Annotated in this window: 51 protein-coding genes and 1 pseudogene (1 of these 52 running past the window's edge); 24 read left to right on the top strand and 28 right to left on the bottom strand. The window is 60.7% G+C overall.

Annotation, left to right across the window (positions count from 1 at the left end):
* From hprK to raiA, 3 genes are all read right to left on the bottom strand, one after another.
* A protein-coding gene (gene hprK / locus H4V98_RS04045; protein WP_196864336.1) for an HPr(Ser) kinase/phosphatase crosses the window boundary here: on the bottom strand, positions 1-858 show its 5' portion. Its footprint begins 93 nt before the window's first position; the window shows 858 of its 951 coding nt (coding positions 1-858); it begins with the start codon at positions 856-858; its stop codon lies beyond the left edge, outside the window.
* A gap of 28 nt (positions 859-886) precedes the next feature.
* The gene (gene ptsN, locus H4V98_RS04040) at positions 887-1,360 is read right to left on the bottom strand and encodes a PTS IIA-like nitrogen regulatory protein PtsN (RefSeq protein WP_196864337.1); all 474 of its coding nucleotides are present in this window, start codon (positions 1,358-1,360) and stop codon (positions 887-889) included.
* Between the two features lie 211 nt (positions 1,361-1,571).
* Positions 1,572-1,904: a ribosome-associated translation inhibitor RaiA gene (raiA, locus tag H4V98_RS04035; protein ID WP_196864338.1), complete on the bottom strand. Its 333-nt coding sequence runs from the start codon at positions 1,902-1,904 to the stop codon at positions 1,572-1,574.
* A gap of 664 nt (positions 1,905-2,568) precedes the next feature.
* Here raiA and corA point away from each other — a divergent pair.
* Positions 2,569-3,555, top strand: a complete 987-nt coding sequence (corA, locus tag H4V98_RS04030) for a magnesium/cobalt transporter CorA (protein WP_196864755.1) — start codon at positions 2,569-2,571, stop codon at positions 3,553-3,555.
* A gap of 71 nt (positions 3,556-3,626) precedes the next feature.
* Here corA and H4V98_RS04025 read toward each other — a convergent pair whose 3' ends face one another.
* From H4V98_RS04025 to H4V98_RS04000, 6 genes are all read right to left on the bottom strand, one after another.
* Complete coding sequence (locus H4V98_RS04025) at positions 3,627-4,394, bottom strand: 5'-methylthioadenosine/adenosylhomocysteine nucleosidase (protein WP_196864754.1); 768 nt, start codon at positions 4,392-4,394, stop codon at positions 3,627-3,629.
* Between the two features lie 86 nt (positions 4,395-4,480).
* Positions 4,481-6,169, bottom strand: a complete 1,689-nt coding sequence (locus H4V98_RS04020) for a long-chain-fatty-acid--CoA ligase (protein ID WP_280757291.1) — start codon at positions 6,167-6,169, stop codon at positions 4,481-4,483.
* A 205-nt stretch (positions 6,170-6,374) separates the two neighbouring features.
* Positions 6,375-7,799, bottom strand: a complete 1,425-nt coding sequence (locus tag H4V98_RS04015) for an NAD(P)(+) transhydrogenase (Re/Si-specific) subunit beta (protein ID WP_196864752.1) — start codon at positions 7,797-7,799, stop codon at positions 6,375-6,377.
* Complete coding sequence (locus H4V98_RS04010) at positions 7,796-8,128, bottom strand: NAD(P) transhydrogenase subunit alpha (protein WP_196864751.1); 333 nt, start codon at positions 8,126-8,128, stop codon at positions 7,796-7,798. The genes H4V98_RS04015 and H4V98_RS04010 overlap by 4 nt, the downstream gene beginning before the upstream one ends.
* 88 nt (positions 8,129-8,216) lie before the next feature.
* The gene (locus H4V98_RS04005) at positions 8,217-9,332 is read right to left on the bottom strand and encodes a Re/Si-specific NAD(P)(+) transhydrogenase subunit alpha (protein WP_196864750.1); all 1,116 of its coding nucleotides are present in this window, start codon (positions 9,330-9,332) and stop codon (positions 8,217-8,219) included.
* Positions 9,333-9,569: 237 nt separating this feature from the next.
* The gene (locus tag H4V98_RS04000) at positions 9,570-11,105 is read right to left on the bottom strand and encodes a CoA-acylating methylmalonate-semialdehyde dehydrogenase (RefSeq protein ID WP_196864749.1); all 1,536 of its coding nucleotides are present in this window, start codon (positions 11,103-11,105) and stop codon (positions 9,570-9,572) included.
* Positions 11,106-11,230: 125 nt separating this feature from the next.
* Here H4V98_RS04000 and H4V98_RS03995 point away from each other — a divergent pair, with 125 nt between their 5' ends.
* Entirely contained in the window at positions 11,231-12,205 is a 975-nt protein-coding gene (locus H4V98_RS03995; RefSeq protein WP_196864748.1) for a LysR family transcriptional regulator, read from the top strand.
* 52 nt (positions 12,206-12,257) lie between these two features.
* On the top strand, positions 12,258-12,764 hold the full coding sequence (locus H4V98_RS03990; RefSeq protein WP_196864747.1) for an NUDIX hydrolase: 507 nt from the start codon (positions 12,258-12,260) through the stop codon (positions 12,762-12,764).
* 233 nt (positions 12,765-12,997) lie between these two features.
* On the opposite strand, the gene H4V98_RS03985 is transcribed toward H4V98_RS03990, so the two are convergent.
* The 4 genes from H4V98_RS03985 to H4V98_RS03970 form a co-directional block, all read right to left on the bottom strand.
* On the bottom strand, positions 12,998-14,536 hold the full coding sequence (locus H4V98_RS03985; RefSeq protein WP_196864746.1) for a tripartite tricarboxylate transporter permease: 1,539 nt from the start codon (positions 14,534-14,536) through the stop codon (positions 12,998-13,000).
* The gene (locus H4V98_RS03980) at positions 14,536-14,961 is read right to left on the bottom strand and encodes a tripartite tricarboxylate transporter TctB family protein (RefSeq protein ID WP_196864762.1); all 426 of its coding nucleotides are present in this window, start codon (positions 14,959-14,961) and stop codon (positions 14,536-14,538) included. Before H4V98_RS03980 ends, H4V98_RS03985 begins: the two co-directional genes overlap by 1 nt.
* A 299-nt stretch (positions 14,962-15,260) precedes the next feature.
* Positions 15,261-16,841, bottom strand: coding sequence for a sensor histidine kinase (locus tag H4V98_RS03975; RefSeq protein ID WP_196864745.1), 1,581 nt, complete (start codon positions 16,839-16,841; stop codon positions 15,261-15,263).
* A complete protein-coding gene (locus H4V98_RS03970) occupies positions 16,822-17,502 on the bottom strand; it encodes a response regulator (RefSeq protein ID WP_196864744.1) in 681 nt (226 codons plus the stop codon). Before H4V98_RS03970 ends, H4V98_RS03975 begins: the two co-directional genes overlap by 20 nt.
* A 441-nt stretch (positions 17,503-17,943) precedes the next feature.
* Between H4V98_RS03970 and mnmA the strand changes: the two genes are divergently transcribed.
* Positions 17,944-19,170, top strand: a complete 1,227-nt coding sequence (gene mnmA, locus H4V98_RS03965) for a tRNA 2-thiouridine(34) synthase MnmA (RefSeq protein ID WP_196864743.1) — start codon at positions 17,944-17,946, stop codon at positions 19,168-19,170.
* A 32-nt stretch (positions 19,171-19,202) separates the two neighbouring features.
* On the opposite strand, the gene H4V98_RS03960 is transcribed toward mnmA, so the two are convergent.
* On the bottom strand, positions 19,203-20,600 hold the full coding sequence (locus H4V98_RS03960) for a MipA/OmpV family protein (protein ID WP_196864742.1): 1,398 nt from the start codon (positions 20,598-20,600) through the stop codon (positions 19,203-19,205).
* A 258-nt stretch (positions 20,601-20,858) separates the two neighbouring features.
* Between H4V98_RS03960 and H4V98_RS03955 the strand changes: the two genes are divergently transcribed.
* Together H4V98_RS03955 and H4V98_RS03950 are read left to right on the top strand one after the other, a co-directional pair.
* On the top strand, positions 20,859-21,662 hold the full coding sequence (locus tag H4V98_RS03955; protein WP_196864741.1) for an alpha/beta hydrolase: 804 nt from the start codon (positions 20,859-20,861) through the stop codon (positions 21,660-21,662).
* A gap of 3 nt (positions 21,663-21,665) precedes the next feature.
* A complete protein-coding gene (locus tag H4V98_RS03950; protein ID WP_196864740.1) occupies positions 21,666-23,240 on the top strand; it encodes an ATP-binding protein in 1,575 nt (524 codons plus the stop codon).
* A 104-nt stretch (positions 23,241-23,344) separates the two neighbouring features.
* On the opposite strand, the gene ssb is transcribed toward H4V98_RS03950, so the two are convergent.
* Positions 23,345-23,851, bottom strand: coding sequence for a single-stranded DNA-binding protein (gene ssb / locus H4V98_RS03945; protein WP_196864739.1), 507 nt, complete (start codon positions 23,849-23,851; stop codon positions 23,345-23,347).
* Positions 23,852-23,987: 136 nt separating this feature from the next.
* Between ssb and H4V98_RS03940 the strand changes: the two genes are divergently transcribed.
* Entirely contained in the window at positions 23,988-25,352 is a 1,365-nt protein-coding gene (locus tag H4V98_RS03940; protein WP_196864738.1) for a chloride channel protein, read from the top strand.
* A gap of 3 nt (positions 25,353-25,355) precedes the next feature.
* Here H4V98_RS03940 and H4V98_RS03935 read toward each other — a convergent pair whose 3' ends face one another.
* Entirely contained in the window at positions 25,356-26,558 is a 1,203-nt protein-coding gene (locus H4V98_RS03935; RefSeq protein ID WP_196864761.1) for an MFS transporter, read from the bottom strand.
* A gap of 296 nt (positions 26,559-26,854) precedes the next feature.
* Here H4V98_RS03935 and uvrA point away from each other — a divergent pair, with 296 nt between their 5' ends.
* The 8 genes and pseudogenes from uvrA to H4V98_RS03895 all read left to right on the top strand — a co-directional run bounded on the left by uvrA (position 26,855) and on the right by H4V98_RS03895 (position 36,994).
* Entirely contained in the window at positions 26,855-29,956 is a 3,102-nt protein-coding gene (uvrA, locus tag H4V98_RS03930) for an excinuclease ABC subunit UvrA (protein ID WP_196864760.1), read from the top strand.
* Between the two features lie 121 nt (positions 29,957-30,077).
* Positions 30,078-31,298, top strand: coding sequence for a glycerophosphodiester phosphodiesterase (locus H4V98_RS03925; protein ID WP_196864737.1), 1,221 nt, complete (start codon positions 30,078-30,080; stop codon positions 31,296-31,298).
* A gap of 7 nt (positions 31,299-31,305) precedes the next feature.
* Positions 31,306-31,569: pseudogene (locus H4V98_RS03920) on the top strand (EamA family transporter); the annotation flags it as partial.
* A 161-nt stretch (positions 31,570-31,730) separates the two neighbouring features.
* Positions 31,731-33,353 carry an ABC transporter substrate-binding protein gene (locus H4V98_RS03915; RefSeq protein ID WP_196864736.1) on the top strand — a complete coding sequence of 541 codons (1,623 nt, stop codon included), beginning with the start codon at positions 31,731-31,733 and terminating at the stop codon, positions 33,351-33,353.
* Positions 33,354-33,409: 56 nt separating this feature from the next.
* Positions 33,410-34,462: an ABC transporter permease gene (locus H4V98_RS03910; RefSeq protein WP_196864759.1), complete on the top strand. Its 1,053-nt coding sequence runs from the start codon at positions 33,410-33,412 to the stop codon at positions 34,460-34,462.
* Complete coding sequence (locus H4V98_RS03905; protein WP_280757290.1) at positions 34,459-35,385, top strand: ABC transporter permease; 927 nt, start codon at positions 34,459-34,461, stop codon at positions 35,383-35,385. The genes H4V98_RS03910 and H4V98_RS03905 overlap by 4 nt, the downstream gene beginning before the upstream one ends.
* Entirely contained in the window at positions 35,382-36,224 is an 843-nt protein-coding gene (locus H4V98_RS03900) for an ABC transporter ATP-binding protein (protein ID WP_196864734.1), read from the top strand. Before H4V98_RS03905 ends, H4V98_RS03900 begins: the two co-directional genes overlap by 4 nt.
* Positions 36,221-36,994, top strand: a complete 774-nt coding sequence (locus tag H4V98_RS03895) for an ABC transporter ATP-binding protein (RefSeq protein WP_196864733.1) — start codon at positions 36,221-36,223, stop codon at positions 36,992-36,994. Before H4V98_RS03900 ends, H4V98_RS03895 begins: the two co-directional genes overlap by 4 nt.
* Positions 36,995-37,321: 327 nt before the next feature.
* Here H4V98_RS03895 and H4V98_RS03890 read toward each other — a convergent pair whose 3' ends face one another.
* Positions 37,322-37,645, bottom strand: coding sequence for a DUF883 family protein (locus H4V98_RS03890; RefSeq protein WP_196864732.1), 324 nt, complete (start codon positions 37,643-37,645; stop codon positions 37,322-37,324).
* 312 nt (positions 37,646-37,957) lie between these two features.
* On the opposite strand from H4V98_RS03890, the gene H4V98_RS03885 reads away from it, so the two are divergent.
* Together H4V98_RS03885 and H4V98_RS03880 are read left to right on the top strand one after the other, a co-directional pair.
* A complete protein-coding gene (locus H4V98_RS03885; protein WP_231374896.1) occupies positions 37,958-38,863 on the top strand; it encodes an EamA family transporter in 906 nt (301 codons plus the stop codon).
* A gap of 91 nt (positions 38,864-38,954) precedes the next feature.
* Positions 38,955-39,230 (top strand): hypothetical protein, encoded by a 276-nt coding sequence (locus H4V98_RS03880; protein ID WP_231374895.1) that lies wholly within the window; start codon positions 38,955-38,957, stop codon positions 39,228-39,230.
* Positions 39,231-39,287: 57 nt separating this feature from the next.
* Here H4V98_RS03880 and H4V98_RS03875 read toward each other — a convergent pair whose 3' ends face one another.
* From H4V98_RS03875 to tsaB, 7 genes are all read right to left on the bottom strand, one after another.
* On the bottom strand, positions 39,288-40,265 hold the full coding sequence (locus H4V98_RS03875) for a succinylglutamate desuccinylase/aspartoacylase family protein (RefSeq protein WP_196864731.1): 978 nt from the start codon (positions 40,263-40,265) through the stop codon (positions 39,288-39,290).
* Positions 40,262-41,251: a tripartite tricarboxylate transporter substrate binding protein gene (locus H4V98_RS03870; protein WP_196864730.1), complete on the bottom strand. Its 990-nt coding sequence runs from the start codon at positions 41,249-41,251 to the stop codon at positions 40,262-40,264. Before H4V98_RS03870 ends, H4V98_RS03875 begins: the two co-directional genes overlap by 4 nt.
* 98 nt (positions 41,252-41,349) lie before the next feature.
* On the bottom strand, positions 41,350-42,243 hold the full coding sequence (locus tag H4V98_RS03865; protein ID WP_196864729.1) for a LysR family transcriptional regulator: 894 nt from the start codon (positions 42,241-42,243) through the stop codon (positions 41,350-41,352).
* A gap of 20 nt (positions 42,244-42,263) precedes the next feature.
* On the bottom strand, positions 42,264-43,088 hold the full coding sequence (gene pyrF, locus H4V98_RS03860) for an orotidine-5'-phosphate decarboxylase (protein ID WP_196864728.1): 825 nt from the start codon (positions 43,086-43,088) through the stop codon (positions 42,264-42,266).
* Positions 43,089-43,112: 24 nt separating this feature from the next.
* A complete protein-coding gene (locus tag H4V98_RS03855; RefSeq protein ID WP_196864727.1) occupies positions 43,113-43,904 on the bottom strand; it encodes a uracil-DNA glycosylase family protein in 792 nt (263 codons plus the stop codon).
* Between the two features lie 23 nt (positions 43,905-43,927).
* Entirely contained in the window at positions 43,928-44,422 is a 495-nt protein-coding gene (gene rimI, locus H4V98_RS03850) for a ribosomal protein S18-alanine N-acetyltransferase (protein WP_196864726.1), read from the bottom strand.
* Between the two features lie 12 nt (positions 44,423-44,434).
* Entirely contained in the window at positions 44,435-45,202 is a 768-nt protein-coding gene (gene tsaB, locus H4V98_RS03845) for a tRNA (adenosine(37)-N6)-threonylcarbamoyltransferase complex dimerization subunit type 1 TsaB (protein WP_196864725.1), read from the bottom strand.
* Positions 45,203-45,482: 280 nt separating this feature from the next.
* Between tsaB and H4V98_RS03840 the strand changes: the two genes are divergently transcribed.
* The 4 genes from H4V98_RS03840 to H4V98_RS03825 all read left to right on the top strand — a co-directional run bounded on the left by H4V98_RS03840 (position 45,483) and on the right by H4V98_RS03825 (position 49,595).
* Positions 45,483-45,977 (top strand): DUF1499 domain-containing protein, encoded by a 495-nt coding sequence (locus tag H4V98_RS03840; RefSeq protein ID WP_196864724.1) that lies wholly within the window; start codon positions 45,483-45,485, stop codon positions 45,975-45,977.
* A gap of 180 nt (positions 45,978-46,157) precedes the next feature.
* Positions 46,158-47,681 carry a D-alanyl-D-alanine carboxypeptidase/D-alanyl-D-alanine-endopeptidase gene (dacB, locus tag H4V98_RS03835; RefSeq protein WP_196864723.1) on the top strand — a complete coding sequence of 508 codons (1,524 nt, stop codon included), beginning with the start codon at positions 46,158-46,160 and terminating at the stop codon, positions 47,679-47,681.
* A 334-nt stretch (positions 47,682-48,015) separates the two neighbouring features.
* Positions 48,016-48,858 (top strand): transglutaminase family protein, encoded by an 843-nt coding sequence (locus H4V98_RS03830; RefSeq protein WP_196864722.1) that lies wholly within the window; start codon positions 48,016-48,018, stop codon positions 48,856-48,858.
* Positions 48,855-49,595: an N-formylglutamate amidohydrolase gene (locus H4V98_RS03825; RefSeq protein WP_280757289.1), complete on the top strand. Its 741-nt coding sequence runs from the start codon at positions 48,855-48,857 to the stop codon at positions 49,593-49,595. The genes H4V98_RS03830 and H4V98_RS03825 overlap by 4 nt, the downstream gene beginning before the upstream one ends.
* Positions 49,596-49,664: 69 nt before the next feature.
* Here H4V98_RS03825 and H4V98_RS03820 read toward each other — a convergent pair whose 3' ends face one another.
* The 4 genes from H4V98_RS03820 to H4V98_RS03805 form a co-directional block, all read right to left on the bottom strand.
* Positions 49,665-50,183, bottom strand: coding sequence for an OmpA family protein (locus H4V98_RS03820; RefSeq protein ID WP_196864721.1), 519 nt, complete (start codon positions 50,181-50,183; stop codon positions 49,665-49,667).
* Between the two features lie 170 nt (positions 50,184-50,353).
* The gene (locus H4V98_RS03815; protein ID WP_280757288.1) at positions 50,354-52,273 is read right to left on the bottom strand and encodes a hypothetical protein; all 1,920 of its coding nucleotides are present in this window, start codon (positions 52,271-52,273) and stop codon (positions 50,354-50,356) included.
* Between the two features lie 32 nt (positions 52,274-52,305).
* Positions 52,306-53,397, bottom strand: coding sequence for a glycosyltransferase (locus H4V98_RS03810; RefSeq protein ID WP_280757287.1), 1,092 nt, complete (start codon positions 53,395-53,397; stop codon positions 52,306-52,308).
* 134 nt (positions 53,398-53,531) lie between these two features.
* A complete protein-coding gene (locus tag H4V98_RS03805; RefSeq protein ID WP_280757286.1) occupies positions 53,532-54,377 on the bottom strand; it encodes a hypothetical protein in 846 nt (281 codons plus the stop codon).
* 91 nt (positions 54,378-54,468) lie between these two features.
* Here H4V98_RS03805 and H4V98_RS03800 point away from each other — a divergent pair, with 91 nt between their 5' ends.
* The 3 genes from H4V98_RS03800 to H4V98_RS03790 are packed head-to-tail and all read left to right on the top strand — an operon-like array spanning position 54,469 to position 56,494.
* A complete protein-coding gene (locus H4V98_RS03800; protein ID WP_196864799.1) occupies positions 54,469-54,975 on the top strand; it encodes a transposase in 507 nt (168 codons plus the stop codon).
* A complete protein-coding gene (locus H4V98_RS03795) occupies positions 54,972-56,042 on the top strand; it encodes an IS3 family transposase (RefSeq protein ID WP_196864798.1) in 1,071 nt (356 codons plus the stop codon). Before H4V98_RS03800 ends, H4V98_RS03795 begins: the two co-directional genes overlap by 4 nt.
* A gap of 50 nt (positions 56,043-56,092) precedes the next feature.
* Positions 56,093-56,494, top strand: a complete 402-nt coding sequence (locus H4V98_RS03790) for a hypothetical protein (RefSeq protein WP_280757285.1) — start codon at positions 56,093-56,095, stop codon at positions 56,492-56,494.
* Positions 56,495-56,964: the final 470 nt, after the last annotated feature.

The raw sequence follows: 56,964 nt of genomic DNA, 5'->3' as shown, positions 1-56,964 counted from the left end.
AGCTTCAACCAGCACGGCAATGTTGCGGCCAGCCTCGACCTGGATGATGACCTTGCGTACCGGAACACCCAGTACATCTTGCGTCAACGGCTCATAGGGAATGCGTTCATAGTCGCGCTCCAGCGTTTCGCGGCGCACCAGGTGAACGATCATTTTCAGGCGCATCTTGCGGCGCACGGCTGTTTCGCCAAAAATGGCCTTGATGTCAAGCAAGCCGATGCCGCGCACTTCGAGCAGGTTTTGCAGCAGGTCAGGGCAACGCCCTTCAATGGCGGTCTGGTTGATGCGGAACAGGTCAATGGCGTCATCGGCCACCAGGCCATGGCCACGCGAAATCAGCTCCAGCCCCAGCTCGCTTTTGCCCAGCCCTGACTCCCCGGTGATCATCACACCCATGCCCAGGATGTCCATGAACACGCCGTGCATCGAGGTACGCTCGGCAAAATGCCGGGACAGATAAGCCCGCAGCACATCGATCACGAAAGCGGCCGACTCGGGCGTTGCAAACATCGGTAGCTGGGCACGTTCGCACATCGACAGCAGTGTGTCAGGTGCGGTCTGGCCGTCGGCCACCACCAGTACCGGCGGCTCCAGCGTGATGATGCGCGAGATCCGCCGAGCACCGTCCTCAAGGCTCGGATGCGTCAGGTAGGCCACTTCGCGCTCGCCCAGGATCTGCACGCGATAAGGATGGATGTAATTGAGGTAGCCGACCAGATCGGCACCGGAGCGCGCCTGGCTGACTGCCACTTCGTCAAAACGCCGTTCAGAAGCCCCCAAACCAGCGACCCATTCCCATTTCAGGGAGACACGATGGTCTTCAAACAAGACATCGGCGCTGACGACGGTGGGCTTCATGCCAACCCGGGCGGCGAAAGCCGAATGCTCATGGACTGACTTCGTGCGCAGACTGCCAAGTCGCAATCAACTGGTGCAGGTTCTCTGCACTGGCACTGGTCTTGAGCTGCTCGCGGAGATGGCTGTCGCTCAGAAGTTCAGCAATTTCAGACAGTATTTCGAGGTGCTTTTGCGTTGCGGCTTCGGGAACCAGCAAAAAAACCAGCAGATTGACTGCCAGTTCATCCGGCGCATCAAACCCGATGGGCGTCTGAAGCTGGAAGATTGCGGCCATAGGGGTTTTAAGGCCCTTGATGCGGCCATGCGGAATCGCCACGCCGTGGCCCAGGCCGGTAGAACCCAGCCGTTCACGGGCAAAAAGACTGTCGGTGATGAGCGCACGGTTCAGGCCGTGAAGGTTCTCGAAGAGCAGCCCGGCTTCTTCAAACGCGCGCTTTTTGCTGGTCGCTTCGACGCGAACCAGCACTTGGGGAGGAGGCAAAATTTGCGAAAGACGGTTCATGACGCTCTTTTAATCGGCGGACTATGCACTTTACAGTGGATTGATTGAAAAAGAGACAAAAAAAGCCGTTTGCCATGACAAACGACCTATGCATTCAACACCTTGGCAACTCGGCGCCAATTTGTTCACGCTATTTAATTGAAAGGCTCACCGCAGAATGCGCTTCAAACGCACAGGGCAAGCCTGTCGGCGCACTCGATGAACGACTGATTCAGACTTCTGCACGCTTTGCGCAGGCATGCCCATGGTCTTGCGTCTTGGCCTTGTAGCGGCCGACTTGGCGGTCGAGCTTGTCCGCCAGTTCATCAACAGCAGCGTACAAATCAGCATGCGAGCTTTCGGCAAAAAGGTCTCGACCCTTGACATGCACATTGCATTCCGCCCTCTGGCGTTTTTCCTTTTCTGTCATGTTGTCCACTGCCAGTAAGACCCTGACATCGACCACTTGGTCGAAATGCCGGGTGATGCGATCAAGCTTGCTCGTCACATAGCCGCGAAGCGCTGGGGTGACTTCAAGATGGTGACCACTGATCGTCAAGTTCATACAGAGACTCCTATTCCAAAAGTTGGAACTGGTTGAAAAACGCCATCGAACGTGTCAGGCAAGGCGGCGGACGGAACACTCTCTTGACTTCACTATGCCTTCTGGGGTTATCAATTGCAAGCCACGAAGGCCGCCGAACAAGGGTAGCGCTTTGACCATGTTACGTTGCAAATACCCTGAAAATTGGCTAACAGAACCTAGATTGTTGCTAACGCACTGCCAACAGAAATGCCAACAGAAAATCCTCTCGCCAATTTGCTGGTTACAAAAATATTTAATTTGTAAATTAAAGTTAGCACGATGGTTTGACTCCCTGTTGAAATCTGGTCCCCTGCAAAATTAGCAATCGGTTTTATTGTCTGTTATCAGTCATTTCCTTTGACTCCAGCGCACCCTGCCAAAGAATTTCTGCGAGCCTTACAGACAGTGAAGTTGTCATTTGCACGGTAGATAAGTGACATTGGCGATGCCATAATCGCGGCTTATTGACTACGGAGACCACCTTGGAAAGCAGTCCCAGTTGGCCGCTTTCAACACCGCAGACTGACGCCAGATAAGGCCGGGAAGCGGGTTGAAAGCAAGGCCTTCATCCCTACAACCTGCACCTGTGCCCAGGCTGAATGACGCCCTGCACAGGCCTATGCCCATCTAAAAGTCGTCTGTCATGCTCAATATTTTTACGCTCGCCAATGGCCGGCTTTTCCAGGAAGAAATCGAATCCCTGGAAGAGCTCTCCAGATTCCAGCCCATCTGGGTGGACCTGGAGTCCCCCACACTTGAAGAAAAACGCTGGATCAAGCAGTATTACGGCCTGTCCATTCCCGAAGATGCAATGGACGAGGACATCGAGGAATCCGCGCGTTTTTACGAGGAAGACAACGGTGAGTTGCACATCCGTTCGGACTTCTTGATTGCCGATGAGGACGAACCGCGCACGGTACGCGTCGCTTTTATCCTGAACCTGGTGAATGACGACCTGAAGAGCAAGGGCGTCCTGTTTTCGATTCATGATGAGGATGTGCCGGTGTTCAGGCTGTTGCGGATGCGTGCACGCCGCGCACCCGGCTTGATTGAAGACGCCAAGGAAGTGCTGCTCAAACTGTTCGATGCCGACGCCGAATATTCGGCGGACACGCTGGAAGGCATTTACATCGATCTTGAAAAAGTCAGCACCAAAGTACTGTCAGGCGATGTCACCGACGTGATGGCCGGCGAAGTGCTGGGCGCGATCGCCCGGCATGAAGACCTGAGCGGTCGCATCCGGCGCAATGTGATGGACACGCGGCGCGCCGTCAGCTTCATGATGCGCAGCAAGATGCTCAATGCCGAGCAGTTCGAGGAAGCGCGCCAGATTCTGCGCGACATCGACTCGCTCGACTCACACACCGCGTTTTTGTTCGACAAGATCAACTTCCTGATGGATGCCACCGTCGGCTTCATCAACATCAACCAGAACAAGATCATCAAGATCTTCTCTGTGGCCAGCGTCGCGCTGCTGCCGCCCACGCTGATTGCCAGCGTCTACGGCATGAACTTCAAGATGATGCCAGAACTGGACTGGGCGATGGGGTATCCGTACGCGCTGGCTTTGATGATTGCCAGCGCCGTGGTGCCGATGTGGTATTTCAGGAAGCGGGGCTGGCTGCAGTGAGCCTTTTTATTGAAATTCAGTATCAAATTAGCCCTTTGCGCAATACGCACGGCTGCGGTCAGCTATGTTTTTTATAGCTTACTCAAAAATCGTTCAATGACGACCCGGGCATACCGGCTGGCAACGGCATCGACGAAAGATGGAAAATCGATATGCGCGCTGTCGTCCGCCCGGTCTGAAATGGTGCGCATCACGGCAAACGGCACGCCGTAGTCCATGCAGACTTGCGCCACTGCGGCCCCTTCCATCTCCACGGCCAGCACATCATGACCCGCTCTGGCCATCAGATCGCGCAAGCGCCTGGATTCGTCAGCCCCTGACACAAAACGGTCGCCGCTGGCAATCAAGCCTTGGTGAACGCAAGCACCGGCAAATCCGTGCGCCATCCGGCTTTCGTGCGCCAACGCATGACAACTCGCTTCGAACAGCAGCGCGCTCAAGACCGCATCACAATGAAACCTGGTTTTGCCATAGAGCGGCACTTGGTAACGGGGAAACAGCGGGGAGGCGTCCAGGTCATGCTGCACAAAATCCGTTGCCACCACCACGTCGCCCACTTTGACGCCATGGCCAAGTCCGCCTGCAACGCCGGTGAACACAATGCGGAGCACGCCAAAACGCTCTATGAGCGCTGTCGTCGTGGTGGCAGCGGCTACCTTGCCAATCTTTGACAAAGCCAGCACCACAGGCTGGCCATGCAGGTCTCCCAGCCAGAAGTCGCGACTGGCGTGAATAACTTTGCGCGGCCGCTGTAGCAACTCCATGAGGCCGCGCTGCTCCTGCGGCAAGGCGCTGAGGATGGCTATCGGGCTTGTAACAAGATCAGAGGCGAGCGGCATGCAGTCGATTTTCCCGGAAAATCGCTGCGGGAATGTTTTCGGACAAGGTCATTTGAACCCGGCAACAGGTTTCAAGGATTCGGGGTTCAGCGCTTGTCGCGCAGTTCACGGCGCAGGATCTTGCCAACCGGCGTCTTGGGCAATTCGGTGCGGAACTCGACAACCTTTGGCTGCTTGTAGCCGGTCAGGTTTATCTTGCAGAAAGCGCGCACGTCGGCTTCGGTCAATTCGGGGTTCTTCTTCACGATCACCAGTTTGACGGCTTCACCTGATTTTTCGTCAATCACACCGACGCAAGCGCATTCCAGCACACCGTCCATGGTGGAAACGATTTCCTCAATCTCGTTTGGATAGACATTGAAGCCGCTGACCAGCACCATGTCCTTCTTGCGGTCGATGATCTTGAAAAAACCGTTTTCGTCAATGATGCCGATGTCGCCGGACTTGAAATAGCCATCAGGCGTCATGACCTTGTCGGTTTCGTCAGGCCGCTGCCAGTAGCCCGCCATGACCTGCGGACCCTTGATGGCAATCTCGCCAGGCTGGCCGGGCGCCACTTCATGGCCGTCGTCGTCCAGCAGCTTGAACCAGGTTCCCGGAATCGGCACGCCGATCGTGCCGGTGAAGGTTTTGCTGTTGGTCGGATTGCAACTGGCCGAGGGCGAGGTTTCCGAGAGGCCATAGCCCTCGCAAATCGGGCAGCCGGTTTTTTGCAGCCACAGCTTGGCCACCGCGCTGGTCACCGCCATGCCGCCGCCCAAGGAGATTTTCAGGTGCGACCAGTCGACAGTGTTGAAGTCCGGATGGTTTGCCAGCCCGTTGAACAGGGTATTGACCGCCGGAAAACTGTTGACCTTGTGCTTGGCAAGCTCCTTGAGCACTGCCGGCAGATCACGGGGGTTGGGGATCAGGATGTTTTTGCCGCCGGTCCGCATGCCCAGCATCATGTTGACCGTGAAAGCGAAGATATGGTAGAGCGGCAGCGCGCAGACATAAATAGGCTGCTCTCCTTCACCCAGGCTTGCCATGGCCGGGCCGTTCCAGGCTTCTGACTGCAGCACGTTGGCAATCACGTTGCGGTGCAACAGCACAGCGCCTTTGGACACCCCGGTCGTGCCGCCGGTGTACTGAAGCACGGCAATGTCGTCAGGCTTGATGTCCGGGCGCTTGAGAACAGCGCGCGTTCCCTGCGCCAGGGCATCGTTAAAGCGCACGGCGCCCGGCAGGTTGAACGGCGGCACTATTTTCTTGACATTGCGCACCACGTAATTGACCAGCGCTCCCTTGAGCAGGCCCAACTGGTCCCCCATGGAACACAGCACGACATGCTTGACCGGCGTGTTGGCCAGGCACTGCTCCAGCGTGGCAGCGAAGTTTTCGACGATCACAATGGCTTTGGCGCCTGAATCCTTGAGCTGGTGCTCCAGTTCACGCGGTGTGTAAAGCGGATTCACATTGACCACAACGTAGCCTGCACGCAGGATGGCCGCCACTGCCACCGGGTACTGCGGCACGTTGGGCATCATGATGGCTACCCGGTCGCCACGGACCAGTCCCAAACCCTGCAGATAGGCGCCAAACGCAAGCGACAGGTTGTTGGTTTGACCAAAAGTGATTTCCTTGCCCATGAAACTATAGGCAACACGGTCCTTGTAGGTCTTGAAGCTTTCCTCCATCAGGGCCACCAGCGACGGATATTGCGAGGCATCGATATCGGCAGGAACACCTGCCGGATAAGCCTTGAGCCACGGGCGTTCCGCTTCGCCGGTTTTCATCACTGCACTCATCTTCCTTGCCTCCAGTACTGTTATTTTTTACTTACTCGCTACTTACAGCAATTTTCAGGGAAAGCCGATCCCTTGGCTATTAGGTTTTCCCTAGCAAATTAACGTATTCAAAAGACTTGGCTCACCAATCGCGCCTTTTGGCAATAGTTCACGGCGCGTGGCGCATGTACGTTGCACAGGCGCAGGGGAAGGCTTACTCAATGGCCTTGCCCATGTCCTCGATAATTTTCTTGGCGTCGCCAAACACCATCATGGTCTTGTCCATGTAGAAGAGTTCATTGTCCAGGCCGGCATAACCCGCCGCCATGGACCGCTTGTTAACGATGACCGTCTTGGCCTTGTAGGCCTCCAGGATCGGCATGCCGTAGATGGCGCTGCCCTTGACATGTGCGGCCGGGTTCACCACGTCGTTGGCGCCCAGGATGATGGCAACGTCCGCCTGGCCGAACTCGGCGTTGATGTCCTCCATCTCGAACACCTGGTCATAAGGCACCTCGGCCTCGGCCAGCAACACGTTCATGTGGCCGGGCATGCGTCCGGCCACCGGATGAATCGCATACTTGACGGTGATGCCCTTGTCGGTCAGTTTTTGCGCCAGTTCCTTGACCGAGTGCTGCGCGCGCGCCACCGCCAGGCCATAGCCCGGCACGATGATGACAGTTTCGGCATTGCCCAGAATGAAGGCAGCGTCGTCGGCCGAGCCCGACTTGACCGGACGCTGCTCTTTGGCGCCGGTGGCGGCCGTGGCTGCCTCGCCGCCAAAGCCGCCCAGGATCACATTGAAGAACGAGCGGTTCATCGCCTTGCACATGATGTACGACAGAATCGCGCCGGACGAACCGACCAGCGAGCCGGCAATGATCAGCATGGAATTGTTCAGCGAAAAGCCAATGCCGGCCGCCGCCCAGCCTGAATAGCTGTTGAGCATCGACACCACCACTGGCATGTCGGCGCCGCCGATCGGAATGATGATCAGCACGCCCATGACAAAGGACAGCGCCAGCATGGCAAAGAAAGCCGTCCAGCTGCCGGTCAACATGAACGTGATGCCCAGCGCCACAGTGATCAATCCCAGCACCAGGTTGAGCTTGTGCTGGCCGGGAAAGGACACCGGTGCGCCCTGGAACAGGCGAAACTTGTACTTGCCGCTGAGCTTGCCGAAGGCAATCACCGAGCCGCTGAAGGTGATGGCGCCGATCGCCGCACCGAGGAACAACTCAAGCCGGTTGCCCGCCGGAATCGGCAGGCCCTTGGCGACGATGTTGAAGGCGTGAGGCTCGGCCACTGCCGCCACGGCAATGAACACGGCGGCCAGGCCGATCATGCTGTGCATGAAGGCGACCAGCTCGGGCATCTTGGTCATCTCGACACGCTTGGCCATCACGGTACCGGCAGCGCCGCCCACGACCAGCGCGCCCAGCACATACACCATGCCTTGGGCCTTGCCGCCCGAGATTTCTACAATCAGCGCACCCGTCGTCAAAATGGCAATCCCCATGCCGACCATGCCGAACAGGTTGCCGCGCAACGAAGTGGTAGGGTGCGACAGGCCCTTGAGCGCCTGGATGAAGAAAACCGAAGCCACCAGGTACAGCAGCGTGACAAGGTTCATGCTCATTTGGAAGCTCCCGAATCAACAACGGCTGCGACAGCCTTTTTTTCCTTCTTGCGGAACATCTCCAGCATCCGGCGCGTGACCAGGAAACCGCCAAAGACATTGACCGCTGCCAGCGCCACGGCCAATACGCCCATGGTGCGGCCCAACGTGGTTTCGGTGAGCGCGGCAGCCAGCATCGCGCCGACGATGACGATGGCTGAAATTGCATTGGTCACCGCCATCAGCGGCGTGTGCAGCGCAGGCGTGACGGTCCAGACGACGTGGTAGCCGACGTAGATGGCCAGTACAAAAATAATCAGGTTGATGATGGTGGGGGACACGGCATCCATGGTCTTCTCCTTGGGCTTGAACGGGGTTGCGAAGCGCGTGTAAGCGCGACCTTGACTTGGCGCAGGGGACGATGGCCCCCTGCCCGGCTTATTTGCGCTTGACTTCTCCGCCCTGGGTCATCAGGCAGGCGGCCACGATGTCGTCTTCCAGGTCAATGTTGAGCGCACCTTCCTTGGTGATGATGAGCTTGAGAAAGTCGAGCAGGTTGCGCGCGTACAGCGCGCTGGCATCAGCCGCCACCAGCGAAGCGACGTTGGTTTCGCCAATCAGCGTCACGCCGTGCTTGACGACGGTGCGGCCGGGCTCGGTCAGCGGGCAGTTGCCACCTTGCGGCGCGGCCAGATCAACGATCACGCTGCCGGGTTTCATGGCCATGACCATTTCCTCGGTCACCAGCACCGGGGCGGGGCGGCCCGGAATCAGCGCCGTGGTGATGACCACGTCGGCCTGCGCCACACGTTTGGCGACTTCCAGTTTTTGGCGCGCCAGCCAGCTCGGCGGCATGGGTTTGGCATAGCCGCCGACGCCCACAGCGGCTTCGCGCTCTTCGTCGGTTTCATAAGGCACGTCAATGAATTTTCCGCCCAGGGACTCAACCTGTTCCTTGACGCTGGGGCGCACGTCGCTGGCTTCAATCACGGCGCCCAGCCGCTTGGCCGTGGCAATGGCCTGCAGGCCAGCTACGCCGACACCCAGAATCACCACACGGGCGGCCTTGACGGTGCCGGCAGCGGTCATGAGCATGGGAAAGAATCGCTGGTACTTTTCAGTTGCCATGATCACGGCCTTGTAGCCGGCGATGTTGGCTTGTGATGACAGCACGTCCATGCTTTGCGCCCGGCTGGTGCGCGGCGCGGCTTCAAGGGCGAACGATGTCAACTGCGCTGTGGCCAGGCGCTGCAGGCCGGCGGCGTCAAATGGGTTGAGCATGCCGACCATCACGCTGCCCGGTTGGGTCTGCGCCATCTCACTGTCCAGCGGACAGCGCACCTTGAGCACAATGTCGGCGGCATAAGCACCGGCTGCATCAGTGATCTCGGCGCCTACGGCTGCATAGGCGGCATCAGGAACACTGGCCGCCACGCCTGCACCCGACTGGACGCGGATGGTGTGGCCCTGGGCCTTGAGCTTTTTCGCCGTTTCCGGCGTGATGGCGACGCGTGTCTCTCCGGCCATGATTTCAGCGGGTATCCCAATCAGCATGGGGGTCTCCTCAGTGCTTGGTTTTTTTGGAGGCTCCACAAAGAGCCAGGCGGAATTTTCAGCTGTCGTAAAGCTTACATGAGATTTTTTGTAAATTTCCGTCAAAACATACTAATGTTTGTTGAACAGGTGACCTTGCCGAACACAGCATGCGCCCATGAACAAAGCCCCTTCAGCCGCTAAAAAGCTGAAGGGGCTTTTGAAAAATCCAGCGCGGACAGCGCGCTGTTGCCCGGTTTATTTAGCCGTCGGCATCACAAATTCGGCGCCCTTGCCAATGCTTTCCGGCCAGCGCTGCATGATGGACTTTTGCTTGGTGTAAAAGCGCACGCCCTCTTCGCCATAGGCGTGCATGTCGCCAAACAGGCTCTTTTTCCAGCCGCCAAAGCCGTGCCACGCCATGGGCACCGGAATCGGCACATTGATGCCGACCATGCCGACCTGGATGCGGCGGCTGAATTCACGCGCCACATGGCCGTCGCGGGTGAAGCAACTCACGCCATTGCCAAACTCATGCGCGTTGATCAAATCGACCGCTTCGGCCAGGTCCTTCACGCGCACGCAACCCAGCACCGGGCCAAAGATTTCTTCCTTGTAAATGCGCATGTTCGGCGTGACATGGTCAAACAGCGTGCCGCCCATCCAGAAGCCGTTTTCGCACCCTTCGCCAGCATGGGCGCCGGTGAAGGTGCGGCCATCGACCAGCAGTTCGGCGCCCTCTTCCACGCCCAGGTCGATGTAGCCGGTAATGCGTTTGTGCGCGATGCCGGTGACGATCGGCCCCATTTCCGCGTCCAGGTGTACGCCGTTCTTGATCACCAGTGTTTCGGCTCTGGCCTTGAGCATCGGAATGAGTTTGTCAGCCACATCGCCTACCAGCACGGCCACCGAAATCGCCATGCAGCGCTCGCCAGCCGAACCGTAGCCCGCGCCAACCAGCGCATCGACCGCCTGCTCCAGGTCGGCGTCGGGCATGACAACCATGTGGTTCTTCGCGCCGCCCAGGGCCTGCACGCGTTTGCCGTGGTGCGCGCCGGTTTCATAGATGTAGTTGGCAATCGGCGTTGAACCGACAAACGACACGGCCTTGACATCCGGATGCACCAGCAGCGCATCGACGGCTTCCTTGTCGCCCTGCACCACGTTGAAGACGCCGTCGGGCAAACCGGCCTGCTTGAACAGCTCGGCCATGTACAGGCTGGCGCTCGGGTCAATCGGGCTGGGTTTCAGCACAAAGCAGTTCCCGGCGGCAATAGCCACCGGAAACATCCACATCGGCACCATGACCGGAAAATTAAACGGCGTAATGCCGGCGACCACACCCAAAGGCTGGCGCAGCGTCCAGTTGTCAATGCCGGTGCTGACCTGGTCGGTGAAGTCGCCCTTGAGCAGCTGCGGCATGCCGCAGGCGAATTCGACGATGTCGATGCCGCGCGAGACTTCGCCCTGCGCGTCGGTGAAGACCTTGCCGTGCTCGGCCGTGATCAGGTGGGCCAGATGGTCCTTGTTCTTGTTCAGCAGCTCCAGGAATTTGAACATCACCCGGGCACGGCGAATCGGCGGCGTGTCGGACCAGGCCGGGAAAGCCGCCTGCGCCGACGCCACGGCGGCATCGACCTCGGCAGAACTTGCCAGCGCCACATGGCTGGATACCGCGCCGGTGGCCGGGTTGAAGACTTGCTGGCTGCGGCCGGCGGCGGGCGTGACCGTACTGCCGTTCAGGTAATGGCCAATGGTGATCGGAGAGGCAATGTCAGCGGGCGAATAGGTCATGGGGCAATCCTTGGTAAATCCGGGTGAACAGGTGAATGGCTTGAGTCTAGGCCGCGCATGCCCATTTGATAAGTCCCTGATTACTGATTACATTGTTCAATTTACTGAACAATGGAGCCGCCCCCATGCCCTCTGACCAGTTGGCCCCGCTTGTTGCCGACCTGCACCTGCTGACCGTGCTGGCCGCAACCCGCAGTTTTACTGAAACGGCGCGCCGCCTGGGCGTGTCCAAGGCCTCGGCCAGCATGCGCATCAGCGAGCTGGAACGCACGGCCGGCGTGCTGCTGGTGCGCCGCACCACGCGCTCGGTCGGGCTGACGGAAGCCGGCCAGCAACTGGTCAACGACATGCAGCCGGCGTTTAGGCGCATCAGCGAAAGCTATACCGCTGCCCGCGACCTGGCCGGCACGCCGCGCGGGCTGATCCGGCTGACAGCGCCCGTCGCGCTCGGGCGGCAGCACCTGGCGCCGTGCATCGCCGCGTTTTTGCAGCAGTTTCCCGACATTCACATCGAGCTGGAACTGACCGACCGTTTCATCAACCTGGCCAACGAAGGGTTTGACCTGGCGATCCGGCACACCAACACGCCGCCTGAAACCCATGTGGCCTGGGTGCTGTGCGAAACCCGTTCGCTGCTGGTGGCCAGTCCGCAGTATCTGGCCAGGCGCGGCCTGCCCTTGCATCCTTCCGAGCTGGCACTGCACGACTGCCTGCTTTACCTGCGCGACAGCCATGCCGGCAGCTGGACGTTTGCGCGTCCGGCGGGCATTTCAGGGAAACGCAAACCAGCGGAGGGTGCGGTGGAGCGCGTGGGCGTGCATGTCGCCGGTTCGCTCAAGGCCAACAACAGCGAAGTGCTGCGGGACGCCCTGCTGGCCGGCATGGGCATTGGCCTGCTGCCTGATTTCAGCCTGCCGCCTGCCACCGAAGGCCGCGAGCCGCCGCTGGTCCAGGTGTTGCCTGACTGGCAGGTGCAGGGCTTTTTTGGAAACCGCATTTATGCCTTGCGGCCCTGGTCGGCGCAGGTGCCCAAAGCCGTCGAATGCCTGGTGGCACATTTGCGACAGAGCTTTGCGCAGGGCTTTGCCGGCATTCGATAAAAGCGCTTAACGGCTTGGTGTGATGTCAAGAATGGCACGGATAATCTCGCGCATGAATAAACGATGGAAACCCAACGTCACGGTGGCAGCAGTCATTGAACGGGACTTCGACGGCGTTCGGAAATTCCTGCTGGTCGAGGAAGAAACCCGCGATGGCTTGAAGCTCAACAACCCCGCAGGCCACCTGGACCCCGGCGAAAGCCCGATCCATGCCTGCGCGCGCGAGACACTGGAAGAAACCGCGTTTCACTTCACGCCGACCGCGCTGGTGGGCGTTTATTTTTCGCGTTTCGAGCGAACCCAGGCCGGAGAGGCCGTACCGCAGGACATCACCTACCTGCGTTTTACCTTTAGCGGCGAACTGGGCGAGCATGTCGCCGGTCAGGCGCTGGATGAAGGCATCGTGCGCACCCTGTGGCTGACGGCGGATGAAATCAGGGCCTGCCGCGACATGCACCGCAGCCCCCTGCTGCTGACCAACCTGGAAGACTACCTGGCCGGCAGGCGTTTTCCACTCGACGTGATCAGCACCGATCCTTCTGTTCTGCTACAGAAATAGCAGCGCCTGATGCTTGACGGTATTGCACAAATAGCCTTTTTAAGGCTTGCACCTGTTGCATCTGCGATGTTCGGCACGGCACACCGCACCTCTTCGCGCTGGCACACCTAATTTTTACCTTAATTCAGCATCAAATCGACTTTTTGCGCATTACCCACCTGCATAGTCAGCTATTATTTCAGGAGTAATAAAGGCGACTTCAACCGGTTGAGCTTGTCATGTCATTCCTGCACTTACGGGGAGAGTGGCGCAAGCGCGCTTGCGACTGCAGGTTCATGGATGATGTGGTCCGGCGCTTTTCGCCACTTCCGGAAAAATGACACGATCTGCCACAAAACCAGCGAGCCGATGATGGCCAGCAAGGTTCCGCTGATGGGGCGGGTGACAAACACGTTGAAACTGCCCCGGCTCAGCAGCATGGCGCGACGGAAATTTTCCTCCAGCATGGGCCCCAGGATGAAGCCCAGCATGAGCGGCGCAGCCTCCATGTCCAGGCGCAGGAACATGTAGCCGATCAAGCCAAAAACGGCGGTGGTGTAGATGTCATCGAGACTGTTGTTGATGCTGAAAGTGCCGATGCAGCAGAAAAACATGATCGCCGGAAACAGCACGGTGTAAGGAATCTTGAACACCGACAACCAGTAACGCACCAGGGGTACGTTCAGGATCACCAGAAAGCAGTTGCCCACCCACATGCTGGCCACCAGCCCCCAGAACAAATCGGGGTGGCTGGCGATCATGTTGGGACCGGGCTGGATGCCCTTGACCACAAAAGCCGCCATCATCAGCGCCATGACGGCGTTTTCGGGGATGCCAATGGCCATGAGCGGGATGAAGCTGGTGCGTGCTGCCGCTTCGTCGGCCGCTGCCTGTCCGGCCACGCCCTCGATGCAGCCGGTGCCGATTTCGTGCTTGTATTTGCTGAACCGCTTGTCGGCTGCATAGGCGGCAAACTGGGCGATGGTGGGGCCTCCGCCCGGCAAAATGCCCAAGATCGAGCCGATGACGCTGCCGCGCAAGGCGCTGGGAATGATGCGTTTGAACTCGGTCCAGGTCGGCATCAGCTTGATCTCGCCGTTGAACGGCGTCAGCACGTTCTTGTTGTCCAGATTCTTCACCACTTCGGCAATGCCGAAGCAGCCCAGTGCGATGCTGATCAGGCCAACCCCGTCGGTGAGGAAGGGCAGGTTCATGGTGTAGCGGGCCACGCCACTGTTGACGTCGGTGCCAATCGAGCCGAGCAAAATGCCCACCATGGCCATGGCCATGCCATTGAGCAAGCTGCCACTGCTGACAACGCTGACACAGAAAAACCCCAGCAGCATGAGGGCACAGTAGTCAGCCGGTCCAAACAGGAAACCCACCTCCCCCAATGCCGGCGCCATGGTCGACAAGACAATGATGGCGACGGTGCCACCGATGAAGCTGGAAATGCCCGCAGTGAACAAGGCCAGGCCTGTTTTCCCCTTGAGGGTCATCTGATAGCCATCGATGCAAGCAACAATGCTGCTGGCGTGCGGAATCTTCATGGTGATGGCGCTGACGCTGTCGCCGTATTGCGCCCCGTAGTAGATACCGGCCAGCATGATGATTGCGCCACTGGTGGGAATGGAGTACGTCAATGGCAGCAGCAAGCTGATCGTGGACAGCGGCCCCAGTCCGGGCAGCAGCCCGATGAGCGTGCCCAGGGTGCAGCCAATGGCGCAATAAAGAAGGTTCTGCCAGGTCAGCGCGACTTCAAAACCAAGCGCGAGGTTGTGCAGGATGTCCATCAGTACAAAGGCAGGCTAAGGCCAAGCAGGTTTTTAAAGCCAAAGGCAATCGTGATCAGGCCCAGCGAGATCTTCACGTTGCGCAGCACCGAATACGAGGTGCCGGCAAATGTGGAGCAGAACACCAGAAACACAATTCCGAGGATCATGTTGAGGTGCTCGGAGAGCAACGCAAACCCGACCAGGCTCAGCAAGATGATTGCAATGTTCTTGACGTTATAGCTCAGGGGCACGGCCTCGACGAAGTGCGAACGCACCACCGAGAGCACGCCAATCAGAAACAGCATCAAGCTCACCATCAACGGAAACATGCCCGGCCCGGACCGGCTGAATACGCCGATCGAGTAATTGCCGAGCGCCACCAGGCCAAACAGCAGGGCAATCGCCATGAGGAAAAGCCCCCTGACGAAATTACGGTTGTTCATGTTCATTTGAGGCGGCTCCAGGGTTGCGCCGGTGCGGCGTGGTCATCAACGGGGGGGTGGGTCATCCGGGTCTCCTGGTGGTTTTCCCCGTGCCTTCAGGGCATGCAATGGCGCAGTCGGCAAGGCATTCGGGTTGGAGGGAATGTTAGGGAGCGAGCCTTCCAGTCCGCTTTCGTTTTGCGCGGACGACCTCAAAATACGTGTTATCACTAACAGTGAACACCCTTGCCGCAGGCGGTCGGCAGGCGGTCGGCACGCAGTCCTTGCGAACCCTGCGCGCGTGCTGTTGATGGCTTCGTTCAGCCGGGGTGGCTGGACGCCAGCGGCAGGCGCACGATGGCGCGCAAGCCGGTCGGACTGGGGGCCATGCCTGTGCCCTCATGGCCTTCGGCGAGGCGGGTTCCAGCGTCGGCAAGCTCGATATCGCCGCCGTTGCGCCTGGCGTAGGCACGGGCGATGGCCAGCCCCAGCCCGGCGCCGTGCGCGGCTTTGCCAGGGCCGGACGGATGGAACCGTTCAAAGACCTCAGCGCGCCTTGCCTTGGCAATGCCCGGACCGCTGTCGCACACTTCAGCCAGCGCCATGCTGTTGTGGGTGCTGACCATCACGGTGATGTACCCGCCCGCTGGTGTGTACACGATGGCGTTGTGCACCAGGTTGGAAAGCACCTCGTGCAGTTCGGGGCCCCTGGCCAGCACCGGAACGACAGGCACTGCAGCAGAACGGGGCCAGGTCGGTGCATCGTCGGCCGCCATGGGCACAGCCAGTCCCGCCGCCACGGCATCCAGCCAGCCCAGATCCAGATTTTTCTCATGCGCCAGCGTCAGGTACTGCAGCACCACATCCTTGGCCACGGTGTTGAGGTCGATGACCTCCGGCGCGTCAGCGGGCGGGCTGCTGTCGCTCGCGTGGGCCAGCGAAAGCAGTTGCTCGCACAGGCGCCGGCTGCGCGAAATCTGGATGACGATGGCGCGCAAGGTCTCGCGCAACTGTTCCGGGTCTTTTTCGCGCAAGGCAAAACCGGCCTGGGTCAGCATGATCGCCAGCGGCGTGCGCAACTGGTGCGAGGCGTCGGCCAGGAACTGCGATTGCTGGTCCAGCAAGCCGCGGTAACTGGCGATGTGCTGGTTGATGGCCTGCACCAGCGGTGCCACTTCATGCGGAACCTCGCGGGTGTCCAGCGGCTGGAGATTTTGGCCCTTGCTTTGCAGCACCGACTTGCGCAGGCGCTCCAGTGGCTGCAAAGACCAGCGAACGCCCAGCCAGACCAGCAGCAGCATCACCCCCACCATGCGTGCATCGCGTATCAGCTCCTGCTGCAAAAAGGCGGCCTGTGCCTGATCCCGGGCCCCGGTGCTTTCAGCCGCCTGAATCAAGAGGTCAAAGACCTGGCCCCGGCCGTCAACCACCTGGTGCTGGAGTGCCAGCACACGGACCGGACCGCCCCGGTAGTAGCTTTCATACCAGACCGGGGGGGCGCCGGCAGAGGCGGCCGCAACCGGCGGCGCAGGCAGGTCTGTCTCGCCCAGCAAGCTCACTTCGGGCCGGGAGGCCGCCGCGCCACCCGGCACAGCGCCTCGGGGTGCCAGGCTGACGTGCAGATACTTCTTTTGCAATGGATGGCTGTCGCCGGATGGGGTTGCCACCGAAAACGGCGCATTCAACTGGAACGTGCCGTCCTGCGCCAGTGACAGGCTGCTTTGCAGGGCGTTCACCGACTCGATCAGCGGCTGGTCATAGGCCTGCTCTACCTGACGGCTCAGTGCGTGGTAGTCGTTCCAGCTGTCAAGCGCCAGCAAACCCACCATGCCGGGCAGCAGCAAGGTCAGCAGGCGGGCACGAATTCCGAACAGGTCGGGGTCAGTCCGCAGGATCTTCATGGCTTTCCAGCATGTAGCCCAGGCCGCGCACGGTGACGATGCGCACGTCGCTACCCGTCAGTTTGCGGCGCAGACGGTGGAGCACCAGTTCGATGGCATCCGGGCCGGCGTTGCTGTTGGCGGGAAAGACCTTGCCCGAGAGAAGCGACTTTTCAACCGGCGAGCCGCTGCGCACCAGCAACACCGACAGCGCGGCGCTTTCGCGCGGGGTGAGCTGAAGCAACGCGCCGGCCAGCACAAAGGCGCGGCTGCCGTGGGCGCATGTCAAGGAGCCGCACTGCAAGGGCGTGTGCGCACTGCCCCGGCTGCGCCGCGTCAAGGCCGTGAGCCGCGCTTCCAGCTCCTCGATGGCGAAGGGCTTGGTCAGAAAGTCGTCTGCCCCGACGTTCAGGCCTTTGACCCGGTCTTGCAGCGAGCCCTGGGCGGTCAATACCAGGACCGGTGTGCGGTTGCCGGCCTTGCGCATCTCTGCGAGCAGGGTGAGCCCGTGCTTGTCAGGCAGCCGCAGGTCGAGCACCACGACGTCATAGTCATTGCCCGCCAGCAGCGACTCGGCGGTGTTGGCATCCGGGGCATGGTCTGGCACGAAGCCGCTTTGCCTGAATGCACGCACCAGCCACGACGCCATCTCGGCTTCATCTTCAACCAGCAGCAGACGCATGTCAGGACACGCTTGCAGTCAGGCCCGGCGCCGCATGCGCACGGGTCGCCGGTGCGTCAGTCGAAAGGCGGGCTGGGTTCATGTACATGGTGGACTTTCTATCGGTCGCTTGACAAAATCCGGCGGCTTCACAAGGCACAGTGGCCCTGGGCGTCAGCGCCCATCACGCTGCATGGGCTGGGGAGCCTGTGCGCAGGCCGGTGAACCTGAACGTTGTGGCGACGTTGACGCCATGCGGAGCGCTACAAATTGTAAGCTGCGCTGATGTTCCTTCTGCACCCCGAGGCGCCACCCGGGCCAGGCCGGCGTGCAGGCACGGGCTCGGTGCCGCACGGTTCATACCGGCAAGTTCGACGCCACCCACCGAATACCGGTATTGCCGAAGTTCCATGACAAGCGGTCAACGGAGCCAACAGGTCATCGCGGGATAATCGCTTTCCTATGGACAAGCAACACAGCAAGCAACGGATCGTGGTGGGGTTGAGCGGCGGCGTCGATTCGGCCGTCACGGCCTGGCTGCTCAAGCAGCAGGGCCACGAGGTCATCGGCATCTTCATGAAGAACTGGGAAGACGACGACGACAGCGAATTCTGCTCGTCGAACATCGACTTTGTCGATGCCGCCGCGGTGGCCGACGTGATTGGCATCGAGATTGAGCACGTCAACTTTGCCGCCGACTACAAGGACCGCGTGTTCGCCGAATTCCTGCGCGAATACCAAGCCGGCCGCACGCCCAATCCGGACATTTTGTGCAATGCCGAGATCAAGTTCAAGGCGTTTTTAGACCACGCAATGCGGCTGGGCGCCGAAAAAATCGCCACCGGCCACTATGCCCGGGTGCGCCTGAACGTCGCCACCGGCCTGCACGAACTGCTCAAGGGCCTGGACCCGGCCAAGGACCAGAGCTACTTTTTGCACCGGCTGAACCAGGCGCAACTCTCCAAAACCCTGTTCCCGGTGGGCGAGTTGCACAAAACCGAGGTGCGCCGCATTGCCGACGAGATCGGCCTGCCGAACGCCCGGAAAAAGGACTCGACCGGCATCTGCTTCATTGGCGAGCGGCCATTTCGCGACTTTTTGAACCGCTACATTGCCAAGGCGCCTGGCCCCATCAAGAACGACCAGGGCCGCATGCTGGGCGAGCATGTCGGCCTGAGCTTTTACACGCTGGGCCAGCGCCAGGGCCTGGGCATTGGCGGCGTGAAGGCCCGGGGCGCGGATTTGAAGGCAGCGCAGGCGCGTGGCCAGCGCGGCGTTGGCGAGCACGCGCCGTGGTTCGTGGCGCGCAAGGACATGGAAAGCAACACGCTGTGGGTGGTGCAGGGCCACGACCATCCGTGGCTGCAATCGACGGTGCTGCAGGCGCAGGACTGCAGCTGGGTGGCAGGCCGTGCGCCGGCTTTGGGTGCCATGGCGGCCAAGACGCGCTACCGCCAGCTTGATGCCGCCTGCGAACTGGCCAGCGCCTCGGCCGGCGGCTGCGAACTGGTGTTCCCTGCGCCCCAGTGGGCGGTCACGCCGGGCCAGTCGGCGGTGCTGTACCAGGGCGAGGTCTGTCTGGGCGGCGGCGTGATTGCGTCAAGCAATGTGCAAAATGTGCCCGGCGGCAAGCCCGTCGCCGCACTTTTCAAGTCAAATAAGCCTTTTGCGCAAGCAGGACAAGCTTAAGCAGCTATTAATGCGATAGCAAACCCGCCCGATTACAGCGCCGACTCGACATAGGTGTAAATGTAATTGGAGCCACCGCTGACATTGCCCAGCAGGCGCGACGAGCCAAAGATGCCCGAACGGTGCGACACGCCAAAACCGATGAACGTGTCCTTCAAGGCACGCGAACCGACCAGGTCGCCCAGGCTCACGTCCAGCGTCGGGTCCAGGTAATTGAGCAGGCGCGAAGCCGGCTTGCCGTCCATTGCCTGGCTGCTGGCTTCAATGTACGGCGCCCGCTGGGCCAGCGAAACGCCCACGCCCATGCCCAGACGCGTCTTGACCCGTTCGCTCCATGGAAAGCCGGTGTAAAAAGCCTTCATGAACAGGTCGAGCTGCAAGCCGTTGGCCTGCAGGCCCCGGTCGTTGTGGCTGGTCAAGCCGGCATAGCCGACAAAATCAAGCGGCCAGCCGTTGACGTTCTGCAAAAAAGGCTTGCCGACCTGAAGGCCGGTGATGCTGGTGGGGTTCACGCTGGCCGTTGACAGGCATTGCGCGGTCACGATCTTGAGCAGATGGCAGCCGTCGTCGGTGGCCTTGCCGTAAAGCAGCTTGAACCAGGTCGGCGAGCCGTCCTGCACCCATTCGCGCTTGTGCCCGCCAAAGTCATAGGCCGCGCCCACGTACACGCCGGGCAGCACGCGCTTTTGCACAATGGGGCTGTCCTTGAGCTGGCGGTCCAGCACGGTGGCCGACACGCCGGCCAGCAGGCGCCAGCGCTGGGACAGATCGTAGGAGCCGTACAGGCCGAGCGTGGTGTTGAGGCCCGCTCCTGGCGAATAGGCAGCGCGGCCGGGCGTGGCTTCGCCGGGCTGCACGCCGTAGTAATAGTTGTTCAGACGCGCATCGCGCAGCGCCACGCTCAGGTTGGGGCGCAGGCTCAACCGACCGTAACGCAAGTCGTAGGTATAGCCCAGACGAAACTCGCTGCCCTTTGAAAACCCGCCGATGTCATGCAGCAGTTCGGCCTGCACTGTGCCCCAGGGCTGGCGGTAACGCCAGGAAAGGCCCATATCAATACCCGAATCACGGGTTGCCATTCCCGTCAGGCTGGCGGGCAAGCGGTCGGCCGGAAAACCTTCAAGCCGCTGCTCGATGAACCAATCAAAGCGCTGGTCACCCGCCTCTTTCAGCTTCACACCGCCCCGGTTGGCATGAAGAAAGAAGCGCTCGCCTTCGTACAGGTAAAGCGGAAGGACATCGTATCGGTTGCCAGCCCCACGGTAGGGCGAGCTTTCAAAGTGGGTAACCACGCCCAGTCCAGCGCTCCCAGGAACCGACAGAATGTTGGTCAACGGCTCAAGTTCACCCAGCGCCAGCGCTGGTGTCATGGTCAGCAAGCCGGCGGCGGCCAAACCGGCACCCATCAGCAACAAGCGGGCACTTTTCATCGGAAATTTATCAGAAGGCAATGGGAACTCTCCACTTTCGTAATGGACACGGGGTTGGGTCCACACAGGACCAAGGCCAGCCATGGGCGCAATGCCCAGCCAGCGGCCCTCGCCGGCATTTTGTCACGGCTGCACAGCGGCCATGGGGCACTGCAGCGGGCGATGGTAGTATGGCCTCGAACCATCGCTACGGGCTTGTATCGCCCATCCCTGCGACGGACCTGCCGCAATGTCGGCTTCTCTCCTATCCAGAATCCTATGAGTATCCAACGTCGAAACAACGTGCATGCCTATGGCGACGGTCCTGTCACCATGCTGCTTGCCCATGGATTTGGCTGCGACCAGTTCATGTGGAGATATCTCGTTCCTGCCTTCAGTGAACGGTTCCGGGTCGTTACGTTTGACCTGGTCGGCAGTGGCGGCTCCCTCCTGAGCGCCTACGACCGGCAAAAATACGGCTCGCTGAATGGCTATGCGGCCGACATCCTGGAAATCGTCGACGAGTTTGCCACCGGCCCGGTGATCCTGGTCGGCCACTCGGTCAGCACCATCATCGGCCTGCTGGCCACCATCGAGGCGCCAGAGCGCTTTCTGGCGCAGATCATGGTGGCGCCGTCGCCGTGCTACACCAACCACGGCGACTATGTCGGTGGTTTCACGCGCGCCGACATCGACGACTTGCTCGACACGATGGACAGCAACTACCTGGGCTGGTCCAGCAATATGGCGCCGGCCATCATGGGCATGCCGGACCAGCCGGAACTCGGCATTGAGCTGACCAACAGCTTTTGCCGCAACGACCCGGAGATTGCCAAGCATTTTGCCCGGGTCACATTCCTGTCCGACCATCGCGCCGCCCTGCCCCTTTCATCCACGCCCGCGCTGATCCTGCAATGCAGCGACGACCTGATCGCTCCTCTTACGGTGGGCCAGTACATGCATCAGCAATTGCAGCACAGCGTGCTGGAACTGATCGACAACGTCGGCCACTGCCCGCACGTCAGCACGCCGTCCGCCTGCTCTGCAGCCATCGAGCGATTTCTTGATCCACTACTCAGCTAGGCCATGAGCGAGCGCGTGCCACTGCCCGCAGACAGCGTGCTGTTCGCGCATGCTGCGTGCGGCCTGATGTTGACAGACCCCGATGGCACCATCCTGCGCGTCAACACCACGCTGTGCCGCTGGCTGGGCTACCAAACCGATGAATTGCGCGGCCGCCTTCGACTGCAAGACCTGCTCCCCATGGGAGGCAAGGTGTTCCATCAGACCAACTGCGTGCCGCTGCTGCAGATGCAGGGTTCGGTGGCCGAGGTGCAGTTCGATCTGTTGCACCGTGATGGCAGCCGCCTGCCGATGCTGCTCAACATCGTGCGGCGGCGCCACAGTGGGCAACTGCTGGACGAACTGGCGATCTTCATGGCCACCGACCGGCGCTCTTACGAACGAGAACTGCTGCTGGCACGCAAGGCTGCCGAGGCCGCCCTCGAAGCGCGCCTGGGCGCCGAGGCACAGCTGTTTGAAATCAATCAGAAGCTGCTGATGGCGGACCGTCGCAAGGATGAATTCCTGGCGACTCTGGCGCATGAGCTGCGCAACCCGCTGGCGCCCATGTCCAACGTGGTGGCAGCGCTCAAGCTGCAGGGGCAGAACGCGCCCTGGCAAGACGGGTCGATCCGGGTGCTGGAGCGCCAGTTGCAGCAACTCACCCATCTGGTGGACGACCTGATGGAGGTTTCCCGCATCACCCAGGGCCGCATGGCGCTGCGCCGCGAGCCGGTCGACCTGACGGCCATCGTGCACCTGGCGCTGGAGGATGCGCGCGGCATGCTGCAAAACGCCGGGCACACGCTCAGCGTGGAACTGCCCCCCGGGGAAGTCATCATCGACGCCGACGCGACCCGGCTGACCCAGGTGATTGCCAACCTGCTCAACAATGCGGCCAAGTACACCCCCCGGGGCGGCCACATCTGGTTGGCGCTGCAGTGCTGCGGCCATGAAGCCGTGGTGTCGGTGCGCGACACCGGCATCGGCATACCAAAGGAGTCGCTCGCCGCCATTTTCGAGATGTTCTCCCAGTTGACACCGGCACTGGAACGCTCACAGGGCGGGCTCGGCATCGGACTGGCGCTGGTGCGCGGGCTGGTTGCGTTGCATGGCGGCAGCATCAGCGCGGCCAGTGAAGGCGTCGGCCAGGGCAGCGAATTCACCGTCCGCCTTCCGCTCTCGCAAGCGCTGCGGCAGGCAGCAGCAGACACGCCCTCCGCTGCTGAAGTTGAGGGTTTGCGCATCCTGGTGGTAGATGACAACGTCGATGCTGCCGAGAGCATGAAAATGGTGCTCGAATTGCTGGGACACGAGGCGCGTACGGCCCACAACGGCACCAGCGGCCTGAAACTGGCAGAAGAATTTGTCCCCCACGTGGCGCTGCTGGACATCGGCCTGCCCGACGTGAGCGGCTACGAAATGGCGCGCCGGTTGCGTCAATTGTCCTGGGGCAAGAACATCGTCCTGATCGCCGCGACCGGCTGGGGCCAAGAGTCGGACAAGCAACTGGCACGCGAAGCCGGCTTCGACGACCACCTGACCAAGCCGATTGGTTTCGAGCAACTCGAGGCGTTGCTGCTGCAGATCGAGCGTTGAGCCGTCGACGCGCCAAGGACTTTCAAATTCAAAGCGGAAACAAAAAAGCCCTGATAAATCAGGGCTTTAGCTTAATTCTTTACCGAATTGGTCTCAGGTAGACCTCAGAACGGAATGTCGTCGTCCATGTCGTCAAAGCCGCTGGACGCCTTGGAAGGTGCAGGCGCGGGGGCCTGCCGTGGCGGCGGCGGGCGGCTGGCAGGGGCGGCTGACTGGCGCGGCGCTTCGTAACCGCCGCCCTCGTCATGGCCGCCAGCACCAGGGCCGCCCATGCCCTGGCGGCTGCCCAGCATCTGCATCTGGTCGGCGCGGATTTCGGTGGTGTACTTTTCAACGCCGCTCTGGTCGGTCCACTTGCGGGTGCGCAGGGAGCCTTCGACATACACCTGCGAGCCCTTGCGCAGGTACTGGCCGACGATCTCGGCCAGACGGCCGTTGAACACGATGCGGTGCCATTCGGTGGCTTCCTTCATTTCGCCGGACTGCTTGTCCTTCCACTTGTCGGTGGTGGCGATGGTGACGTTGGCGACCTGGTCGCCGCTGGGAAAACTGCGCATTTCGGGATCTTTGCCCAAATTGCCGACGATGATGACTTTATTGACTGATGCCATGGTGTGCCGCCTCTTGCTCTGGAATGGTATGGGTCAGGGGAAGTGTCTTGACGGGCGGGTGGCGCCCAAAGCGCAATTGTGCCGCATCCGGCAGGCCCTGGCTGGCCGGATTGGCCCGTCACGCAATAATCACCCCATGCATCAACCGCCCCATGAGCCCAATTTCCTGCACAACCTGCGCAGCGAACTGTCCAATGGCCGGCTCTGGTTCGACCGCGCCGTGGTGCTGGTCTATGCAATTGCCGCCGGATTGAGCGTGGTGGCCTTCACCCTGCTGGGCGAATGGGGCTTCGGGCTGTTTGAGCGGCTTCACGGCGCCAACCGCTGGGCCATTTTGCTGTGGACGCCGGCCCTGACAGCGGCCATCGTCTGGGCGACCCGGCGTCATTTTCCCGGCGCTGCGGGCTCGGGCATTCCGCAGGTCATGGCGGCGCTGGATCCCGCATTGCCGCCCGGTGCGCAAAGCCGTTTTGTGTCGCTGCGCCTGACGCTGGCCAAGATCGGGCTGTCCACCGCCGGGCTGATGGCGGGCTTGTCCATTGGCCGCGAAGGCCCGTCAGTTCAGGTGGCGGCGGGCGTGATGCAGCATGCGCGCCGCTGGCTGCGTCCTGAATCCGGCATGAGCAACCATGCCTTGCTGGTGGCGGGCGGCGCAGCCGGCATTGCGGCGGCCTTCAACGCGCCACTGGCGGGGGTGGTGTTTGCCATCGAGGAGCTTTCAAGCAAGCTGGAGTCGCGCAACAGCGGCCTGATCATCACGGCCATCGTGCTGGCCGGCCTGATGGGGGTTTCGACCTTTGGCAACATCACCTATTTCGGCGTCATCAAGGTGCCGATCCTGGGCTGGAATGCGCTCTTTCCCGGTCTGATGGTGGCGCTGGCCTGCGGCCTGCTCGGCGGCGTTTTTGCACGCCTGATGGCGATTTCGCTGACCGGCTCGTCACCCGACCGCTTCAGCCGGTGGCGCAGCCTGCACCCGGTGCGCTTTGCCGCCGCCGGCGGCCTGGCGATTGCGGTGATCGGACTGGTCAGCGACGGCTCGACCTTTGGCGCGGGCTCGCACGCTGTCACGCAGATGCTGGCAGGCCAGGCCGATATACCGTCGCTGTATGTATTGCTCAAGTTCATTGCCACCTGGCTGGCCGCCTGGTGCGGCGTACCCGGCGGCATTTTTGCGCCCGCCTTGTCGATAGGCGCCGGCGTGGGCAGCAACATTGCCCTGCTCACGGCGCCCGACATCAGCGCCGCGTTGATCGCCATCGGCATGGCCGCCTTCTTGGCGGCTGTCACGCAGGCGCCGCTGACGGCGTTCATCATCGTGATGGAAATGGTCGATGGCCGCGCCATGGTGCTCAGCCTGATGATGGCGGCCATGCTGGCCAGCCTGCTGTCGCGCATGATCAGCCGGCCGCTGTACGCCACGCTGGCCGAACACATGATTGCCGGCCTGCAGCCGCCGCCGCCGGCTGCCGTTCCAGCCGAAGCGCCGCAGGCGCGCTGAAACTCAGGCCGGAATGGGTCGGGCCCTGGCGGGCTGGACCGGCATCATCCGCCAGGCCACCGCCAGCCAGAGCAACGACAGCGCGGTGGTCGAGACAAACAGGCCTGGCGCCCCACCCCACTTGAGCATCGCCCCACCCAGTGCGCCACCGGCAAACAGCCCCAGCGACTGCGAGGTGTTGTACAACCCCAGCGCTGCGCCCCGGCTGGAGGCATGGGCCAGGCGTGACACCAGACTCGGCTGGCTGGCCTCCAGCACATTGAAACTGCAAAAAAACAGCAGCAGCAAGCCGCCCAGCATCCACAGCGATGGCGCCGCGCCGCCGGCCGCCATGGCCATGCAAAGAAAACCCAGTTGCACCAGCGCCAGCAGGGCAATCGCGGCCAGCAGCACGGCACGCAGGTGGCCGCGCCGCTCCAGCGGAAACAGCGTGCCGCCCATCACCACGAACGACGCCAGCACCGCCGGCAGATACACCTGCCAGTGCAGCGCCTTGAGCAGCCCGGCCTGCACCAGCAGCGCCGGCACCGCCACCCACATGGACAGCTGCACCGCATGCAGCACGAACACGCCAAAGTTCAGGCCCAGCATGTCGCCGCGCCGCAGCACATCGGCAACGCCGCCGCGCGCCATGTCCTGGTGCAGCAACGGCTCGGGCGGCACCAGCCACAGCACCATGACGATGCCGGCCAGCGCCAGCACGCCTGTCAGCACGAACAGGCCACTCAACCCGATGCGGGCATTGAGCGCCGGCGCCAGCACCAGCGACACGGCAAACATCAGTCCGATGCTGCCGCCGACCAGCGCCATGGCCTTGGTGCGGACCTCGTCGCGCGTCTGGTCGGCCAGCAGCGCGGTGACGGCGGCAGAGATCGCGCCCGCGCCCTGCAATGCCCGGCCCGCCAGCAGCCAGTTCAGGTCGGGTGCGGCAGCTGCGACAAAGCTGCCCAGCGCAAACACCATCAGCCCGGCCACGATCACCCGTTTGCGGCCCAGCCGGTCCGACGCCAGGCCAAAAGGAATCTGCAGTAGCGCCTGCGTCAGCCCGTAAATGCCCATCGCCAAGCCAACTTTGGCCGGGTCGTCACCGCCCGGATAGCGTGCCGCTTCCAGCGCAAACACCGGCAACACCAAAAACAGGCCCAGCATGCGCAGCGCAAAAATCGACGCCAGCGAGAAGCTGGCGCGCCGCTCCAGGGCGGTCATGGGAAAAGAAGGGGCTGCAGAAGACACGGTGAAGGAGTCTCAAAAGTGGAAAATTACCGCAAACAGCCGTGGCCTTAACGCATGGCAGCCGTGCCTGAAAAGCGTCTTCACACAAGCACAGAAAGCTCGATGAATGGCCTGGACAAGGCCCCGTATTGTGCTTGATACCCGGCGGCGGCACTGCCCGCAAGCCGGCTCAGGTCTATGATCGAAAGTTTTTCTGGCGCTGCAACCCTGTGAACTTTCCCAACGACAGCAAACCCCTGACTTCCCTGCCCGCGCTTGACCCCGCCATCATGCCTTCAGACGCACATGCAGCCGCCGAAGACCAGGCAATCCAGGCTTTTGAGCGGGCAGCCCGGCCCACAGGCCATGGCGCGCAGGCCATCAGCATTCGGGGGGCGCGCACGCACAACCTGAAAAACATCGACCTCGACATTCCGCGCAACCAGCTGGTCGTCATCACCGGCCTTTCCGGCTCAGGCAAGTCGAGCCTGGCGTTTGACACGCTGTATGCCGAGGGCCAGCGCCGCTATGTCGAAAGCCTGTCGACCTATGCGCGGCAGTTTTTGCAGCTGATGGACAAGCCCGACGTGGACATGATCGAAGGCCTGTCGCCGGCGATTTCCATCGAGCAAAAAGCCACCAGCCACAACCCGCGCTCCACCGTCGGCACCGTGACCGAGATCCATGACTACCTGCGCTTGCTGTATGCCCGCGCCGGCACGCCGTTTTGCCCGGTGCATGACCTGCCGCTGCAGGCGCAAAGCGTCAGCGAAATGGTCGACACCGTGCTGGCCCTGCCCGAGGACACGCGGCTGATGATCCTGGCGCCCGTGGCACGCGAGCGCAAGGGCGAGTTTGTCGACCTGTTCGAGGCCATGCAGGCGCAGGGCTATGTGCGTTTCCGGGTCGATGGCGCAACCTACGAATTCGACGCGCTGCCCAAGCTCAAGAAAACCGAAAAACACACGATTGACGTGGTGATCGACCGCGTCAAGGTGCGCCTGGACAAAGAAACCGCGCCTGACGTCCCAACCGAAGCCGGCGCGGTGCCGCCACCCGCACTACGGCAGCGACTGGCCGAGAGCTTTGAAGCGGCGTTAAGGCTGGCCGATGGCCGGGCGCTGGCGCTGGAAATGGATTCGGGCCAGGAACACCTGTTCAGCGCCAAGTTTTCCTGCCCGGTCTGCAGCTATTCGCTCAGCGAGATGGAGCCGCGCCTGTTTTCCTTCAACTCGCCGGTCGGCGCCTGCCCGTGCTGCGACGGCCTGGGACACAGCGACTTTTTCGATCCGGCGCGGATCGTGGCCTTTCCATCGCTGAGCCTGGCCAGCGGCGCGGTCAAGGGCTGGGACCGGCGCAATGCCTATTATTTTTCGATGCTGGAGAGCCTGGCGGCGCATTACCGGTTCGACATCGACACGGCGTTTGAAGACCTGCCCGAGAACGTGCAACAGGTGGTGCTGCACGGCTCGGGCGAAGAAGAGATCAAGTTCAGCTACCTGATGGATACGGGCGAAAAAGCCGGAAAAAAGGTCAGCAAGAAGCATCCGTTCGAAGGCATCATCACCAACTTCGAGCGCCGCTACAGCGAAACCGACTCCGCCGTGGTGCGCGACGACCTGGCCCGCTACCGCAGCGTGCAGCCCTGCCCCGACTGCGGCGGCACGCGGCTGCGGCGCGAAGCGCGCCATGTCTACCTGGTCGGCACATCAAAAGGTGACGCGCAACCCAGCCGCAAGGCGATTTACGAAGTCAGCCACAGCACCCTGCGCGAAAGCTTCCACTACTTCAGCACCTTGACGATGCAGGGCGCGAAGGCCGAGATTGCCGCCAAGGTGGTGCGCGAAATCGGCCTGCGGCTGAAGTTCCTCAACGACGTGGGTTTGAACTACCTGAGCCTGGACCGCAGCGCCGAGACGCTGTCGGGCGGCGAGTCGCAGCGCATCCGGCTGGCGTCGCAGATCGGCTCGGGCCTGACCGGCGTGATGTATGTGCTCGACGAGCCCAGCATCGGCCTGCACCAGCGCGACAACGACCGGCTGATCGGCACGCTCAAGCATTTGCGCGACATTGGCAACAGCGTGCTGGTGGTCGAGCACGACGAGGACATGATCCGCGCCGCCGACCACGTCATCGACATGGGGCCGGGTGCTGGCATTCATGGCGGTCGCGTCATGGCGCAGGGAACGTTTGCGCAGGTGCAGGCGAATCCCGACTCGCTGACCGGAAAATACCTGGCGGGCACGCTGAAGATCGCCGTGCCCAAGCACCGAACGCCGTGGCTGCCGACGGTCAAGAACGCCCGCGCGTTCGATCAGAGCAAGTCGCGCTTTGCGCCCAGTCCGGCGGCCGAACGCCGCGCAGCGCGTGAAGCTGCACACCAAGCGACGCTGGGCGACATGCAGGCGCTGCGCGTGGTCAATGCCACCGGCCACAACCTGCAGGGCGTGAGCGTCGAGTTTCCGGTCGGCCTGCTGACCTGCGTGACCGGCGTGTCGGGCTCGGGCAAATCCACGCTGGTCAACGACACGCTGTACGCCGCCGTTGCCCGCACGCTTTACCGCGCGCATGAAGAGCCGGCGCCACACGAAGCCATCGAGGGCATCGAGCATTTCGACAAGGTCATCAACGTCGACCAGTCGCCGATTGGCCGCACGCCGCGCAGCAACCCAGCCACCTACACCGGCCTGTTCACGCCGATCCGCGAGCTGATGGCCGAGATGAACACCGCGCGCGAACGCGGCTACGGCGCCGGGCGCTTCAGCTTCAACGTGGCCGGCGGGCGCTGCGAAGCCTGCCAGGGCGACGGCATGGTGAAAGTCGAAATGCACTTTTTGCCCGACGTGTACGTGCCCTGCGACGTCTGCAAGGGCATGCGCTACAACCGCGAAACGCTCGAAGTCCAGTACAAGGGCAAGAACATCGCGCAAATCCTTGACCTCACGGTGGAGCTGGCGGCCGAATTCTTCAAGGCCGTGCCGACGATTGCGCGCAAATTGCACACGCTGCTGGATGTGGGCCTGAGCTACATCAAGCTCGGCCAGTCGGCGACCACGCTGTCGGGCGGCGAAGCGCAGCGGGTGAAACTCGCGCTGGAGCTGAGCAAACGCGACACCGGCCGCACGCTCTACATCCTGGACGAGCCGACCACCGGCCTGCACTTTGCCGACATCGACCTGCTGCTCAAAGTGCTGCACCAGCTGCGCGATGCCGGCAACACCATCGTCGTGATCGAACACAACCTGGACGTGATCAAGACCGCCGACTGGCTGATCGACATGGGGCCGGAAGGCGGCGCCGGCGGCGGCATGGTGGTGGGCGTGGGCACGCCTGAAGACATTGCCGCCAACCCTGACAGCCATACCGGGCATTACCTGGCGCGCCTGCTATAGGCTTTGCCGGGCACTGTGTTTGGCTGTTTTTCAACGCTAAAACAGCAACTTACAGTAACACCACATCAAACCGTCATGAAAAGGCCAGAAACTCCTGTATTTCATACCATGGGAGATTTTGATGACCTTTTTTGCCCAGACAAATTACCTCAAGCTGTCCGTGACGGCCAGCGCGATGCTGCTGGCGCTGTCGGCTTGCGGCGGTGGCGACGACCCCCTGCCCGCAGTGCAACCCTTCAAAACCCTGGCCAATGTGCAGCCGCTGGTGATTGCGCACCGGGGTGCCTCGGGCGCACTGCCTGAAGAAACGCTTGAGGCGTATGCCCGTGCCATTGACCTGGGTGCCGACGTGGTCGAGCCAGACCTCGTTTCCACCAAAGACGGCGTTTTGATTGCCCGGCACGACCCGAACCTGGACTTCAGCACCGATGTCGCCAAACGCCCCGAATTTGCCAGCCGAAAAAAAACCACGACAGTCGATGGCGAAACCCAGACGGGCTGGTTTGCCAGCGACTTCACACTGGCCGAGATCAAGACACTGGGCGCCCTGATCACCGACAGCGAGCGCGACCAGAGCAACAACGGCAAGTTCAAGGTCATCACCTTCCAGGAATTGATCGACCTGGTCAAAACCCGCAGCACGCAACTGGGCCGCACGATTGCCGTCTACCCCGAAACCAAGAACCCAAGCTACCACCGCGCCCTGGGGCTGCCACTGGAAGACAAGCTCATCGCGGCCATCACCGCCGCCGGCTGGAACAACAAGACCTCGCCGGTCTATGTTCAAAGCTTTGAGCCTGGCAGCCTGAAAGAGATGAAAACCAAGGGCTTGCAGGCCAAGCTCATCCAGTTGATCGATGCAGACGACTACGACCTGAAAACCGGCAAACTGACCTACGCCGCACCTTATGACCGCCCCTATGACTGGACGCTGAGCGGCGACACCCGCTTGTTCAGTGCCATGGTCACGCCGGCGGGCCTGGCTGAAATCAAGACCTACGCCGACGGCATCGGTCCGTGGAAGCCCTACATCGTGCCGGTCAAGGGCGCGCTGGACGCGGCCGGCAACCTGCGCGATGTCAACGGCGATGGCAAGGTCAACTACAACGACGCCAGCAGCCAACCGCCCACCACGCTGATTGCCGACGCCCACAAGGCCGGCCTGTTCGTGCATGCCTACACCTTTCGCAACGAACAGCGCCGCCTGGCTTTTGACTACAACAAGGATCCGAAGGCCGAGTACCTGCAGTTTTACCGCCTGGGACTGGACGGCGTGTTCAGCGACTTCCCCGACACCGCCCTTGAGGCGCGCGCCAGTTACTTGCGGGAACTGGGCCGCTGAACGCCGGCTGGCTTATCTGGTGATTTTTTCATCCGCCGCGTTTTCGCTCTGAACCCTCTTGCTGAAGTACAACCGGGTCAGCATGGTGACGGCATTCAATTTCATGATTCCGGCGTTCGGCACCGTGCTGTCGGCGCTGTTCCTGGACGAGAAAATCCTGGAGTGGAAAAACGTCGCTGCGCTGGGACTGGTGTGCATGGGCATCTGGCTGGTGACCAAGGAAGAAAACCCAGCGCTGGCAGTCCCAACGAGATGTGCGGTCAAACTTTGACAAATTTTAGGGCTTTAGCGCAATACTGGCAAGCGTTTTCAGCTATATTTTAAATAGCACGCTACGGTAAATTCGAGAAGCTTGCAGGCATGATTCCTGCATCCTTTGCAGTACGATCAACATTCGTTCGACACCGGTTGACCCACGCAAAGGAATTCATCTTGGCCACTTCGTCACTTCCCTCTTTTCCGCTGTCCCGCCGCGTGCTGTGCGCCACCGCTGCGGCCGGGCTGCTGCTGTGCCACGGCGCGGCTGCGCTGGCCGCCACGCCCAAGGACACACTGGTGGTGGCCTTTGCGTTTGACGACATCATCACGATGGACCCCGCAGAAGCGTTTGAGCTGTCAGCCGGCGAAGTCATGGGCAACACCTACGACCGGCTGGTGCGGCTCGATGTGAACGACCCGTCCAAGCTGATCGGCGATGTGGCCAAGTCCTGGGCCGTGTCCCCGGATGGCAAGACCTACACCTTCGAGATCAAGCCCGGTCTGAAGTTTGCCTCCGGCAATGCGCTGACGGCGGACGAAGTGGCCTGGTCGCTGCACCGGGCGGTCAGCCTGGACAAGTCGCCGGCCTTCATCCTGACGCAGTTTGGCTTCAGCAAGGACAACGTCAAGGAGAAAATCAAGGCCACCGGCCCCCTGAGCCTGACGCTGGAGACCGACAAGGCGTATGCGCCGACCTTCGTGCTTAACTGCCTGACGGCCAACATCGGCGCCATTGTCGACAAGAAACTGCTGCTGACCAAGGAACAAGGCGGCGACTGGGGCTACGGCTGGCTGAAAACCAACTACGCTGGATCCGGCCCGATGAAGCTGCGCGAGTGGCGGGCCAACGAGATCGTGGCGCTGGAGCGCAATGACAACTACCACGGCCCCAAGCCGCCCATGGCCCGCGTGATCTACCGCCATGTCAAGGAGGCGGCCACCCAGCGCCTGCTGCTGGAAAAAGGCGACATCGACATTGCCCGCAACCTGAGTCCGCAAGACATTGCCGCCGTCAGCACCAACAAGGACATCAAGCTCACTTCGGCGCCCAAAGGCACGGTGTACTACATCAGCCTGAACCAGAAAAACCCGACGCTGGCCAAGCCCGAGGTGCGCGAAGCCCTGAAATGGCTGGTCGATTATTCGGCCATCGGCGACACGCTGATCAAGAACATCGGCGTGGTGCACCAGAACTTCCTGCCCATCGGCCTCTTGGGCGCGAGCAAGGACAACCCGTACAAGCTTGACGTGGCCAAGGCCAAGGCGCTGCTGGCCAAGGCCGGTGTGCCGAACGGCTTCAAGGTGACGATTGACATGCGCACCGTTCAGCCGGTGCAGGGCATCACAGAAGCCTTCCAGCAGAGCGCCAAGCTGGCGGGCATTGAGGTGGAAATCATTCCCGGCGACGGCAAGCAGGTGCTGACCAAGTACCGGGGCCGCACGCACGACATGTACATCGGCCAGTGGGGCTCTGACTACTGGGACCCGCACTCAAACGCCGACACCTTCACCCGTAACCCCGACAACGCCGACGACGCCAAGGCCAAGCCGCTGTCGTGGCGCAATGCCTGGGCGATTCCGGAGCTGACCAAGCAATCGGATGCCGCCGTGCTGGAGCGCGATGCCGGCAAGCGCAAGGCGATGTACGAAGAACTGCAGTCCGAATTCCGCAAGACCAGCCCGTTCATCATGCTGTACCAGCAGACCGAAGTCGCCGCCTACCGCAGCAATGTGGACGGCCTGAAGCTTGGGCCCACGTTTGACACCAACTACATGTTCAAGGTCGCCAAGCGCTAACCCGGCGACTTGCAGTTTTGGCAGTTCCTGATTCCCTCACCCTAGGCGCGGCGCCGCTGTCTGCGGCCCAGTCATCCCGCCCCTCAAACCACGTCCGCCACCTGAAGGCCCTCGGGCGCTTTCTGGTGGTGATTGGGCTCACCTACCTGGGCCTGCTGGCGGTGACGTTTTTCATCGGCCGGGTGATTCCGGTCGACCCTGTGCTGGCGATGGTCGGCGACAACGCGCCGCCGCATGTGGTGGCCCGCGTGCGCGAGGAAATGGGGCTGAACAAGCCGCTATACACGCAGTTTTACATCTACCTGCGCAAGGTGCTGAGTGGCGATTTTGGCGTCTCGGTGCTGACCGCCAACCCGGTGATGCAGGACATTCGCCGCACCTTTCCTGCAACGATGGAACTGGCCAGCCTGGGCATCTTGTTCGGCGCGGGACTGGGCGTGCCGCTGGGCGTGTGGGCGGCAGTGCGGCGCGGCAAGCTGGTTGACCAGGTGGTGCGCGTCATCGGGCTGGTGGGGTATTCGGTGCCGATCTTCTGGCTCGGTCTGATGGGGCTGGTGCTGTTTTACGCCAAGCTGGACTGGGTCGGCGGGCCGGGGCGCATCGACGTGGTTTATGAATACACGCTGGTCCCTAGCACCGGCTTTTTGCTGCTGGACACCGCGATGGCGGGCGAGTGGGACGCTTTTGGCAACGCGCTGTCGCACTTGATTTTGCCGGCGTCGCTGCTGGGCTACTTTTCGCTGGCCTACATCAGCCGCATGACGCGCTCGTTCATGCTCAACGAGTTGGCGCAGGAATACGTGGTGGCGGCGCGCGCGAAGGGCCTGTCGGAGGCGCGCATCATCTGGCGCCATGCGCTGCGCAATGCCATGGTGCCGCTGGTGACGGTGATTGCGCTGTCGTATGCCGGCCTGCTCGAAGGCTCGGTGCTGACAGAAACCGTGTTTGCCTGGCCGGGGCTGGGCCTGTACATCACCAACTCGCTGCAGAACGCCGACATGAACGCGGTGCTGGGCGGCACCATCGTGGTGGGCTCGGTCTTTATCGGCCTGAATTTGCTGTCCGACCTGCTCTACACCCTGCTGGACCCGAGGACGCGCACGCGATGAACGAGACGACGCTTTCAAAACCTGAAAGTCTGCACCAGTGGTTGATGTCGGACCGGCCCCTGTCGCGCCGCCAGGCGGCACTGGGCCGGGCTTACGGCGGCTGCCGTACCTTTGCGCGCAACCGGCTGGCAATGGTCGGGCTGGTGATCGTGCTGGCCCTGATTCTGGTGGCAATCTTTGCCGACTTGCTGGCGCCCTACTCGGCCTATATCGGTGATTTGCGCACCACGCGGCTGCTGCCGCCGTCATGGGCGCACTGGATGGGCACCGACGACCAGGGGCGCGACATTTTGTCGCGGCTGATTCACGGTTCGCGCATCACGCTGTTCGTGGTGGTGCTGGTCGCCGTGCTGGCCGCGCCGCTCGGGCTGCTGGTCGGCACCGTGGCGGGGTATGCGGGCGGGCTGGTCGATGCCTGCTTGATGCGCATCACCGACATTTTTCTGGCGTTTCCGCGCCTGATTCTGGCGCTGGCGTTTGTCGCCGCGCTCGGCCCCGGCATCGAAAACGCGGTGATCGCGATTGCCATCACGTCCTGGCCGCCCTACGCGCGCATGGCGCGGGCCGAAACGCTGACGATTCGCCAGACCGACTACATTGCCGCCGTGCAGTTGCTGGGCGCGTCGCCGTGGCGCATCGTGCTGCGGCACATCATGCCGCTGTGCGTGTCGTCGGTGATTGTTCGCGTCACGCTGGACATGGCGGGCATCATTTTGACCGCTGCCGGGCTGGGCTTTCTGGGCCTGGGCGCGCAGCCACCGATGCCCGAATGGGGCGCGATGATTGCCAACGGCCGGCTCTATGTGCTCGACCAGTGGTGGGTGGCGGCGGCACCCGGCGCGGCGATTTTTGTCGTCAGCCTGGCGTTCAACCTGCTGGGCGACGGCTTGCGCGATGCGATGGACCCGAAGGCTGCCAGATGAGCACGAATCCCCTGCTGGTCGTCGAGGATTTGCGCGTGGCGTTTCCGGGACGCGACGGCGGCATGGTCGAAGCCGTGCGCGGCGTGTCGTTCACGCTGGGCCGCGAGCGACTCGGCATCGTCGGCGAATCGGGTTCTGGCAAGTCGCAAACCGGCCGCGCCATTCTGGGCCTGACCGCACCCGAAGGCCGCATCTCGGCGAAGCGGCTTGAATTTGGCGGCGTTGATCTGCTGAATTGCCCGCCCAAGCAGCGCCGGGCCTTGCGCGGTGGGCGCATCGCGATGGTGCTGCAGGACCCGAAGTTTTCGCTCAATCCGGTCATGACCATCGGCGCGCAGATTGTCGAGACGCTGCAGGCGCATACCCGCGTGTCGAGTCGTGAAGCCAAAAAGCGCGCACTGGCTGCGCTCGAATCGGTGCGCATCGACAACGCGGAGCGCGTCTACAAGCTGTATCCGCACGAAGTCTCGGGCGGCATGGGCCAGCGGGCGATGATTGCCATGATGCTGATTGCCGAGCCCGATATTTTGATTGCCGACGAGCCGACGTCAGCGCTCGATGTCACCGTGCAGTTGCAGGTGCTGTCGATCCTTGATGCCCTGGTGGTCGAGCGCGGCATGGGCCTGATCCTGGTGTCGCACGACTTGCGGCTGGTGTCGTCGTTTTGCGACCGCATTCTGGTGATGTACGCCGGCCGCGTGGTGGAAAAACTGGCGGCGGGCGGCCTGGCCCATGCGCAGCATCCGTATACGCGCGGGTTGATGGCGTGCTTGCCGCAACTCGGCATGTCCACGCATCCGCTGGCAACGCTGGACCGCCGGCCGGAGTGGGCGCTGTGAGCACGCACACATCCCTGGGCCTGGACGTTGGCCACCTGCGCGTCAGTTTTGACGGCTTCGTCGCCGTCGCCGACACGTCGTTTCGCGTCGCGCCGGGTGAAAGCTTCGGCATCGTCGGCGAATCGGGCTCAGGCAAATCGACGGTGCTGCGCGCCATCTGCGGGCTGGCGCCTAAGGAATCGGGCACGGTGCAGCTGACCGGCGACAGCACAAGCCATGCGCCCGGCAGCAAGGCGTTTCGCCGCCGTGTGCAGATGGTGTTCCAGGACCCGTACGGCTCGCTGCACCCGCGCCAGACGGTGGACCGGCTGCTGGCCGAACCGCTGGCGATTCACGGCATTGGTGACGCTGAAACGCGCATTGAACGCGCGCTCGATGAAGTCGGACTCGGGCAGGGTTTTCGCTTTCGCTACCCGCACCAGTTGTCGGGCGGACAGCGCCAGCGCATCGCCATTGCGCGGGCGTTGATTCTGGAGCCGCAGATTTTGCTGCTGGACGAGCCCACGTCGGCACTCGATGCGTCAGTGCAGGCCGAGGTGCTGAACCTGCTCGAAGACCTGCGCCAGCGCCGCAACCTGACCTTCATCATGGTCAGCCACGACTTGGCGGTGGTGACGCATTTATGCGAACGGCTGATGGTGATGCAGCGCGGCCAGACGGTAGAAGTTGTGGCGTCCAGCGACCTGGCTGCCCACCGCGTGACCGAGCCTTATACGCTGAGCCTGATGCAGGCGTCGTCAGGCTTCCAGCGTGCGTCCGGGACGGTCTGATCCGGCAGTGCCTGCCTGCAAGAGCGGCGTCAAATGCTCCTGATTAAATAGCGGGTTATGCATACTGGGCAAGCGCCACAGGCATTATTTTCTCAAATTTTGTTACTACTCAGGTCGCTTTACAGGTTAAAGCGCAATACATCAGCCCTTGTCATCCCGGGCTTGACCCGGGAACCATGACTTCTCCCCGTTGGGGTCATGAATTGCGGATCTCCGGATCAAGCCCGGGGCAGGAAAAGTCCGCAACACGCCACAGGCCTTGACTTTTTTCCTGACGACGGCCCACAGCGCAGGGCTGGCAGGCGGCCAAGGCACTGCCGATTTTTTTTACAGACGCCGACCCAGCAGCAGGCCCAGCACCGCGCCGACACCTGCCGCCACGCCAATGGCGGTCCATGGCGACTCATGCACATAGTCGTCGGCGGCATGGGCGGCTTCGCGGGTGCGGGCGAGCAGTGCTTCTTCGGCATCGATCAGCCGGAACTTGGCTTCACGCAGGCGGTTCTCAATGCGGCTGCGCAGCTTGGCCATCTTTTCTCCGGCCTGGTCTGCCGTGGCCGACAAGGTTTCTTCGGCGTCGGATATTTCCGAGCGGATGGCGGAAACCAGTCGTTCCTGTGTCTGAACCAGGGTGGGGCTGTCGTTGGACATGAATGAACCTTTCAAAAAAAGTAGCTGAATTTTTAAAAGGTTAGCAGATTCGCCACGGCCTGCAGACATTCCGGTTCAAATTTCCATGCAGCAGACCCTGGGTTGCACGCACGTTGTAAACGAAATTCAGCGATGCTCTCCTCACTGCTCAATTCAATAACCGCAGGTGAGGAATAATCCGCAAGCCCATTGACTTGCTGCCGACCTTCCGGAACTTCCTTTGTCGACCTCTATTTTTACACCCACCATGCCCGCCTTTTCACAGCCGCTGCGCATCTTTACACCTGCACCTGCCCGCTGCGGCGGTCAGTCTTGAACGCCGCGCGCCTGAGCGGCCGTGATCTGGCGGCTGCGCTGGTCGTGGTGCTGGTGTGGGGCGTGAATTTTGTCGCGATGAAATTCGCCCTGCACGACTTCACTCCGTTCCAGCTGGGCGTCGCCCGGTTCACTTTCGCCTTGCTGCCACTGGCGCTGTTCATCAAGCCGCCGCAGGTGCCGTGGAAATGGGTGGTGCTGTACGGCTTGTTCCAGGGGGTTGGGCAATTCGGCATTCTGTTTATCGCGCTGAAAATCGGCATGACGGCGGCGCTGGCATCGGTGCTGCTGCAGACGCAGGTATTTTTTACCGCGCTGTTTGGTTTTGTGCTGCTGCAGGAGCGCGCCAGCCGGCCGCTGCAGGCGGGCATGGTGCTGGCGGCGCTGGGTCTGGCTTGCTTTGGCTACAACTATGCCAGCCCGGGCGCAGCCGTTGACACCACGGTCGCCGGTTTTGCGCTGACGCTGTGCGCCGCCGCCATGTGGGCAGCGTCGAACATCGTGGCCCGGCAGTTGCGCAAAGTCTCCAGCCACTACTCGACGATTGCCTTTGTGGTCTGGAGTGGCGGCGTGGCCATCCTGCCCTTCATGGCGCTGTCGTGGGCCTTTGACGACCCGGCGGTGCGCTGGCAGTGGCTTGAGGCAGGATGGACCAGCTGGCTGTCCATCGCCTACCTGGGCTGGGTGGCCACGGTGGTGGGCTACAGCCTGTGGACCGGCCTGCTCAGGCGCCACCCGGCCAACCGTGTCTCGCCTTTTGGCCTGGGCGTGCCAGTGGTGGGACTGGCCGCCGGCATGGGGGTGCTGGGCGAGACCGTCACGCCATGGCAGTGGGCCGGCATTGCGCTGCTGGTGGCGGCGCTGGCCTGCGTCATGCTGGGGGGACGGATCATGCAGCGTTGAGGCTTGGGTTTAGCGCCTGACGGTGGCAGACACGCTTTTGCGGCCTCGTCCGACAGGCACGAAATTTCCGCCTGCCTAAGCTGAAGGCCTTATGCAAAATGAACCAACCATCCCCACCAAAATTCCGACGCTCAAACAAGTGAAGGAATTTGACGAAAGCAGGCCCGGTTTTCCCGGCGAGCACTGGCTGGTGCTCGGCGCTGGTGTCGCTGTGCTGATGGCGTCCCGCCGCAGCCGGTCATTTTTAATGCGCACGGCGGGTTCGACGCTGGGCAGTGCCCTGCTCTACCGCGCGGCCAGTGGCCGGGACGGACTGAGCAAGGCGCTTCGTTTCCTGCCTGGCGGCTTTTTGACCGGCAGACGTTGACACCAGTAACGGCTTGCCTGCCTGCCTGGTCACGACAGGCATCCAGCGGTCAACGCATCACAAGGGACGGCGGCGGGCGAAACGAACCACGGTGACGCCGGGTTTTGCCTGGCGCACCGAAGGCATGACCAGAACGCAATCGTCGTAAGGCGTGGTCACGGGTTCTGAGCCATTCCAGCCGATCACCGTGCCTGCCTTGGCAATGCATTCAAGTCCTTGAAAAGGCTGGGTGAAACGAAAGTCTGCGCTCCGGGCCACCACCGGACCGGTCACTTCGAGCGCCCACTGGCGTTCGCAATCGCCCTGCAGCCAACCCGGCAAAAGCTGCTGCAATGCGTCCCCTGGGAGCGTTCCGGCTGCTTGCAGGAAACGCACACACATGTCTTGCGCCACGGTGCGGCTGGACATATCGCCATGAAAGCCACACTCGATGAGCACCGAGCGCGTGCCGTTGTCACTGCCATCGCTGTCCATCTCGCCAAAGCGGCCATGGTCGCGCATGCGCACGCCGTCCTGATGGCCGGGATCAATCACCATGTGCCCGGGGCTGCGCAGCACACGCGCCAGCGCCAGGTTGCGCGCCTGCATGCCCACCACCAGCAACGGCGCGGCCGGCTCATGCATGCTGTGGATGTCCAGCAGCCAGTCGGCCTGCGCAACGAAAGGCTGGAGTTCCCGGGCGCGGCGCCGCTCCTGGGTGTCACTGGATTGCAGCCGCTCGGCTGACCACTGGCGGTTCAGGTCCTCGTCCACAAAACGCGACGCGTCATGGTTGCCCGCATCAAAGCGGTCGAACGCGGCGAGGTTGCAAAATGCCAGCGTCAGTTTTCCCTGTTGCGGCCGCACACCGGCTTCGAGCATGCCTTTGAGTGCCCAAGCGCCGCACAGTTCGTTGCCATGAATCAGCGCGCTGATCAGGACATGGCGACCGGGCAGGCCGGAGTCGAAATGCCAGACGCCTTCTGTGCCGGTGTTGCCGGCGCGCCAGGCAGAGAGGTCAGGCGTGGAGAGGTCAAATTGCAGCGGGGTGGTCATTCTTTGATCTTTGCAAACTCAACAATCTTTTTGTACTTGGCCGTTTCCTCTGCCAGGAACTTGGGCATGTCCACCTTGAGCGTGGAAACGGTCGAGCCCGAGTCTTCGAGCTTCTTGCGCAGTTCAGGCGCTTGCAGCGCGTCATTCAAGGCTTTTTTGAGTTTGCTGGCCACGGCCTCGGGCAGCTGCGCCGGGCCCATCAGTGCAAACCAGAGGTTGATATCGATGCCTTTGAGCTTGGGGTTTTCGGCCAGCGCCGCGATGTCGGGGGTCGTTGCCGAGCGCTTGGACTCTGTGGTGCCCAACGCCATCACCTTGCCGCTGCGAATGTACGGCAAGGCACTGGAAAGGGCAAAAATGCCGTAATCGATGTTGTTGCCCAGCAGGTCGTTGAGCAGCGGCGCCACGCCGCGATAAGGAATATGGGTCATGAACAGGCCGCCCTGGTCCTTCACCATTTCACCGGCCAGGTGCAGCGCCGTGCCGACGCCGGAGCTGCCATAGCTGTATTTGCCGGGATTGCCTTGCACCACTTTCAGGAACTGGTCCACCGTCTTGACGCCGGATTGGGCCGAAGCGACCAGCACCATGGGCTGCGTGGCAATCAGGCCGATGGGGGTGAAATTCTTGAGTTCGTATTTGACGCTGCCCGAGACCAGCCGGCTGATGGCAATCTCGTTGCTCGCACCTGCCAGCAAGGTGTAACCGTCGGGTGCAGCGTTGGCGACTTTTTGCGCACCAATCGCACCGCCAGCGCCGCCCACGTTGTCGATGATCACCGGCACACCCAACCTGCGCGACAGCTCTATCCCCAACGTGCGCCCGGTCAAATCGGTGCTGCCGCCGGGCGGATAGCCCACCACGATGGTGATGGGCTTGTTCGGATAGTCATCGGGTTGTGCCGCTGCAGGCCATGCCGCAAGCGCCACCACGGCCCCAGCCAGCAGCGCAGGGACAGCTTTGCGCGCAAAAATAAAAGCGGTCATTTGGCTCCTGATAGTGATTGAATACTTTCATTATCAGGACGCCATTTCCCTGCGCTGTGCTGCTTTGGCACACGCTGTGGCCGTTTTGGCAGAGCCGCTCAGTGTTGCGTCATCGCTTGCCAGAGCGCTTCGGCCAGCGCATTCATGCGCCGCTTGGCGCGGTAAACCCGCACATCGAACCGCACGTCCAGATGGCCGTCGCCCAGCACCGCCAGTTGCCCCGACTGGCAAACACCGGCAACCGTCGACCAGGGCAGCCACGCCACGCCCAGCCCCCTGAGCGCATATTCAAAGACCGTGTCGGCCGAGTCGCATTCGATCACGCGCTGCAAATGCGGCGCATGCGGATTGTTGGCCAGATGGTCTTCGACCAGGCGTCCGAGGGCCAGCGCTGCGCCATAGGCCAGATAGGGTGTCGCGGCATTTCCGCCGAATTGGTATTGGCCCTGGCCCTGCGCATCGGCCCGCGTCACAGGCACCAGCTTGTCCTGCGCCAGCGTGAAGTGGGCGTATTGCCTGGCGTTGAGCCGCAATGCGAGCAGGGGGTGATGGTAGGTCAGCATGAAGTCGGCCTCGCCGCGCTCCAGCATTTGCGCTGTCTCGGTCAGCGAGCGGGTCAGGATGCGCAGATCGCCCTGCGCCAGCAGCGGTTTGACGCGCTGCAGCAGGTCGGCCAGCAGCGTGCGCGCCAGCGTGCGGCCCGTCGCCAGCGTCACCGTGCTGGCCTGGCGACCGGCGGCGTCAAGCAGCTCGCCGCGCGCGTGGTCCAGGTTGCCAACCATTTGCTGCGCGTTTTCCTGCAAGCTGGCCCCAGCCGCTGTAAGGGTGACAGGGCCGTTGCCACGCTCGATCAGCGGCGTACCGGCCCAGGCCTCCAGCGCTTTGATGCGCCGGCCAAAGGCCGGATGCGTGACACAACGCAACTCGGCCGCGCGGCTGAAACTGCGCGTTTGCGCCAGCACCACGAAATCTTGCAGCCACTTGAATTGCATGGCGGTCAAGCGGCAGCAGGTCAGGGCCGTGCGGCCTGCAACGTGTCACGTGTCTTGCACGCGGCCTCGCGTGCAGCCACGGCAAAGTCGGCGTCCTGGGACGCATAAATAATGGCCCGCGACGAGTTGACGATGATGGGCGCGTCCGGTCGCCAGCCGGCCTTGACCGTGGCCACGGCGTCGCCGCCCTGCGCGCCGACGCCGGGGATCAGCAGCGGCAGCAAAGGCGCCATGGCGCGCACCTTTTCAATTTCCGCCGGGTAAGTGGCGCCGACCACCAGCCCGAGCTGGCCATTGAGGTTCCACGGGCCTTGCGCCAGCCGGGCGATATGTTCGTACAGCAGCGGCTGGCCTTCGACCGACGCCAGGCGCTGGCTTTGCAGGTCGTCGCCGCCGGGGTTGGAGGTGCGGCAGAGCAAAAAAGCGCCCTTGCCGTGGTACTGCAAATAAGGCGCGACCGAGTCAAAGCCCATGAAGGGCGACAGCGTGACCGCATCGGCGCCGTAGCGCTCGAAGGCCTCGATGGCGTATTGCTCGGCGGTGCTGCCGATGTCGCCGCGCTTGGCATCCAGGATGATGGGCACCTGCGGCGCGCTGCGGCGCATGTGCGCCATCAGGCGCTCTAACTGGTCTTCGGCGCGGTGGGCGGCAAAGTAGGCGATCTGCGGCTTGAAGGCCATCACCAGGTCGGCGGTCGCATCGACGATGGCGGCACAAAAATCGTAGATCCGGTGGGCATCGCCCTTGAGTTTTCCGGGGAACCGCGCCGGGTCGGGGTCCAGCCCGACGCACAGCATGGACTGGTTCTGGCGTTCTGCGGCGCCGAGCATGTCAAGAAAGGTCATGCACTGATTGTAAGAAGCGCAAAGTCACCCTGCGCTTGCTGCCAGGCCCATCGCCAGGCACAGGTCGTCCCACGCCTTGGCCTTGTCCTGCGGGCAGCGCAGCAGGTAGGGCGCGTCATGCGTCACCACGGTGGTACAGCCGTTCAGCACATGCGGCTGGCCGCGCAACTTGCCGAAGGGCTCGCTGGACGCCAGCAGCGCCTGCGCGGCCAGCCGGCCCATGACCAGCACCACATCGGGCTGCGCGTGTTCAACCAGCGCGGCCAGTGCGGCCAGGAATTCGTCCATGGGGCCGGAGATGCTCTGGCGCACCAGCGGCGCAAACAGCACGGCGCCGGCATCGTTGTTCAACCGCGCAGCGCGCAGCATGTTGTCCAGCAGCCGGCCGGCATCGCCCTCAAAAGCCGGCGCCTGCAGCGCAGCCGGCGGCGCCTGCGCCAGCACCAGCCAGCGCGCGCCGCCTGACTGTGCGGTTTCGGCATACAGCTGCTGCGTCGGGCCCAGTCGCCAGCCGGGCTGGTCACTGACCTCGAAGGCGTGGCCGGAAGGCGCGAGCGCGGGTGGCGGCACGGGTGGGGCAGCGCGCGCGGGCTGGGGCGCCGTCGCCGCCTGCCGGGTTGCTGGCGGCGGCGGTGCAGCATCCAACACAGCCCTGTCCGTCTGAAAATTTTGACCAAAACCGGGCTTTGCGCTTGCCAGTTCTGCATTGACAGCTATGATTTCTATAGCTGGTGACACTTCTGCCAGAGGCTGCCAGACGCGCACGCCCATTTCCTGCAGTATGGCGCGCTGGCGCGTGTCTAGGTTCAAGCGCATGGGGGACGGCTTTTCATCAGGATTCACAATTTCAGGCTCATGACGATGGCGTCCTCGCCCCGGGGCGACGCCGGGCTGGCCGGGTAGTAATTTCGCCGCGTGCCGACATGGCGAAACCCATGGCTTTCGTACACGGCCCGAGCGCGGGCGTTGCTGACGCGCGCTTCCAGCCACAGCCACTGCGCGCCCTGCCCGCGCGACCAGACGCCCAGCGCATCGAGCATCACCCGCGCCCAGCCCTGGCCCTGGCAGGCGGGCACCACCGTGATGTTGAGCAGATGCACCTCGTCCACGCCCTTCATGGCGACAAAATAGCCCAGCAGCTCGGGCTGGTCCACCGGGCCGGCGGCCAGCAGTTGCGCCTGGTAGCCGGCCTGCAGCGAATCGAGGAAATTGCGCTCGCTCCACGGCTGCAGGTAAGCGCTGTATTCGGCCTGCAGCACCGCCGGCAGCCAGGCGGGCGTGATGGCTTCAAAGCGGGCTTCGAGCGGCTGGAAGGGTTGAAGGACGGCGTTCATGCGCAGGGCCTGTCAGCTTGGCAGCGGGAGGGTCGCGGCCTGCGCGGCCGCCTTGGCTTGGGCGCGCTCGTCGGTGGTCTGGGCGACCTTGTCGCGCACATACAGCGGCAGCGCCTGCGCGGCATCGATGCACTGGCCGGCAGCGGCCAGTGCGGGCGCCAGGCGCAGCAATGCGGTGGCGGTCGGATAGGCCTCCCTGCACTCCAGCGCGGCCAACGCTGCGGGCAGCCGGCCGGCATACACGCCGAACACATTGCCGGCCAGCAGCTGCGGCGCAGCGCCAGGCACCAGGTTTTCTGGACGGATCAGTTCGCAGCCCTTGATGGAAATGCATAAGCCGCTCCTGAATTCATAGCTCTGCACATACATCTCGTCCATGCGGGCATCGAGCAGCGCCAGGACGCTCAGGGGCGCGTCACTTTCCGCCAGGGCCCCGTCGCGCTGAAAGCGCGCCTCCTCGGCCACGGCCATCAGCGTGTCGATGGGCAGCACCGCAATGCCTGCGCCGTGGTTGGCGCCAAAGGCCAGTCCCTGCGCCACCGCACACGCCGTGCGCAGCCCGGTGAAGGAACCCGGCCCCCGGCCAAAGGCAATCGCGTCGAGCTCGCCCAGCGCCATGCCCGACCCGGCCAGCAACGCCATGATCGCCGGGATCAAGGTGGCCGAGGCTTGCGCGCCGCCCGGGCCGCTGTGCTGCCAGACGCGCGCGCCGTCGGTCACGGCCACCGACAGGCGGTCGGTGCTGGTGTCAAACGCGAGGAATTTAAGAGGTTTAGGCATCAAATAAGGCGTTTACGCAGTTGGGACATGCGCAAGTAGCTATCAAAATCGTAGTAAATAAGCAAAGGCGGTGCGCCAGCCCGCAAACGGCCGGCGCCACGCACCCCGCGATTATCCGGCCTGCCGCGCCGCCCGGCCAGCCCATAATGGCACGGTGCTTTTTTCGCTGCGCTTTCGGCGCCATCGTCCCTCAGCCAGCAGCCCTTGGCTTACCCTGTCAGGCTTGATACTCGCTGTCGCTGCGGCGAGCACACGTCAAACGCTTCTAAAGAATACCTCCATGAAAATTATTGGCTACATTGCAGTCCTGCTGGTGACATTGGCCGTTTTGCTGCTGGGTGCAGGGCAGCTTGGATTTTTGGCGGGCCAGGCGCCGGGCGATCTTGGCGTGCGCCAGCACAGGCTCAAGCCGCCGTCGCTCACGCCCAATAGCGTTTCAAGCCAGGCAGCGCTTTACCCGGACAACCCGCAGCGCGCTCATGCAGAGGTGGCGCCGCTGAGTTACACCGGCGACGGCCAGGCCGCAATGGCACGGCTTGCGGGCATCGTCAGCAACATGCCGCGCACCACCGTGGTCACCCGTGAGCCGGCCTACCTTTACGCGCAGTGCAAGACCCAGTTACTGGGGTTCACTGACGATCTGGAATTCCTGCTCGACGAGCCTGCAGGCGTGATCCAGGTGCGCTCTGCGAGCCGGTTGGGCCAGGGCGACATGGGCGCGAACCGCAAGCGCGTTGAAGCGCTGCGCCAGCAGTTCGGGCAGGGTGGCGCGTAAATCCGCATCAAGGCATGTCAAGGCGCAGCGTGTTCCTGTCGTCGTGCGTTCCAGGCGTGGCTGCTGGCGGGCTGGGTGCAAATTGGAATCCCCGCGACGGTTCACGCGCGCCCGAATGGAACACCCTTATTTTTACGCCCGAAACCTAACCAATGCGCCAGCATGGCGCGAGAATTGCGCATGCTTTTTTCTTTCCCGTCCCGCAATGCGACTCCTCACACCCGCGTCCACCCCGGCTGCAACGCCCGCCTGAGCCAAGGCCTGTTGGCCGGGCTGGTCGCGCTGATCGGCTTTAGCGCCAGCGCCCAATCCCTGCCGCCCGAGGTCGAGGCCCTGCTGGCGCGCGCCAAGGTGCCGCGCGAAGCCTTTGCCGCCGTGGTCGTCGATGCCGCGCCGGCCCTGAACGGCCAAGCTGCGCCGCTGCTTAGTTACCGCTCAGGCAGCGCCATGAATCCGGCATCCGTCATGAAGCTGGTCACGACCTATGCCGGGCTGGAACTGCTCGGCCCGGCCTACACCTGGACCACGCCGGTTTATGCCGATGGCCCGATTGCCGGCGGCGTGCTGAACGGCAACCTGATCATCCAGGGCGGGGGCGACCCCAAGCTGGTGATGGAGCGGCTCTGGCTGCTGCTGCGCCGGGTGCAGGGCCTGGGCATCAAGACCATCGGCGGCGACATCGTGCTTGACGGCAGCGCCTTTGCCGCGTCCACGCAGAACCCCGGCGACTTCGACGGCGAGGCGCTGCGCCCGTACAACGTCCAGCCCGATGCGCTGCTGGTGAACTACAAGTCGGTGGTGATGACCTTCGTGCCGAATCCGGGCAATGGCAGCGCCAGCATTCGCTACGACCCGCCATTGGCCGGCGTACAGATGCAGGCCAGCGTGCCGCTCTCGGCAGGCAGCAACGGCCGGGCCACGCTGGGCGATTGCGGCGATTACCGGGCGCAGCTTCAACCCGACCTGGCCGACCCGCTGCGCATGGCATTTGCCGGCAACTATCCGGTGGCCTGCGGCGAAAAGTCCTGGGCCATCGCCTACCCCGACCCGGCCCGCTATGCCGGTCGGGCGATTGCCGGAATGTGGCAGGAAATGGGCGGCCGGCTGGGCGGCCGGGTGCGCGAGGGCGCCGCGCCGTCCGGCCTGAAACCCGTCTTTGAAATGGAATCGCCGCCGCTGGCTGAGGTGATCCGCGACATCAACAAGTTCAGCAACAACGTGATGGCGCAGCAGCTGTTCCTGACACTCAGCCTGCAGCAACCCGGCGGTGCGAGCAACGAGGCGTCGCGCGAGGCGGTGCGCGGCTGGTGGATGGCGCGCTTCGGCGCGCCAAATGGCGCAGCGGATGTGCCGGTGCCCGACAACGGCTCAGGCCTGTCGCGGTCAGCACGCGTCACGCCCCAGGGCTTGGCGCGCATGCTGCAGACCGCGTACGTGTCGGGCGCCATGCCCGATTTGATGGCGTCGCTGCCGATCACCGGCGTCGATGGCACGCTCAGGCGCAGCCGTTCGCAGGTGTCGCAGGGCTGGGCGCACCTGAAATCGGGCACGCTGCAGGGCGTCACCGCGCTGGCCGGCTACGTGCACACGCCCAGCGGCCGACGCCTGGTCGTGGTCGGCATCATCAACCATGCCAATGCGTCAGCGGCGCGGCCGGCGCTTGAAGCACTGGTGGACTGGGCCGTCAAGGAAGGCAGCCGCTGAACCTGGCCATCCTTGGCAGTTTATTGGCGGCTTTTTTGACGGCCGTGAGTTTCCTGCCGCAAGTCTGGCGGGCGTCATACCGGGGCGCCGCATGGCGTCTGGCAACGCAGCATGCACTCAGCCCTGCACCAAAATAGTTCAAGGCAAAAACTCTCTGCAAGAGCGGTCAGCGTCCCAAGGATTTTCCCTGTCCGATATCCTCCCGTTTCTGACGCCTGCACGGGGCCAGAGACGATAAGCCTGGCCCAGGGGCTGGCACCATACTTGCTGGCAGGAAACTTGGGAAAACCGGTAAGACATCACCACGCCCAAACACTTTCTGGCGGCAAATCCTATGTACATCAAAATTGGTTTCGACATCCAGCTGGCCATCACGTCGCCCATGGCGCTTGTGTATGTGCTGCATGTGCACCCGTCGCGGCGTGACGACCTGTTGGCGCCCGAGATCGTGCTGACCGAGCCCCACTTGCTGGTTGACGAATACCTGGACGCCTTTGGCAACCGCTGCGGCCGTGTCAATGCGCCGGCCGGCGTCGGCGAGGTGCGCTTTCACAGCCAGTCCATCATTCGCGATTCCGGCTTGCCCGACGAGGTGGACTGGTCTGCCCGGCAGCATGACCCGACCGAACTGCCCCCGGCCACGCTGCAGTTCCTGCTGCCCAGCCGTTATTGCGAGGTGGACAGTGAATTGCTCCAGTTCGCCTGGAACCAGTTTGGCCAGGCGCCCGCCGGCTGGGCGCGCGTGCAGGCGATTTGCGACTATGTGCACAACCATATTCATTTCAACTACAGCGCCGCGCGCGCCACGCGCACCGCCGTTGAAGGCTGGCGCGAAGGCACTGGCGTGTGCCGCGACTTCACGCACCTGGCGGTGACGCTGTGCCGCTGCATGAATATTCCGGCGCGCTACTGTACCGGCTACCTGGGCGATATCGGCATTGCGCCAGTGCCTTACCCGATGGACTTCAGCGCCTGGTTCGAGGTCTTTTTGGGCGGCCGCTGGTACACCTTCGACGCGCGCCACAACACGCCACGCATCGGCCGCGTCGTGATGGCGCGCGGCCGCGATGCGGGCGACGTGCCGTTAACGATGGCTTTCGGGCCAAACACCCTGAAAAAGTTTGAGGTCACGACTTATGAAGTCGATGCGCATGGCAACGCCCTCAGCACAGTGTGACCCCGCTGCCTGTCACTGACACGCCGGCCGGTGATGCGCTGGTCATCACTTGCGAGCATGGCGGGCGCGAGGTGCCGTCTGCCTACGCGGCATTGTTCATCGGTCACGAGTCCTTGCTGGACACCCATCGCGGCTGGGACCCGGGTGCGCTTGAACTGGCCCGGCAGATGGCTGATGCCTTGGAAGCGCCACTGTTCGGGGCCACCACCACACGCCTGCTGATCGACCTGAACCGTTCCATCGGCCACCGGCAATTGCACTCGGAAGCCACGCGCGACTTGCCGGCAGCCGACCGGCGCGCCATTGCCACCCAGCATTACCATCCGCACCGCGACACGGTTGAAGGTGAAGTCGCCCGGCTGATTGCCAGGGGCCGGCGCGTTGTCCATATTGCTTCGCACAGTTTCACGCCCGAGCTGAATGGCGTGGTGCGCCAGGCCGATGTGGCCTGGCTCTACGACCCCGGACGCGCGGGTGAAGGTGCGCTGGCAACGTGCTGGCTGAACGCTTTGCAAAAACGCCGACCCGAACTGAGACTGCGGCGCAACTACCCCTACCAGGGCAAGGGCGACGGTCTCACTGCGCTTTTGCGCAAGCGCCATGGACAGGTTCAGTACGTGGGCATTGAACTGGAAGTGAACCAGCGCTTTGTCTTTGAAAGCGGACCGCAATGGTCCTTGCTGCGCGATGACATCACGCAAGCCTTGAAGACGGTGATGGCATTGCCAAAGCAGTGAGCGCGGCAAGTTGTGAGTGACGCATTAGCAGTACGCGCCACTCGGATCAGCCGAAGTTTCCCAATCAATTCAACGCAAGTCTTCGTAAGCTATCTCGGCTCGTCTATTCAAAGCGCGCGATTCTGCATCGAGACCTGCAACAGCGGGTTGGTAAAAACTTAAACTGACCGGTTTCAACTGTTGCTCTTGAACACCGAGCCTGATCAGCGCGTTGCGGACCTCGTTGGCACGTACAAGCCCCAGGGGCTGGTTATAGCTATTCGTGCCGAATACATCGGTATGCCCTTCCACCGAGGCAATCACCAGCGGATTGGTGCGCAAGATGCGGGCGTGATCTTCTAAAACCTGATTGAATTCGGGCTTTATATTGTGTTTGTCAAAATCAAAATAAACAATTCCCTGAACAACGGCTTCCTTTTTCGCAACAGGAACCACGACCGGTACAAACACAGACTTGGCTTTGCTCGAAAAATAAGTGACTATCGTTTTCTCTCTGGATTTTTCAGTTTTGTCGTTCTGTGAAGCACAACCCACCATAACGATGGCAACCGAGATCATGACAAAGGTACGAACAAATTTTGGTTTCATGGGCGGCCTGGTTTGTTATAAAAACATTACGCCGAACACAGGATCGACATGATAAAACTATATAAAATTTACAGAATTATCTGTATACAAATATCTATCCTCAGCCACCAAAGCTTGTTTTAAATTTACTAGAACCGTATTCTTGATATGCCATTAAATAAATTTAAATATTATTTGCTGGTAAAAGATAGATCAAATTGACCCTTGTCAAATGAATTCAATACTGCAATCCCAGTTTTACTTTTTACTATTACACCAACTTTTATATCTGAAACTGTCAAGCTGTGAGACCAGTAAAGCTTCATAAAACCAGTGTGTACATCAATAAGAACAGAGGCAATCAACTCCTGGGTCAATTCCATGAATGCCACTACTTCCGTCTTATCCAAATAATCCCTGCATAAAAATACGCAAAATTGGCGGAGGCGGGAGTCAATTTCAGAGCTTGAAAGCCAATTGCTTTTTCTTGCCATTATTCCAATGCAAGAATCAATGATATTGGCACATTTCTTTTTCTCATGGTTTGAGAACAAATTTTTAATTAATTTACTGCTGTTGTCAACCAACAAGTCCAGTTCATTATTTACAATATCCAATCCGTTGCTGGTTCTAGGCCCCTTGAGAGCGAGCGCCAATACAGCAAATTTCATACAGTCTTTGAATTCATTTTGATTCACAGCCATGCCGTGGCAACCACAAATGCGAGGGTGCAATGGAGATAAATAGAAATCAATATCTTTATCTTTATCTATGGCATCAAGCAAAAATTCCTGATGTGCACCACAAGCGCAAAAAATTCTGTTCCTTATCACACTCATTAATAAATTCGATGTTTTTATTTGAGCACCATCGACGCTTGAATTAAAGTCAGACAGTGGCTGCATTGCCAGACTAAAGACACTTTCGGGAACAACTTCAGGCAAGGTACATTCAATGCCAGAATATCCAGAAAATGATTTATCATGCTCTTTTTTTATCAAATTTCTTTCAAATAAATAAAACTTTTCAAGTACGCCAAAAACAACAGCCGGCCTCCATGAATAGATTTTTTGCATCTCGTTCTGTTTTACAGACTGAAATTTTGGATATGCCGAAACTGAAAGAATTTTTGCGATTTGCGACGATTCCAGACCCGCCAATTTAAGATTAAATATCTTGCGAATTTTATCGCCATCAATGGCAATATCAAATACTTCATCTACTAAAAACAATAGCTTTGAAGTTATTTTAACTTTATGCGAAATTCTTCTTTTATGATCAAAATCATATTCCTTATTTATATTCTTAAGTGAATTTTTTTCGGAAAAACAATTGAGATATTTATTTCTTACAGGTAATAATCCCCGCACCACAAAAGTGACATGGGAAAACACCGAGATAATGCCGTTAAGCTCACTCATGCCAACAACTTGAAGTGGATTTGATTGTATAAAACACAATGGCAACCCGCAACTGTGAATTGCTTCAAGTTTCCCGACAATTGTTTCTAAATCAGGATCGTCCGACTCCTCGAAATCATCAATCAGCAGGGATGTCACACCCTGCATTTTTAACAATTCAATATTATTCAGTATCCATCTCAGGATATATAGGGTAGTGCTTTTTCCAGACTCTAAAAAACCAATTTCGCCAATGTTAAAAACTTTGAAAAAAACTTTTAGTGAAGTGTTATATCTTTGCTCTTGGTTAGCCGCTTTCGCCTGATAAACTTTCTGAACTGAATACATGTCCAGACTCAAACGCATATCTGTCAGGCTGATGTACAGCTCGACGCGAGGCTTATCGAGAGCAACTACCAAATTATCAAGACAATCGGACTTTACCAATTCTTCTACTGTGTTGAGCAAAATGTTCTGTGGATACGAATCTATAACCGCATCTATTTGCTGCTGCCTAATTTCGGCTGCGAAATCCTGATCCAACCATTCAATCTTCAAAGGTATTACACGGTCATCAGTAACAGATAATATCCATTGATTTTTTAAATTATCCAGACTGAGCAGTTCAGCAGAATTATGCTCCATTGAAGCTGGCGATTCTTGAAACACTTTTACAGAATCAAAGTTCTCAACTTTTTCAAATCGAATCATTAGTTTTGATTATTAGAATAAAATAGAAGTTTTTAAGTTACACAAAACTGGATATTCGAATTAATTCGATCCCTGTGATCTTTTGGTATTCGGCCAGTCCTGAGAAGAACTTCCCATATTCCTTTAGCCTGGTCTTTGGCATTTTGGTAATACAAGCTGAGTGCAAGTTCATCGTAACGCCTCCAAACATAGCAATCATTCTCGACAAACAATCGATCTTTTGTAAATGGGATCTTTACAGCAATCGTAAACATTGCTTTTGCATTTGACCATCTTCCTTTACCATGAAGATATACACCGAGCCACATCAATGATTCGGCTCTTTCAGGGCGTGCCTTGTGCGCCTTTAAATAGGCGCTGACCGTATCAAATTCAGGTTTTCCTGTTTTATCCATTAATCTGGCAACCTGGTAAAGGGAATACCAATCTTCTTCGGCCCATCCCTTGAAATCAGCTCTTTTTTGATATGCAAGCAATGCTTTTTCCGGCTCTTTGGCGTCTCTCCAACTTTGTGCAAGGTAAAACATATATCTAAGATTATCCGGCTCTTCAACCAATGCGGCTTCTAGTACAGCAGCATCATCATGATATTTCCTAGGATTTTTACTGCGGGCACCTTCCGTGGTATACAAAACATTGAATCCATTGATATGTTCTACCTTGTATTCATCATCGCATTCCAGATGTTCGTGAAGCACACCTTTATAACGCCACGAATGTTTAGTGGAAATCAAGCAGGTGCGTGAATAACGAAGACTTCCATGAAGAATAGTAGCTGAATAGGCTGCTGCATTCAAAACTGGAAGCTCAAATGCTTTTTGAATAACCAGTACTTCGTCTGCATCGATCACAAAAAGATAATCACAGTTTTTTTGTGCTAAAAAAATAGCTTCCGAACGATTATGCGCAAAGTCTTTCCAGGCTCTATGATGTAGTTCGCCAGGAATATCTTTCATCGTATTACCGATGAGTTCACAGGTCCGGTCTGTAGATCCCGTGTCCACTATCGTCCATGTATCGATAACATGCATGACAGACTTGAGACATCGCTCAATGACTTGTGCCTCATTTTTGACAATCATGCACAGTCCAACTTTGGGACGACTTGCTTTAGTAAGAGACAATTTTTTATCCTTATTTAAAATAATATTTTTGGTTAATTAAATCAATAGAATAAAGATAAATATTTTTCTATCATCAAAACAAGATGCTCCGCGCTTTTTTTGTTTAGAGCTTGATATCGTCAAATCAACTACTTTCAGGTTCTGTGGCCCAAAATGCCACCCAGTGCATCATTGACGATGGAGGTGGAGTCGTTAATGCCTGTAATGGGTTGCTGAATGGATTCAAGAATACTTCCCATATCACCCACAGGCGTAGAGTTGCTTGCGACTAACTGTGCAGGTATATCGATCACATTCAATGTTTGTGGCGAAACCGAGGAAGCCTGATCGACAAGAGCCGTGACCGGATCGAGCAAGCCACCTGTCGCGCCGCCCGTGGCGTCGTCCAGCAAAGCCGTGACCGGGTCGAGCAAGCCACCTGTCGCGCCGCCCGTGGCGTCGTCCAGCAAAGCCGTGACCGGGTCAAGCAGGCCAGTCGTCGCGCCACCCGTGGCGTCGTCCAGCAAACCCGTGACCGGGTCAAGCAGGCCAGTCGTCGCGCCACCCGTGGCGTCGTCCAGCAAACCCGTGACCGGGTCAAGCAGGCCAGTCGTCGTGCCACCCGTGGCGTCGTCCAGCAAACCCGTGACCGGATCGAGCAGGCCAGTCGTCGTGCCACCCGTGGCGTCGTCCAGCAAACCCGTGACCGGATCGAGCAGGCCAGTCGTCGTGCCACCCGTGGCGTCGTCCAGCAAAGCCGTGACCGGATCGAGCAAGCCACCTGTCGCGCCGCCCGTGGCGTCGTCCAGCAAAGCCGTGACCGGATTGAGCAAGCCAGTCGTCGTGCCACCCGTGGCGTCGTCCAGCAAAGCCGTGACCGGATCGAGCAAGCCACCTGTCGCGCCGCCCGTGACGTCGTGCAGCAAACCCGTGACGGGGTCGAGAATGCCATCTGTACCAGCAGCAGTCACACTGTCAAGCAAATTTTCTACAACAGTCACTGGATTGGCTAACAGGTTCTCAAGGTCCCCCTGTGTCAGACTAGTTGCCGCTCCCCCGTGATTGCGGATGATCCGCATTGGAGCGCTATTCATGACAACAAATCGACATTCAACTGAATTCCAAGAACAGGCCCTGAGCAAAGCTAGGCAACGAGGCACACGCAGCGTCCAGGACGTCGCCAATGAACTGAATATGGCGGTCGGCACCTTGAGAAAATGGATCAGCAAGTCCAACCGAAAGCATGAAGTCGGTGGCCCCGCAGCGCAACTGCCTGACGACTTACCGGCCCAATCGTGGGGCCCTGCCCAGCGCTTGCTTGCGCTGAACCAGACGCATGCCATGACGCCCACACAGCTGCATGCCTGGTGCCGGGAGAAGGGGTTGTTTGAGCACCAGCTCAAGGCCTGGGGTGAAGCTTTTTGCAGCGCCACAGCGCCTGAATCGCGCCAAGCCAAGACAGCGTTGCGTGAGCTGCAGGTCAAACACGAGGGGCTGCAGCGTGAACTGCGTCGAAAAGAGAAGGCGCTGGCCGAAGCCGCAGCCTTGCTGGTGCTACAAAAAAAGTTCCAGGCCCTGTGGGAGGACGAGGAGAAATGACCAGTTGCCAACAGCGTCAGACCCTGCTGACGCTGATCCGACAGTCCTGCGACAGCGGCGCACGTTTGCAAAAGGCCTGCGCCCTGATTGGGTTGGATGCGCGTACTGTTCAGCGCTGGAGACGCCCGGAAAACCAGCAGGGAGACCTCCGGGTGGGCGACAAACGCCGCATTACCGTGCCGCCCAACAAGTTCAGTGAGGCGGAGCGACAAGCTGCGCTGGAGGTGGTCAACAGCGATGAGTTCAAGGATCTGCCGCCCAGCCAGATCGTGCCGCGCCTGGCTGACCAGGGCCTGTATGTGGCGAGTGAGTCGACCCTGTACCGGCTGCTGCGTGAAGCCGGCCAGTTGACGCACCGCCGCCTGGAGCGGGTGGCGCAAAAACGCAGCAAGCCACGCGCGCTGGTGGCCACTGGGCCCGATCAGATTTACTGCTGGGACATCAGCTACTTGCCCACCGAGGTCCGCGGCATCTACTTCTACCTTTACCTGTTCGTGGACCTGTTCAGCCGCCGGATCGTTGGCTGGCAGGTGTACGACTGCGAGAGTGCTGAGCTGGCCAGCGGGCTGCTCCAGGCCATCTGCGAGCGTCAGGGCATCACGCCCAATCAGCTCACTGTTCACTCGGACAACGGCTCCCCGATGAAGGGGGAAACAATGCTCGCCACCATGCAGCGCCTGGGCGTGGCTGCGTCTCGCAGCCGACCGGCGGTAAGTAACGACAATCCTTACTCGGAGGCCCTGTTCCGGACACTGAAGTACCGGCCTCAACTTCCCGTCAAACCGTTCAATGGCTTGCTACAGGCGCGACGCTGGGTGACAGAGTTGGTGCATTGGTACAACCACGAGCATCGGCACAGCGCGATTGGCTTTGTGACGCCCGCTCAACGTCACATGCAAATCGATCAAGCACTTCTGGATGACCGCGCCAAAGTGTATGCTGCAGCGCGCGATGCCAACCCAAACCGCTGGTCCGGTCCGACCCGCAATTGGGACCGAATCGCAGAAGTCCACCTCAATCCGGAAACACAACAAAACCAGAACCAACTCACCCAAAAGATCGCCTGAGCATCAAACTTTTTGCGACAACTAGCTTGACATCCACCGAGGTCGAGACCTTGTACCAAGCTGTCCAATCCGCCTGTCACACCATCGAGCGCTCGACCGACGAATCCCTGTGCATCCAATTCGCCAACCAATGTGTCGACAAAAGACTGCTGCGACAACAAAGCATCACCTGCCGTTGTGGACTGGTTAATCAGGATGGCAATTGGATTGGTATCCACAAAACCACCCAGAAGTTGGTCCAAAGCATCTCCAGCTGCCATACCGCCGCTGTTAAGCGGCGTGTTGGAATCAGGATTGGCCTCGGGCAAATTCAAAATAAGTCCAGGCTCTCCAACCAGCCCGCCATTAAAGAGCTGATCGGTTGGACCTCCATCACCTACAAGCCCGCCAGCTCCCAAAATAGCCGTCAAAGGCAAACCCAATCCTGTCGCAATTGCGTTGACAGAATTTAACAAGCCTTGATCGATAACGGCTGCGCCTGTAGCGCCTGTAGCGCCTGTTCCGCCCGTAGCGCCCGTTCCGCCTGTAGCGCCTGTAGCGCCCGTAGCGCCCGTTCCGCCCGTAGCGCCCGTTCCGCCCGTAGCGCCGGTTCCGCCCGTAGCGCCCGTTCCGCCTGTAGCGCCTGTAGCGCCCGTTCCGCCCGTAGCGCCCGTTCCGCCCGTAGCGCCGGTTCCGCCCGTAGCGCCCGTTCCGCCTGTAGCGCCCGTTCCGCCTGTAGCGCCTGTAGCGCCGGTTCCGCCCGTTCCGCCTGTAGCGCCGGTTCCGCCTGTGCCACCTCCTGTAGCGCCCGTTCCACCCGTACCACCTGTTCCACCCGTACCACCTGTTCCACCCGTAGCACCTGTGCCACCTCCTGTAGCGCCCGTTCCACCCGTACCACCGGTTCCACCTCCTGTTCCGCCTGTAGCGCCAGTTCCCCCAG

Origin of the sequence: Polaromonas sp. CG_23.6 (assembly GCF_029892315.1) — a bacterium.
In the GTDB taxonomy this organism is placed as follows: domain Bacteria; phylum Pseudomonadota; class Gammaproteobacteria; order Burkholderiales; family Burkholderiaceae_C; genus Polaromonas.
The sequence above is the reverse complement of the archived record's forward strand: the minus strand, read 5'-3'. Positions and strand labels throughout refer to the sequence as shown.

What these genes read in the sequence shown, in the direction of transcription:
- H4V98_RS03940 (WP_196864738.1), top strand. Translation starts at nt 23,988, where the DNA reads ATGCATCAACCGCCCCATGAGCCCAATTTCCTGCACAACCTGCGCAGC.
- corA (WP_196864755.1), top strand. Translation starts at nt 2,569, where the DNA reads ATGCTCAATATTTTTACGCTCGCCAATGGCCGGCTTTTCCAGGAAGAA.
- H4V98_RS04020 (WP_280757291.1), bottom strand. Translation starts at nt 6,169, where the DNA reads ATGAAAACCGGCGAAGCGGAACGCCCGTGGCTCAAGGCTTATCCGGCA.
- ptsN (WP_196864337.1), bottom strand. Translation starts at nt 1,360, where the DNA reads ATGAACCGTCTTTCGCAAATTTTGCCTCCTCCCCAAGTGCTGGTTCGC.
- H4V98_RS03970 (WP_196864744.1), bottom strand. Translation starts at nt 17,502, where the DNA reads ATGCGTCTGCTGCTGGTTGAAGATGAAGCCGAGATGGCGTCGTGGCTG.
- rimI (WP_196864726.1), bottom strand. Translation starts at nt 44,422, where the DNA reads ATGAACGCCGTCCTTCAACCCTTCCAGCCGCTCGAAGCCCGCTTTGAA.
- H4V98_RS03820 (WP_196864721.1), bottom strand. Translation starts at nt 50,183, where the DNA reads ATGAAACCAAAATTTGTTCGTACCTTTGTCATGATCTCGGTTGCCATC.
- H4V98_RS03900 (WP_196864734.1), top strand. Translation starts at nt 35,382, where the DNA reads ATGAGCACGAATCCCCTGCTGGTCGTCGAGGATTTGCGCGTGGCGTTT.
- H4V98_RS03890 (WP_196864732.1), bottom strand. Translation starts at nt 37,645, where the DNA reads ATGTCCAACGACAGCCCCACCCTGGTTCAGACACAGGAACGACTGGTT.
- H4V98_RS03995 (WP_196864748.1), top strand. Translation starts at nt 11,231, where the DNA reads ATGCCCTCTGACCAGTTGGCCCCGCTTGTTGCCGACCTGCACCTGCTG.
- H4V98_RS03925 (WP_196864737.1), top strand. Translation starts at nt 30,078, where the DNA reads ATGACCTTTTTTGCCCAGACAAATTACCTCAAGCTGTCCGTGACGGCC.
- H4V98_RS04015 (WP_196864752.1), bottom strand. Translation starts at nt 7,799, where the DNA reads ATGAGCATGAACCTTGTCACGCTGCTGTACCTGGTGGCTTCGGTTTTC.
- H4V98_RS04010 (WP_196864751.1), bottom strand. Translation starts at nt 8,128, where the DNA reads ATGGATGCCGTGTCCCCCACCATCATCAACCTGATTATTTTTGTACTG.
- H4V98_RS03865 (WP_196864729.1), bottom strand. Translation starts at nt 42,243, where the DNA reads ATGCAATTCAAGTGGCTGCAAGATTTCGTGGTGCTGGCGCAAACGCGC.
- H4V98_RS03880 (WP_231374895.1), top strand. Translation starts at nt 38,955, where the DNA reads ATGCAAAATGAACCAACCATCCCCACCAAAATTCCGACGCTCAAACAA.
- H4V98_RS03975 (WP_196864745.1), bottom strand. Translation starts at nt 16,841, where the DNA reads ATGAAGATCCTGCGGACTGACCCCGACCTGTTCGGAATTCGTGCCCGC.
- H4V98_RS03815 (WP_280757288.1), bottom strand. Translation starts at nt 52,273, where the DNA reads ATGATTCGATTTGAAAAAGTTGAGAACTTTGATTCTGTAAAAGTGTTT.
- H4V98_RS03875 (WP_196864731.1), bottom strand. Translation starts at nt 40,265, where the DNA reads ATGACCACCCCGCTGCAATTTGACCTCTCCACGCCTGACCTCTCTGCC.
- H4V98_RS03990 (WP_196864747.1), top strand. Translation starts at nt 12,258, where the DNA reads ATGAATAAACGATGGAAACCCAACGTCACGGTGGCAGCAGTCATTGAA.
- tsaB (WP_196864725.1), bottom strand. Translation starts at nt 45,202, where the DNA reads ATGCCTAAACCTCTTAAATTCCTCGCGTTTGACACCAGCACCGACCGC.
- H4V98_RS03955 (WP_196864741.1), top strand. Translation starts at nt 20,859, where the DNA reads ATGAGTATCCAACGTCGAAACAACGTGCATGCCTATGGCGACGGTCCT.
- dacB (WP_196864723.1), top strand. Translation starts at nt 46,158, where the DNA reads ATGCTTTTTTCTTTCCCGTCCCGCAATGCGACTCCTCACACCCGCGTC.
- H4V98_RS03980 (WP_196864762.1), bottom strand. Translation starts at nt 14,961, where the DNA reads ATGAACAACCGTAATTTCGTCAGGGGGCTTTTCCTCATGGCGATTGCC.
- H4V98_RS03855 (WP_196864727.1), bottom strand. Translation starts at nt 43,904, where the DNA reads ATGCGCTTGAACCTAGACACGCGCCAGCGCGCCATACTGCAGGAAATG.
- H4V98_RS03840 (WP_196864724.1), top strand. Translation starts at nt 45,483, where the DNA reads ATGAAAATTATTGGCTACATTGCAGTCCTGCTGGTGACATTGGCCGTT.
- H4V98_RS03950 (WP_196864740.1), top strand. Translation starts at nt 21,666, where the DNA reads ATGAGCGAGCGCGTGCCACTGCCCGCAGACAGCGTGCTGTTCGCGCAT.
- H4V98_RS04000 (WP_196864749.1), bottom strand. Translation starts at nt 11,105, where the DNA reads ATGACCTATTCGCCCGCTGACATTGCCTCTCCGATCACCATTGGCCAT.
- pyrF (WP_196864728.1), bottom strand. Translation starts at nt 43,088, where the DNA reads ATGACCTTTCTTGACATGCTCGGCGCCGCAGAACGCCAGAACCAGTCC.
- uvrA (WP_196864760.1), top strand. Translation starts at nt 26,855, where the DNA reads ATGCCTTCAGACGCACATGCAGCCGCCGAAGACCAGGCAATCCAGGCT.
- ssb (WP_196864739.1), bottom strand. Translation starts at nt 23,851, where the DNA reads ATGGCATCAGTCAATAAAGTCATCATCGTCGGCAATTTGGGCAAAGAT.
- H4V98_RS04025 (WP_196864754.1), bottom strand. Translation starts at nt 4,394, where the DNA reads ATGCCGCTCGCCTCTGATCTTGTTACAAGCCCGATAGCCATCCTCAGC.
- H4V98_RS03985 (WP_196864746.1), bottom strand. Translation starts at nt 14,536, where the DNA reads ATGGACATCCTGCACAACCTCGCGCTTGGTTTTGAAGTCGCGCTGACC.
- raiA (WP_196864338.1), bottom strand. Translation starts at nt 1,904, where the DNA reads ATGAACTTGACGATCAGTGGTCACCATCTTGAAGTCACCCCAGCGCTT.
- H4V98_RS03870 (WP_196864730.1), bottom strand. Translation starts at nt 41,251, where the DNA reads ATGACCGCTTTTATTTTTGCGCGCAAAGCTGTCCCTGCGCTGCTGGCT.
- H4V98_RS03830 (WP_196864722.1), top strand. Translation starts at nt 48,016, where the DNA reads ATGTACATCAAAATTGGTTTCGACATCCAGCTGGCCATCACGTCGCCC.
- H4V98_RS03800 (WP_196864799.1), top strand. Translation starts at nt 54,469, where the DNA reads ATGACAACAAATCGACATTCAACTGAATTCCAAGAACAGGCCCTGAGC.
- mnmA (WP_196864743.1), top strand. Translation starts at nt 17,944, where the DNA reads ATGGACAAGCAACACAGCAAGCAACGGATCGTGGTGGGGTTGAGCGGC.
- H4V98_RS03960 (WP_196864742.1), bottom strand. Translation starts at nt 20,600, where the DNA reads ATGAAAAGTGCCCGCTTGTTGCTGATGGGTGCCGGTTTGGCCGCCGCC.
- H4V98_RS03935 (WP_196864761.1), bottom strand. Translation starts at nt 26,558, where the DNA reads ATGACCGCCCTGGAGCGGCGCGCCAGCTTCTCGCTGGCGTCGATTTTT.
- H4V98_RS03905 (WP_280757290.1), top strand. Translation starts at nt 34,459, where the DNA reads ATGAACGAGACGACGCTTTCAAAACCTGAAAGTCTGCACCAGTGGTTG.
- H4V98_RS03795 (WP_196864798.1), top strand. Translation starts at nt 54,972, where the DNA reads ATGACCAGTTGCCAACAGCGTCAGACCCTGCTGACGCTGATCCGACAG.
- H4V98_RS04005 (WP_196864750.1), bottom strand. Translation starts at nt 9,332, where the DNA reads ATGCTGATTGGGATACCCGCTGAAATCATGGCCGGAGAGACACGCGTC.